Annotated in this window: 51 protein-coding genes, 1 pseudogene and 1 riboswitch (1 of these 53 running past the window's edge); of the genes and pseudogenes, 27 read left to right on the plus strand and 25 right to left on the minus strand. The window is 73.5% G+C overall.

Annotated elements, in window-relative coordinates:
• From HFV08_RS31705 to HFV08_RS18380, 4 genes and pseudogenes are all read right to left on the minus strand, one after another.
• Nucleotides 1-152 (minus strand): annotated as a pseudogene (locus HFV08_RS31705) (C4-dicarboxylate transporter DctA); the annotation flags it as partial.
• Nucleotides 153-162: 10 nt separating this feature from the next.
• Nucleotides 163-756 carry an NADPH-dependent FMN reductase gene (locus HFV08_RS18370; protein WP_168540830.1) on the minus strand — a complete coding sequence of 198 codons (594 nt, stop codon included), beginning with the start codon at nt 754-756 and terminating at the stop codon, nt 163-165.
• A gap of 218 nt (nt 757-974) precedes the next feature.
• Nucleotides 975-1688: a helix-turn-helix transcriptional regulator gene (locus HFV08_RS18375; protein WP_168540831.1), complete on the minus strand. Its 714-nt coding sequence runs from the start codon at nt 1686-1688 to the stop codon at nt 975-977.
• Nucleotides 1689-1799: 111 nt separating this feature from the next.
• Nucleotides 1800-3137, minus strand: coding sequence for a cation:dicarboxylate symporter family transporter (locus tag HFV08_RS18380; protein ID WP_281373507.1), 1338 nt, complete (start codon nt 3135-3137; stop codon nt 1800-1802).
• A 263-nt stretch (nt 3138-3400) separates the two neighbouring features.
• Between HFV08_RS18380 and HFV08_RS32110 the strand changes: the two genes are divergently transcribed.
• The 7 genes from HFV08_RS32110 to HFV08_RS18415 all read left to right on the plus strand — a co-directional run bounded on the left by HFV08_RS32110 (nt 3401) and on the right by HFV08_RS18415 (nt 11067).
• Nucleotides 3401-4189 carry a response regulator transcription factor gene (locus tag HFV08_RS32110; protein WP_168540833.1) on the plus strand — a complete coding sequence of 263 codons (789 nt, stop codon included), beginning with the start codon at nt 3401-3403 and terminating at the stop codon, nt 4187-4189.
• A gap of 12 nt (nt 4190-4201) precedes the next feature.
• Complete coding sequence (locus HFV08_RS18390; RefSeq protein WP_168540834.1) at nt 4202-5635, plus strand: sensor histidine kinase; 1434 nt, start codon at nt 4202-4204, stop codon at nt 5633-5635.
• Nucleotides 5636-5775: 140 nt separating this feature from the next.
• Nucleotides 5776-6423, plus strand: coding sequence for a helix-turn-helix transcriptional regulator (locus HFV08_RS31185; RefSeq protein ID WP_246341863.1), 648 nt, complete (start codon nt 5776-5778; stop codon nt 6421-6423).
• Nucleotides 6424-6594: 171 nt separating this feature from the next.
• A complete protein-coding gene (locus tag HFV08_RS18400) occupies nt 6595-7302 on the plus strand; it encodes a succinate dehydrogenase (protein ID WP_078845459.1) in 708 nt (235 codons plus the stop codon).
• A gap of 1 nt (nt 7303) precedes the next feature.
• A complete protein-coding gene (locus HFV08_RS18405; protein ID WP_168540835.1) occupies nt 7304-9262 on the plus strand; it encodes a fumarate reductase/succinate dehydrogenase flavoprotein subunit in 1959 nt (652 codons plus the stop codon).
• Nucleotides 9259-10005 (plus strand): succinate dehydrogenase/fumarate reductase iron-sulfur subunit, encoded by a 747-nt coding sequence (locus HFV08_RS18410; protein WP_168540836.1) that lies wholly within the window; start codon nt 9259-9261, stop codon nt 10003-10005. Before HFV08_RS18405 ends, HFV08_RS18410 begins: the two co-directional genes overlap by 4 nt.
• A gap of 279 nt (nt 10006-10284) precedes the next feature.
• On the plus strand, nt 10285-11067 hold the full coding sequence (locus HFV08_RS18415; RefSeq protein WP_168540837.1) for an ABC transporter permease: 783 nt from the start codon (nt 10285-10287) through the stop codon (nt 11065-11067).
• A gap of 81 nt (nt 11068-11148) precedes the next feature.
• On the opposite strand, the gene HFV08_RS18420 is transcribed toward HFV08_RS18415, so the two are convergent.
• The 5 genes from HFV08_RS18420 to HFV08_RS18440 form a co-directional block, all read right to left on the minus strand.
• Nucleotides 11149-12216, minus strand: a complete 1068-nt coding sequence (locus HFV08_RS18420) for a DUF3533 domain-containing protein (protein WP_168540838.1) — start codon at nt 12214-12216, stop codon at nt 11149-11151.
• 295 nt (nt 12217-12511) lie between these two features.
• Nucleotides 12512-13423 (minus strand): TIGR03620 family F420-dependent LLM class oxidoreductase, encoded by a 912-nt coding sequence (locus HFV08_RS18425; protein WP_168540839.1) that lies wholly within the window; start codon nt 13421-13423, stop codon nt 12512-12514.
• A gap of 70 nt (nt 13424-13493) precedes the next feature.
• A complete protein-coding gene (locus HFV08_RS18430) occupies nt 13494-15041 on the minus strand; it encodes an MFS transporter (RefSeq protein ID WP_168540840.1) in 1548 nt (515 codons plus the stop codon).
• A gap of 55 nt (nt 15042-15096) precedes the next feature.
• Entirely contained in the window at nt 15097-16104 is a 1008-nt protein-coding gene (locus tag HFV08_RS18435; protein ID WP_168540841.1) for a zinc-binding dehydrogenase, read from the minus strand.
• A gap of 380 nt (nt 16105-16484) precedes the next feature.
• Nucleotides 16485-17768 carry an NAD(P)-binding protein gene (locus HFV08_RS18440; protein ID WP_168540842.1) on the minus strand — a complete coding sequence of 428 codons (1284 nt, stop codon included), beginning with the start codon at nt 17766-17768 and terminating at the stop codon, nt 16485-16487.
• Between the two features lie 347 nt (nt 17769-18115).
• On the opposite strand from HFV08_RS18440, the gene HFV08_RS18445 reads away from it, so the two are divergent.
• Nucleotides 18116-18799, plus strand: coding sequence for a pentapeptide repeat-containing protein (locus tag HFV08_RS18445; protein WP_168540843.1), 684 nt, complete (start codon nt 18116-18118; stop codon nt 18797-18799).
• 186 nt (nt 18800-18985) lie between these two features.
• On the opposite strand, the gene HFV08_RS18450 is transcribed toward HFV08_RS18445, so the two are convergent.
• Entirely contained in the window at nt 18986-19483 is a 498-nt protein-coding gene (locus HFV08_RS18450) for a hypothetical protein (protein ID WP_168540844.1), read from the minus strand.
• A 95-nt stretch (nt 19484-19578) separates the two neighbouring features.
• Here HFV08_RS18450 and HFV08_RS18455 point away from each other — a divergent pair, with 95 nt between their 5' ends.
• Nucleotides 19579-21081 carry a M1 family metallopeptidase gene (locus HFV08_RS18455; RefSeq protein WP_312885693.1) on the plus strand — a complete coding sequence of 501 codons (1503 nt, stop codon included), beginning with the start codon at nt 19579-19581 and terminating at the stop codon, nt 21079-21081.
• Between the two features lie 99 nt (nt 21082-21180).
• Here HFV08_RS18455 and HFV08_RS18460 read toward each other — a convergent pair whose 3' ends face one another.
• Nucleotides 21181-21756 (minus strand): TerD family protein, encoded by a 576-nt coding sequence (locus HFV08_RS18460; protein ID WP_040252131.1) that lies wholly within the window; start codon nt 21754-21756, stop codon nt 21181-21183.
• Between the two features lie 232 nt (nt 21757-21988).
• Between HFV08_RS18460 and arfB the strand changes: the two genes are divergently transcribed.
• Complete coding sequence (gene arfB, locus HFV08_RS18465; RefSeq protein ID WP_376770667.1) at nt 21989-22456, plus strand: alternative ribosome rescue aminoacyl-tRNA hydrolase ArfB; 468 nt, start codon at nt 21989-21991, stop codon at nt 22454-22456.
• A 49-nt stretch (nt 22457-22505) separates the two neighbouring features.
• Here the strand turns inward: arfB and HFV08_RS18470 are convergent, their stop codons facing one another.
• Complete coding sequence (locus HFV08_RS18470) at nt 22506-23090, minus strand: flavin reductase family protein (RefSeq protein WP_168540847.1); 585 nt, start codon at nt 23088-23090, stop codon at nt 22506-22508.
• Nucleotides 23091-23427: 337 nt separating this feature from the next.
• On the opposite strand from HFV08_RS18470, the gene cdgB reads away from it, so the two are divergent.
• Nucleotides 23428-25092: a diguanylate cyclase CdgB gene (cdgB, locus tag HFV08_RS18475; RefSeq protein WP_168540848.1), complete on the plus strand. Its 1665-nt coding sequence runs from the start codon at nt 23428-23430 to the stop codon at nt 25090-25092.
• Between the two features lie 115 nt (nt 25093-25207).
• Nucleotides 25208-26245 (plus strand): carbohydrate-binding protein, encoded by a 1038-nt coding sequence (locus HFV08_RS18480; protein WP_168540849.1) that lies wholly within the window; start codon nt 25208-25210, stop codon nt 26243-26245.
• A 242-nt stretch (nt 26246-26487) separates the two neighbouring features.
• Here HFV08_RS18480 and HFV08_RS18485 read toward each other — a convergent pair whose 3' ends face one another.
• The 4 genes from HFV08_RS18485 to HFV08_RS32560 form a co-directional block, all read right to left on the minus strand.
• A complete protein-coding gene (locus HFV08_RS18485) occupies nt 26488-27420 on the minus strand; it encodes a 1-phosphofructokinase family hexose kinase (protein ID WP_168540850.1) in 933 nt (310 codons plus the stop codon).
• 124 nt (nt 27421-27544) lie between these two features.
• Complete coding sequence (gene nagA, locus HFV08_RS18490) at nt 27545-28693, minus strand: N-acetylglucosamine-6-phosphate deacetylase (RefSeq protein WP_168540851.1); 1149 nt, start codon at nt 28691-28693, stop codon at nt 27545-27547.
• Entirely contained in the window at nt 28693-29655 is a 963-nt protein-coding gene (locus HFV08_RS18495) for an ROK family protein (RefSeq protein WP_168540852.1), read from the minus strand. The genes nagA and HFV08_RS18495 overlap by 1 nt, the downstream gene beginning before the upstream one ends.
• A gap of 184 nt (nt 29656-29839) precedes the next feature.
• The gene (locus tag HFV08_RS32560; RefSeq protein WP_168540853.1) at nt 29840-30280 is read right to left on the minus strand and encodes a DUF3263 domain-containing protein; all 441 of its coding nucleotides are present in this window, start codon (nt 30278-30280) and stop codon (nt 29840-29842) included.
• Between the two features lie 262 nt (nt 30281-30542).
• Between HFV08_RS32560 and otsB the strand changes: the two genes are divergently transcribed.
• Together otsB and HFV08_RS18510 are read left to right on the plus strand one after the other, a co-directional pair.
• A complete protein-coding gene (gene otsB, locus HFV08_RS18505) occupies nt 30543-31403 on the plus strand; it encodes a trehalose-phosphatase (RefSeq protein WP_168540854.1) in 861 nt (286 codons plus the stop codon).
• A gap of 326 nt (nt 31404-31729) precedes the next feature.
• Nucleotides 31730-32686 (plus strand): hypothetical protein, encoded by a 957-nt coding sequence (locus HFV08_RS18510; protein ID WP_168540855.1) that lies wholly within the window; start codon nt 31730-31732, stop codon nt 32684-32686.
• Nucleotides 32687-32837: 151 nt separating this feature from the next.
• On the opposite strand, the gene HFV08_RS18515 is transcribed toward HFV08_RS18510, so the two are convergent.
• Nucleotides 32838-34250, minus strand: coding sequence for an alpha,alpha-trehalose-phosphate synthase (UDP-forming) (locus tag HFV08_RS18515; RefSeq protein ID WP_168540856.1), 1413 nt, complete (start codon nt 34248-34250; stop codon nt 32838-32840).
• A 128-nt stretch (nt 34251-34378) separates the two neighbouring features.
• Nucleotides 34379-35359: a glucosyl-3-phosphoglycerate synthase gene (locus HFV08_RS18520; protein WP_168541005.1), complete on the minus strand. Its 981-nt coding sequence runs from the start codon at nt 35357-35359 to the stop codon at nt 34379-34381.
• 240 nt (nt 35360-35599) lie between these two features.
• Nucleotides 35600-35772, plus strand: a riboswitch (SAM riboswitch).
• Nucleotides 35773-35789: 17 nt separating this feature from the next.
• On the opposite strand from HFV08_RS18520, the gene thrC reads away from it, so the two are divergent.
• The 7 genes from thrC (at nt 35790) to HFV08_RS18555 (ending at nt 42404) form a co-directional block, all read left to right on the plus strand.
• Nucleotides 35790-37073 carry a threonine synthase gene (thrC, locus tag HFV08_RS18525; RefSeq protein ID WP_168540857.1) on the plus strand — a complete coding sequence of 428 codons (1284 nt, stop codon included), beginning with the start codon at nt 35790-35792 and terminating at the stop codon, nt 37071-37073.
• A 35-nt stretch (nt 37074-37108) separates the two neighbouring features.
• On the plus strand, nt 37109-37387 hold the full coding sequence (locus HFV08_RS18530) for a MoaD/ThiS family protein (protein WP_040252161.1): 279 nt from the start codon (nt 37109-37111) through the stop codon (nt 37385-37387).
• Between the two features lie 433 nt (nt 37388-37820).
• The gene (locus HFV08_RS18535) at nt 37821-38027 is read left to right on the plus strand and encodes a cold-shock protein (RefSeq protein WP_005486335.1); all 207 of its coding nucleotides are present in this window, start codon (nt 37821-37823) and stop codon (nt 38025-38027) included.
• A gap of 363 nt (nt 38028-38390) precedes the next feature.
• Nucleotides 38391-40016, plus strand: a complete 1626-nt coding sequence (gene groL, locus HFV08_RS18540) for a chaperonin GroEL (protein ID WP_168540858.1) — start codon at nt 38391-38393, stop codon at nt 40014-40016.
• Between the two features lie 249 nt (nt 40017-40265).
• On the plus strand, nt 40266-40871 hold the full coding sequence (locus HFV08_RS18545; RefSeq protein ID WP_168540859.1) for a Uma2 family endonuclease: 606 nt from the start codon (nt 40266-40268) through the stop codon (nt 40869-40871).
• Nucleotides 40872-41212: 341 nt separating this feature from the next.
• A complete protein-coding gene (locus HFV08_RS32705; RefSeq protein WP_312885696.1) occupies nt 41213-41467 on the plus strand; it encodes a DUF6153 family protein in 255 nt (84 codons plus the stop codon).
• Nucleotides 41468-41585: 118 nt separating this feature from the next.
• The gene (locus HFV08_RS18555; RefSeq protein ID WP_168540860.1) at nt 41586-42404 is read left to right on the plus strand and encodes a DUF305 domain-containing protein; all 819 of its coding nucleotides are present in this window, start codon (nt 41586-41588) and stop codon (nt 42402-42404) included.
• A 208-nt stretch (nt 42405-42612) separates the two neighbouring features.
• On the opposite strand, the gene murQ is transcribed toward HFV08_RS18555, so the two are convergent.
• Nucleotides 42613-43563, minus strand: coding sequence for an N-acetylmuramic acid 6-phosphate etherase (gene murQ, locus HFV08_RS18560; protein WP_168540861.1), 951 nt, complete (start codon nt 43561-43563; stop codon nt 42613-42615).
• A gap of 107 nt (nt 43564-43670) precedes the next feature.
• Nucleotides 43671-44594: a MurR/RpiR family transcriptional regulator gene (locus HFV08_RS18565; RefSeq protein ID WP_168540862.1), complete on the minus strand. Its 924-nt coding sequence runs from the start codon at nt 44592-44594 to the stop codon at nt 43671-43673.
• Nucleotides 44595-44728: 134 nt separating this feature from the next.
• Between HFV08_RS18565 and HFV08_RS18570 the strand changes: the two genes are divergently transcribed.
• The gene (locus tag HFV08_RS18570; RefSeq protein WP_246341864.1) at nt 44729-45172 is read left to right on the plus strand and encodes a DUF8819 family protein; all 444 of its coding nucleotides are present in this window, start codon (nt 44729-44731) and stop codon (nt 45170-45172) included.
• A gap of 4 nt (nt 45173-45176) precedes the next feature.
• Nucleotides 45177-45482: a DUF4031 domain-containing protein gene (locus HFV08_RS18575; protein WP_168540863.1), complete on the plus strand. Its 306-nt coding sequence runs from the start codon at nt 45177-45179 to the stop codon at nt 45480-45482.
• A gap of 334 nt (nt 45483-45816) precedes the next feature.
• On the opposite strand, the gene HFV08_RS18580 is transcribed toward HFV08_RS18575, so the two are convergent.
• From HFV08_RS18580 to HFV08_RS18590, 3 genes are all read right to left on the minus strand, one after another.
• On the minus strand, nt 45817-46554 hold the full coding sequence (locus HFV08_RS18580; RefSeq protein WP_040252183.1) for a chitinase: 738 nt from the start codon (nt 46552-46554) through the stop codon (nt 45817-45819).
• A gap of 170 nt (nt 46555-46724) precedes the next feature.
• Nucleotides 46725-47243, minus strand: a complete 519-nt coding sequence (locus tag HFV08_RS18585) for a lytic polysaccharide monooxygenase auxiliary activity family 9 protein (protein WP_040257649.1) — start codon at nt 47241-47243, stop codon at nt 46725-46727.
• Nucleotides 47244-47679: 436 nt separating this feature from the next.
• Nucleotides 47680-48351: an HD domain-containing protein gene (locus HFV08_RS18590; protein WP_168540864.1), complete on the minus strand. Its 672-nt coding sequence runs from the start codon at nt 48349-48351 to the stop codon at nt 47680-47682.
• A 114-nt stretch (nt 48352-48465) separates the two neighbouring features.
• Between HFV08_RS18590 and HFV08_RS18595 the strand changes: the two genes are divergently transcribed.
• Nucleotides 48466-49137 (plus strand): maleylpyruvate isomerase family mycothiol-dependent enzyme, encoded by a 672-nt coding sequence (locus HFV08_RS18595; protein WP_168540865.1) that lies wholly within the window; start codon nt 48466-48468, stop codon nt 49135-49137.
• Between the two features lie 335 nt (nt 49138-49472).
• A complete protein-coding gene (locus HFV08_RS18600; protein WP_168540866.1) occupies nt 49473-50171 on the plus strand; it encodes a copper homeostasis protein CutC in 699 nt (232 codons plus the stop codon).
• Nucleotides 50172-50265: 94 nt separating this feature from the next.
• On the opposite strand, the gene HFV08_RS18605 is transcribed toward HFV08_RS18600, so the two are convergent.
• Entirely contained in the window at nt 50266-52431 is a 2166-nt protein-coding gene (locus HFV08_RS18605) for a HelD family protein (RefSeq protein WP_312885725.1), read from the minus strand.
• A gap of 395 nt (nt 52432-52826) precedes the next feature.
• Between HFV08_RS18605 and HFV08_RS18610 the strand changes: the two genes are divergently transcribed.
• Both HFV08_RS18610 and HFV08_RS18615 read left to right on the plus strand, forming a co-directional pair.
• Complete coding sequence (locus HFV08_RS18610; protein ID WP_168540867.1) at nt 52827-53243, plus strand: VOC family protein; 417 nt, start codon at nt 52827-52829, stop codon at nt 53241-53243.
• A gap of 386 nt (nt 53244-53629) precedes the next feature.
• Nucleotides 53630-53827, plus strand: a complete 198-nt coding sequence (locus HFV08_RS18615) for a hypothetical protein (protein WP_168540868.1) — start codon at nt 53630-53632, stop codon at nt 53825-53827.
• A gap of 343 nt (nt 53828-54170) precedes the next feature.
• Here the strand turns inward: HFV08_RS18615 and HFV08_RS18620 are convergent, their stop codons facing one another.
• Nucleotides 54171-55742, minus strand: the 3' portion of a protein-coding gene (locus HFV08_RS18620; protein ID WP_168540869.1) for a DNA repair helicase XPB. It continues 69 nt past the right edge of the window; the window shows 1572 of its 1641 coding nt (coding positions 70-1641); the start codon falls outside the window, past its right edge — the gene reads right to left on this strand; its stop codon occupies nt 54171-54173.

Genomic DNA, 55742 nt, shown 5'->3' on the forward strand with positions numbered 1-55742 from the left:
GTACCGATCGGCTTCAACTCCACCGCCGCATCAGGCCAGATGAAACCCACCGCGATACCCGCCGCCACCGCGACGATCACCGCCAGATACAACAGATGAGTACGGGCGCGTCCCGCACCGGGCGCGGACTGCTGGGCCGTCGTGGGATTCAACCGGGGGCTCCTAAGCGGTTCTCAGACCGGCGGCGGCCGGAGTGGCCGCGTGCCGGGTGTACGTGAGCAGGGAGTGGCACAGGCTGGTGAGCCGGTCCAGGGCGGTGGGGTCGGTGAGCAGCGGGCCGCCGTCGTCCAGGCGGCCGAAGTCCTCGGGGACGGTGACCAGTTGCTCCGGCAGCGCGACGGCGCCGAGGGCCCGCGTCACGGTCCTGAGGCCTTCGCAGACCTGCGCCGCGTCCAGGTCCTCGCCGTGCGCGAGCAGCCCGGCGGGCTTGCCCCGCAGCTCGCGGCCGTCCAGGTGGTCCAGGGCGTTCTTCAGGGCGCCGGAGAAGGAGCCGTGGTACGCGGGGGAGGCGAGCAGGAAGGCGTCCGCGCGGGCGGCGGTGGCGGGCAGCATCCGGGCCAGCGGGTCGGCGTAGAGGTCGGGGCGGCCGTAGCAGCAGGGGTCGACGATCGGCAGCGGGCGGGTGGCCAGGTCCCAGACCAGGGCCTCGGCGCCGAGGCAGGTCAGGGTCTTGGCGGCGGCCTCCAGGGCGGCGGCGGTGTGCGAGTGCGGGCTCGGGCTGCCGCCGAGCAGCAGCACCAGGGGAGGCCGGCTCATCGTCTCGACACCCCCTGTCCTTCACCGGTGCCGCGGGTACCCGGAGCACCGGAACACGATCCCGGTCCCGCGGAGCGCGCTGAAGGAGCCTGTCCGCTGGACGCCGCGGGCTGTCCCGATCCGGCGCCGGGCAGGGGGAGTCCGGCCGCCGCACCGAGGGGGTGGCGCGGGGCCGGACGAAGGAGGGGCGGCCGCGCCGCCGTCGGGGTCCGCATCGCTCACTCCGGGGAGTCCGCCGCGCCGAACCAGCCGAGCCGACTGGCCTGTGCGCCCGCCTCGAATCTGCTGCGGGCGTTCAGCTCCCGCATCAGCTTCGCGACGGTGCGGCTGACGGTGCGTTTGGAGACGTCCAGCCGGTGCGCGATCTGCTCGTCGGTGAGCCCGCGGGCGAGCATCCGCAGCACCTCCTGGGACTGGTCGTCCTCCGGGGGCGCCCAGTTCTCCACCACCAGCGGCGCGGCCTCCTCCCACAGCCCGAGGAAGAGGTAGTGCAGGACGTCCACGGTGTCCGGGCAGCGCGAGAAGCTGACCGTCTGCGTGCCGTGCGCCGCGTCCTCGCCCTGGTCGACGAAGACCGCCGAGGTGGAGTCGTCGACCAGGGCCATGGTGACCGGCACCTGCGGCGCGGTCCGCACCTGGATGCCCGCCCGCGCCTGCCACAGCACGTACTCCACCAGAGCCGGGTGGGCCAGCAGCCGTTCGTCCCACAGGACGCTGATGCGCACCCAGCGGCGCATCAGGCTCTTCAGTACGGCCGCCTCCTGGCGCAGCTCCCGGGGCCCCGGCACCGCGTTCCCGCGTACCAGGACGAATTCGCGGCGTGCCGAGGACAGCGTCGCGTGCAGGGAGGAATGCGGCACCGGCGGCGAATGCCGCGTCCGCGGCCTTTCCCGGTCGCTGTCGGACGGTATTTCCAGCGTGGTCACGGTCATGCCTTGATTCCCTTTCCACTGATTCACGCGGTGACGTGCGGGTGGGGGTAAGGAGCGAGACGCGCATTGTCAAATCGGTTGCCGGGCGGCTGCCCCGCGGATTGTCGAAACCTATTTCCCGTCGGATATGTGGATTTCGACGACCGAGGGATCGTCCTCGGGCCGGTCGAGTTCCAGTGGGCGCCTCGCCCCGAGCGTGCGGCACAGGCGCTCGCGGTCGAGATGGCCCGCCCAGTTGGTGAGCACCAGCGTGGCCACGCTGTTGCCGATGACATTGGTGACCGCCCGTGCCTCGGACATGATCCGGTCGATGCCGACGAGCAGGGCGACGCTCGCCATCGGCACCGACTCGGTCACCGCCAGGGTCGCGATGAGGGTCAGCAGCCCCGAACCGGTCACCCCCACCGCGCTCTTGGACACCACCATCGAGATGGCGAGCAGGAGCAGCTGGTCCCCGAGGGAGAGTCCGTTGCCGGTGGCCGCGGCGACGAACATCGAGGCCATCGTGAGGTAGACGCAGGTGCCGACCAGGTGCAGCGAGTAGCCGGAGGCGAGGACCGGGGCGCTCACCCCCCGCGGCGCCCCGGCCAGTTCCAGCTTGCGCAGCACCCGGGGGAAGACCGGGCTGGAGGAGGAGGTGCCGATGACCACGAGGATCTCGTGCCGCAGATAGCGCACCAGCCGCAGCAGCGAGAAGCCGTTGGCCCTGGCGAGCAGTCCGAAGCCGAGCAGGACCACCGCCGCGCAGGTCAGATAGAAGGCGACGATCAGGCAGGCGAGGCCGCCGAGCGGGGCGATGCCGATCCGGCTCGCGGTGTACGCGGCGCCGCCGAAGGCCGCGAGCGGCGCCCCGGTGACCACGATCCGCACCATGTAGAAGAGGATGTGGCTGCCGCGGTCGATCAGGTCGAGCAGCGGCGCGGCCCGCCGCCCGGCCATCATCAGGGCCGCCCCGGTCAGCGCGGCCACCACCAGCGTGTGCAGCTGGTTGCCGCCGACCACCGCGGAGGAGAAGCTGCTCGGCACCACCGCGTCCAGGCTCAGCGAGCCGTTGCCGAAGCTCTCCGCCTGCCGCTGGAGCGGGGCCACCTCCTCGGCGTCGGGGCCCTGCGCGCTGCCGGGCAGCGGCAGTCCGCCGAGGACATTGCCCACCAGCAGGCCGATGACCAGGGCGAGCGTGGTCACCGCCTCGAAGTAGAAGACGGCCTTCAGGGAGAGCCCGCCGAGCAGGCGCCGGCCGCCGAGCGAGGCGAGCCCCCCGGCCACCGTGGTGAAGATGACCGGGCCGATGAGCATGGTCATCAGCGAGATGAAGGCGTCCGCCAGGAAACGGAAGTGCTCCGCCGCTTCCGGCGCGACGACCCCGAATACGATGCCGGCCCCGAGACCGGTCATCGTCCAGAAGGTCAACGTCCGGTGCAGGGGACGATCCGCCGGTCCCTCCGCCATGATTTCGCACACCCCCGTGTCGCGACGAAGCCGAGGTGGGCCACTGTGCGGCTCGGCCGCCCCGGTTCTGGACAGACAGTAGGGAGGCTCTGCAAAATCGCGGCTCTCTCATCTTTAGCGGAACGTTAAGCGTATGTAAGATCGGCCGTCACTACCGGGCATCGCGGGCACCGAAATCGGGTGTCCGCGCCTGCTAACGGACCGTCACGGGGGACGTCCGCGACGACACACGCATGCGCTGATCGTTGGGGGATGACAGCCATATGAGGGTCCTGCTCGTGGAGGACGACGCCGAGGTCGCCGACGCGCTGACCGAGGGACTCCAGCAGTACGGCTGGATCGTGGACCATGTGGCCACCGGGGGCGAGGCGTTGAGCCGGGTCGAGACCGCCGGATACGGCGACATCGTGCTCCTCGACCTCAACCTGCCCGACATGGACGGGCTGGAGGTCTGCCGGGGGCTGCGCGCCGCCTGCGCGGTGCCGATCATCGCGGTGACCGCCCGCTCGGACGAGATGGACAAGGTCCTCGGGCTGCGCCTCGGCGCCGACGACTACATCGTCAAGCCCTACCGGCTCCAGGAGTTGCTGGCCCGGATGGCCGCGGTGATGCGCCGCACCGCGACCCGGCCCGCCGCGGCGCCGGTCGCGGCCGCCCCGTACGCCGCCGCCCCGTACGCCGCGGCCCCCTACGCCGCCGCTCCCCACGCCGCTGCTGCCCCGGGCTCCGCAGTCCCCGCCGAGCCCGGTGAACACGTCCTGAGCCACGGCCGGTTGACCATCGACCCGGCCCGGCGCGCGGTCCTCCTGGACGGCAGCCCCGTGACCCTGACCCGCAAGGAGTACGAACTCCTCGTCCTGCTCGCCGGTGCGCCCGGCCGCGTCTTCCTGCGTGAGCAGCTCCTGGACACCGTCTGGGACCAGCAGTGGGCGGGCAGTTCGCGCACCCTGGACACCCATGTGGCCACCCTGCGCCGCAAGCTCGGCTCGACCCAGTGGATCAGGACCACGCGCGGGGTCGGCTTCAGCTTCCAGCCGCAGTCCGGCACCTGAGCCCGCCCGGCCATGCGGCAGATCTACTCCCTCGTCCAGTGCGCCCTGATCGGCCTCGTCCTCACCGCGCTGCTCGTCCCCCTCGGCTGGCTCTACGCCAAGCAGACCCGGCAGGAGGCGGCCGCCGGTCTGCGCGACCGCACCACGTCCCTGGCCGAGCCGCTCTCGCGCACCCTCGCCGCGGGCGACCCCCGGGCCCTGGACCGGCGGCTGCTCGACACCGCCGGGCGGGAGCACCCCCGGGTCTCGGTGCGGCGGCCGGACGGCTCGGTGCGTACCGCGGTGGTCGGCGCCGGGGGGCAGGCCCGGCTGGCGACCTCCTCGGTGTGGCGGTGCGAGGCCACCCGCAGCCAGTGGGGGGACCGGCTGCTGCCCGCGGTGGACACCCGGCTGTGCGCCACGGCCGTCCTCACGGTGGGCGGTGAACCCGTCGGCGAGCTGATGCTCCAGCAGTCCGCGGACGGGCTGCGCAGCGAGATCCTCACCGCCTGGGGGCTGTTCGGCCTGCTGCTGCCGGCCGGCATCACCCTGTGCTTCCTGCCCGCCGCCCTCCAGCGCCGCCGTACCCTGCGCGATCTGGACCGGATCGGCACCACCCTGCACGTACTGGCCGAGGGCGGCTTCCACGCCCGCAGCGCCGAGCATCTGGAGGGGGACACCCTCAAGAAGCTGTCCGCGGAGGTCAACCGGCTCGCCGCGGTCGTCCAGACCAGCATGGAGGACCGGCGCAGCTTCCTCGCCGACGTCGCCCACCAGCTGCGCAACCCGATGGTGGCGCTGCGGCTGCGCCTGGAGAACCTGGCCCCGCACCTGCCCGAGGAGGCGGCCCCCCGGCACGAGCGGCTGCTCGCCGACGTGGACCGCCTGGACCGCACCCTGACCCAGATGCTGGAGCACGCCCGCGCCACCCCCGCCGACCGCTCCACCCAGGTCGTCGAGGTCTGCGGCCTCGTCGAGGAGTGCGTACGCGGCTGGGCCTCGGTGGCCGAGCGGCGCGGCATCCGGCTCAAGCTGAAGATGCCGCGGCGGGCCTGGGGGATGACCCGTTCCGGCGCGGTGGAGCAGGCCCTCAACGTCCTCCTCGACAACGCCCTCAAATACTCCCCGGAGGGCGGGGTGGTGGAGATCAGCATCGTGAGTTCGGGCCCCCGGCTGCGCATCCAGGTCCGCGACGAGGGCCCCGGCCTCGCGGACTCCGAGCGGGAGGCGGCGCTGGAGCGCGGCTGGCGCCGGGGCCCCTTCCCCAGTACCGGCATCGGCCTGTCCCTCGCGGTGAAGCTCATCGAATCCGCGGGCGGGCGCCTGGAGTTGTGCGCCGCGCAGAGCCGGGGCCTCAGCGCCCAGCTGCACCTGGTGGCCGCCCAGCCCGGCGGGGAGGACCGCGGCCCGGGGAGCGACGCCCCCGGGGCGGCCCCGCTGTCCGCTTCCGGACCGGGGGTGGCATGAACCGGCCATCGGGGAACCCTCCGGGGCGCCCACCGGTTGTCACCGATACCGGCCCTTCCGGCGCGTACGGGGCCCGCTCGCGCGGCGCCCGGCAGCCGTCCCGCCGCGCGGGCCCGGGTCACCACTCACAGGGGGACGACATGATCCCGCTCACCACGGGCTCCCGGCCGCTGCCCGGTGCGGCCGAACTGACGGAGGCCACCCACCACCTGCTCGCGGCCGGTGCCGGCGAGGTCTTCTGCTACTGGAACTACACCTCGGCGGAGGACCGCCTCCTGGAGGTGCTGCACTGCGCCGGGTCCCGGCTCCAGGGCCACCGGGGCGGTGTCCGGACGGTGGTCCCGCACGGGGCGCGCGCGGTGCCGGAGATCTCCCGGCAGCTGGAGTGGCAGCAGGAGAACGGCGTCCGGGTCCGCTACAGCTCGCGGCTGCCGCCGGGGGCGATGGTGCTGACCTCCCGGGGCGCCGTCCTCACCACCGGGCTGCACCCGGGATCCCCGTACGTGCTGGTCGAGGACGCCCCGCTGCGGCCCGCCTTCGGGGCGCTGGCACAGTTGCTCTGGCAGCGCGCGGAGGTGCCGCCGGACCAGCGGGACGACGCGCCCAGCGAGGCCGAGCGGCAGATGCTGCGGATGCTGATGCAGGGGCTCACGGACAGCGCGGTGGCCCGGCAGTTGGGCATGTCGGACCGCACCGTGCGCCGGGTGGTGGCGCAGCTGATGGAGCGCCTCGGCGCGCAGAGCCGCTTCGAGGCGGGGGTCCGGGCCGTGGAGCGCGGCTGGATCTGAGCGGGCCCCGGCCCCGGCCCCGGACCTCGTCCGGCCGGATCCGGGCGGTTTACCCGGCCGCCCGGCGGGCAGTGCCACGGCCCGGGAAGCGGGCTTCATAGGCATGGGCTATGGAGTTGATCGCTCCCATATCTTGGTGCTGTCGACCCCGCAGGCTCTACCGTCGTGTCCATGGCACTGGCAACGCGGACGGACCGACGGCCGTCCATGGCGCGCTCCTTCTGGGACTCGACCGTCGGCAAGAAGATCGTGATGGGCGTCACCGGTCTGATCATGATCGGGTATCTCGTCGTCCACATGATGGGCAACGCGAAGATCTTCTTCGGGGCCGACGACTTCAACGAGTACGGGCACTGGCTGCGCGTCGTGGGAGAACCCTTCCTGCACCGGATGTGGGGACTGTGGATCGCCCGCGTGGTCCTGCTGACCTCGGTGATCCTGCACGCCGTCTGCGCGTACCAGCTGAGCCGCCGGGACATCAAGGCGCGCCCGCAGAAGTACGTCCACAAGAAGGCGCGGATGAGCTACGCGACCCGCACCATGCGCTGGGGCGGTGTGATCCTCGGGCTCTTCATCGTCTGGCACATCCTGGACCTCACCACCGGCACCGTGCACCCCGACGGCTTCGAGGACGGCAAGCCCTACCAGAACGTCGTGGACACCTTCTCCACCTGGTACGGCAACGTCATCTACATCGTCGCGATGCTGGCCATGGGCATGCACGTACGGCACGGGTTCTGGAGCGCGGCGCAGACCATCGGCGTCGGCAGCCGCACCCGCGAGCGCGTCCTGAAGGCCACCGCGAACGGCCTCGCCCTCATCCTCACCGTCGGGTTCATCTCCGTGCCCGTGGCCGTCATGACCGGAGTCGTGAGCTGACATGACCTCGCACAGCACCTACGCGCAGTACACCGTCGGCGAACCGGTCAAGGACACCCAGGCCCCCGAGGGCCCGGTCAGCGAGCGCTGGGACACCCGGCGCTTCCAAGCCAAACTCGTGAACCCGGCCAACCGCCGCAAACACAAGGTGATCGTGGTCGGCACCGGCCTCGCGGGCGGCGCCGCCGGCGCCACCCTGGCCGAACAGGGCTACCACGTCATCCAGTTCTGCTTCCAGGACTCCCCGCGCCGCGCCCACTCCATCGCCGCGCAGGGCGGCATCAACGCCGCGAAGAACTACCGCAACGACGGCGACTCGATCCACCGCCTCTTCTACGACACCGTCAAGGGCGGCGACTTCCGCGCCCGCGAGTCCAATGTGCACCGCCTGGCGCAGATCTCGGTGGAGATCATCGACCAGTGCGTGGCCCAGGGCGTGCCCTTCGCCCGCGAGTACGGCGGCCTCCTCGACACCCGCTCCTTCGGCGGCGTGCAGGTCTCCCGTACCTTCTACGCGCGCGGCCAGACGGGCCAGCAGCTGCTGCTCGGCGCCTACCAGGCGCTCTCCCGGCAGATCGCCTCCGGCGGCGTCGAGATGCACGCGCGCACCGAGATGCTCGACCTGATCATGGTCGACGGCCGGGCCCGCGGCATCGTCGCCCGCGACCTCGTCACCGGGAAGATCGACACCTACTTCGCCGACGCGGTGGTCCTCGCCAGCGGCGGCTACGGCAACGTCTTCTACCTGTCGACGAACGCCATGAACTCCAACGCCACCGCGATCTGGCGCGCCCACCGCCGCGGCGCCTACTTCGCCAACCCCTGCTTCACGCAGATCCACCCGACCTGCATCCCGCGCTCCGGCGACCACCAGTCCAAGCTGACGCTGATGAGCGAGTCGCTGCGCAACGACGGCCGCATCTGGGTGCCCAAGGCCAAGGGCGACAACCGCCCGGCCGCCGAGATCCCCGAGGAGGAGCGCGACTACTACCTGGAGCGCATCTACCCCTCCTTCGGCAACCTGGTGCCCCGTGACATCGCCTCCCGCGCCGCGAAGAACGTCTGCGACGAGGGCCGCGGCGTCGGCCCCGGCGGCCAGGGCGTCTACCTCGACTTCGCCGACGCCATCAAGCGCATGGGCCGCAAGGCCGTCGAGGCCAAGTACGGCAACCTCTTCGACATGTACGCGCGGATCACCGCGGAGAACCCGTACGAGACCCCGATGCGGATCTACCCCGCCATCCACTACACGATGGGCGGACTCTGGGTCGACTACGACCTGCAGACCTCGATCCCCGGCCTCTTCGCGGTCGGCGAGGCCAACTTCTCCGACCACGGCGCCAACCGCCTCGGCGCCTCCGCGCTGATGCAGGGCCTGGCCGACGGCTACTTCGTCCTGCCGTCCACCATCAACGACTACCTGGCGCGCAACCCGCACAAGGACGAGGTCGACGACACCCACCCGGCGTCGGTGGCCGTGGTCAACGAGACCAAGGACCGCCTCGCCAAGCTGCTCGCCGTCGACGGGGACCGCACCCCGGACTCCTTCCACCGCGAGATCGGCGAACTCGTCTGGGAGTTCTGCGGAATGGCCCGCACCGACGAGGGGCTGCGCAAGGCCCTCGACCGGATCCCGCAGATCCGCGAGGAGTTCTGGGCCCGGATCAAGGTGCCCGGCAGCGGTGAGGAGTTCAACCAGTCGCTGGAGAAGGCGAACCGGGTCGTCGACTACCTGGAGCTGGCCGAGCTGATGTGCCTCGACGCGCTGCACCGCAGCGAGTCCTGCGGCGGCCACTTCCGCGAGGAGTCGCAGACCCCCGACGGCGAGGCCGCCCGCAAGGACGAGGAGTTCTCCTACGCCGCCGCCTGGGAGTTCACCGAGACCGGCGCCTCCCCCGTGCTCCACAAGGAGCAGCTCACCTTCGAGTACGTCCACCCCACTCAGCGGAGCTACGCATGAAGCTCAACCTGCGCGTCTGGCGCCAGAAGAACGCCGAGACCGACGGCGCCATGGCCAGCTACGAGCTCGACGGCATCTCCCCGGACATGTCGTTCCTGGAAATGCTCGACACCCTCAACGAGGAACTCATCGTCAGCGGTGAGGAGCCGGTCGCCTTCGACCACGACTGCCGCGAGGGCATCTGCGGTGCCTGCAGCCTGGTCATCAACGGTGACGCCCACGGCCCCGAGCGCACCACGACCTGCCAGCTCCACATGCGGTCCTTCCAGGACGGCGACACCATCGACATCGAGCCCTGGCGCGCCTCCGCCTTCCCGGTCATCAAGGACCTGGTGGTGGACCGCACCGCCTTCGACCGGGTGATCCAGGCGGGCGGCTTCATCACCGCCCCGACCGGCGCCGCCCCCGAGGCGCACGCCACCCCGGTGCCCAAGCCGGACGCCGACCTCGCATTCGAGCACGCCGAGTGCATCGGCTGCGGCGCCTGCGTCGCGGCCTGCCCGAACGGCGCGGCGATGCTCTTCACCTCGGCCAAGGTCAACCACCTCAACGTCCTGCCGCAGGGCGCCCCCGAGCGCGAGACCCGCGTCCTGGACATGGTGGCCCAGATGGACGAGGAGGGCTTCGGCGGCTGCACCCTCGCCGGGGAGTGCGCCACCGCCTGCCCCAAGGGCATCCCGCTGATGTCGATCACCTCCATGAACAAGGAGTGGCTGCGCGCGACCCGCAAGTCCAAGCGCTGACCCTCCTGCCCGACGACACCCCCAAGCAATGCTCCGTGGACGGGGTGTTGGGTACGAGGTCCAACGGACGCAGACCTCGCACCCGCTTCGGCCGGCGGAACCTCCGTGGTTCCGCCGGCCGAGGTGTGTCCGGGGCCCGGGCCGCGTCCCCCGGTGCCCCTCGGGGTCCGGGCCGCGCCCCACGAGTCCCGGCCGCGTCCCCCGGTGCCCGATCGGGCCTTCGGGAGTCGGCCGACGCCCTGCTCCCGCTGCGGGCCGCCACCTCCCTACCCTGGGCGGGTGACCCTCAGCGCGGCATCCCTGGTCCCGGTCGACCTCACCCTGGGCGTCCTGCTCGCGGTCCTGCTCCTGGCCGCCGCCGCGATCGCCCACTGGTACGGACTCTCCCCCGACTCCCGTACCCGGCGCGGGCGGGAGATGCTCTTCGCCGGAGTACGGGCCGCGATCCAACTGGCCGCCGTCTCCCTGGTGATCGAGTGGGCGGTCCGCTCGCCCTGGGGCCTCGCCGCCTTCCTGCTCGTCATGCTCACCGTCGCGGTCCGCACCGCCGGCCACCGCATCACCGGCAACACCACCGGCCGGCTGACCCTCGCCCCGATCACCGCGGGTGTCGTCCCGGTGGTCGCCGCCCTGCTGCTCTGCGGCCTGGTCCCGCTGAAGGGCCTCGCGCTGATCCCGGTCACCGGCATCCTGATCGGCGGCGCCATGACCGTCACCGTCCTCGCGGGCCGCCGCGCCCTGGACGAACTCACCGCCCGCCACGGCGAGGTGGAGGCCGCCCTGGCCCTCGGCCTCCCCGACCGCGAGGCCCGCATGGAGATCGCCCGCCCCGCCGCCTCCGACGCCCTCCTCCCCGGCCTCGACCAGACCCGCACGGTCGGCCTGGTCACCCTCCCCGGCGCCTTCGTCGGCATGCTCCTCGCCGGAGCAAGCCCCCTGCGCGCGGGCGCCGTCCAGCTCTTCGTCCTGATCGCCCTGATGGCCGTGCAGTCGGTGGCGGTTGCGGTGACGGTGGAACTCGTGGCCCGGGGGAGGGTCCACCGGGCGGGGAAGGAAGGGTGAGGCGTGGGGGACGTAGGGCCAACTTCCTTCACGTACGCCCGAGTTCACGTCACACCGTCTTGCGGCGGGCTCCTCTCCCCCTCAGCCCGCCGTCGTCTCCCGCCGCCCCCGCCGCAGGTGGAACGCCGAGGCCGTGACCGCGAGAGCGGTGCCCCCGGCCGCGTAGGCCGCGAGTACCCACAGGGGGCGGGTGAGGGCGTGGCCGGAGAAGTAGACGGTGTTGCGGACGGCGGTGGTGCCCGCGCCCGGGGGGAGCCAGTCGCCGATGGCGCGCCAGAAGGCGGGGAGCAGGGCGGAGGGGTAGGCGCCGCCCGCGCTCGGGTTGCCGAGGACGACGAAGAGGACGATGGCCACGCCGATGCCGAGGACGCCCCACAGCACCTGGAAGGCGACGGTGGTCGCGGCGGCGGCGAAGACGACGAGCGCGCCGAGGGCCCACAGCGCGCCGAAGTGCCCGGGCAGGGCGCCGAGTACGGGGTCGGCGATGATCGCCCCGCCGAGGCCGGAGACCAGGGCGTACAGGGCCAGGGCGGCCAGGCGGACCACGGTGCGGGGGAGGGTGGCCGGCCGGGCGCCGCCCGCCATGCCGCAGATCGCCGCGGCCAGATAGCCGCCGACGATCCAGCCGAGGACCAGGTAGAAGGAGGACATCCCGCGGCCGTCCTTCGCGCCGGGGGCGCGGATGTCGCGGACCTCGACCTGCCGGTTCTCCGCGCGTTCGAGACCCTGGGCGATCTGGGTCGCGGTGGCGGTGAGCGCCGGTCCGCCCGCGGAGGCGACGAGCAGGGTGTCCTTCCTGCCGCGCGCGTCGATCAGGATCGCGGCGTCCACCGTACGGTCGAGCAGCAGTCCGCGCGCCTCCCGCTCGCTGTCGGCGGGGCGGGCCTCGACCGGGTCGTCCTTCATCGCGTCGAGCCGGTCGACGACCTGGCCGGAGACCTGTTCCGGGGCCACCACCGCCACCGGGATGCGGTGCGGTGCCGGGGCGTGGAAGGCGCCGATGTAGGAGAGGACGAAGCCGAGTTGCAGGGCGAGGACTCCGACGATCAGGAGCAGCCCGCGCAGGCTGAGGGCGTCGCGCAGATCGGCGGCCAGGGTGCCGGAGGGCGGGGTCTCGGGGGTCTCCTGCGAGGAGGCGGGGGGCGTCACGGGGGACCTCGACTTCCGTTGTTCTTCGGCCCGTTCGTCTGCGGGTGCCCGCCGGGGGAGCGGGCGCGACGGCTGCCGGGTGTTCCGCTGCCGTCCCAGGATTCCGCCGGCCACCGCCGGAGCAAAGGCTGACACTCCAGGTTCGCGTAACGGGTGATAAGGGGGGAAGTGGGGCCCCTGCGTGGGAGGGCACCTCCGTGGTCCCGGGGTCACTGGGCAGCTCTCCGCCTCCGGGTCACCGCCCCCGGAGGCGGAGGCAACCGCCTCGCGGGCAACCGCCTCGCGAACGACCGCCCTAGAGCACCGCCTCCGCCAGCCGCGCCCAGTCCTCGACCGGGGGCTTCGCCGCGTCGGCGCCGAGTACCTGGACGACCACCGAGGTGGCGCCCGCCTCCAGGTGCTCCCGTACGCGGGCGCGGGTGGCGTCGAGGCCGCGGGTGACCAGGGCCTCGGCGAGGCGGGGGCTGCCGCCGCGGACGAAGTCCTCCTCGGTGAAGCCCTGGCGCCGCCAGGAGGCGCGGTAGTTGGGCAGGCCCGTGTAGATCTCCAGATGGGCGCGGGCGCGGCTGCGCCAGGTCTCGGGGTCGCGGTCGGCGGCCGGGTCGACCACCGCCGCCTGCTCGACCACCAGCAGCGGCGCCGGGGTCTCCCCGGCCGCGCCGCCGAGGATCTCGCGGGCCCGGGCCGTGTGCTCCGGGGTGACCAGGTACGGGTGGGCGCCCTGGGCGCGGTCGCGGGCCAGCTCCAGCATGCGCGGGCCGAGGGCGGCGAGCAGCCGGGGCGGGGCCTCGGACTCGCCCGCGACCAGGGCCGGGGCCGCGTCCAGGGCGTCCAGATAGGCGCGCATCGCGGCGAGCGGGCGGCCGTAGTCGTGGCCGCGCAGCCGCTCCACGAGCGGGGCGTGCGAGACGCCGAGGCCGAGCAGGAAGCGTCCGCCGTACGCGGCGTGCAGGGTGCGCCCGGCGGCCGCGGCGGCGAGGGCGTCCCGGCCGTAGATGCTGGCGATACCGGTGCCGACGGCCATCCGGCGGCTCGCCCCGAGGTACCACTGCGCGGCGGTGAAGGCCTCCCGGCCGTAGGCCTCCCCGCACCACAGGGAGTCCCAGCCCTGCTCGTCGAGCGCGGCGACGGTCTCCGCGGCCTCGCCGGGTGACAGTCCGTCAAGTGTGCTGGTCCACAGGCCCACGGGGCCGTTGAGTGACGACATGGTTCCGATTATGCGCGGGGCCCTCGGCGTACCGGCGGACCCGCGGGCCCGCTCCGGATCGGCCCGGGCCTCAGAACACGCCCGCGGCCTGGTCGGCGCCCTCGCTGTCGCGGCCGTCGTGCTTCGGCGCGCGCATGGTCACCATGGTCCCGGCGATCAGCCCGGCGAGCAGCATCACCCCGACCGCCCACCAGATGGCGACCGTGTAGCCGTGCACGATGCCCTCCCGGGCGATACCGGAGCGCTGCGCTGGATCGCGGGTCGGATGCGAGGTGATCCAGTGGGTGGCCGAGGTGGTGGCGATGGTGTTCAGGAGCGCGGTGCCGATCGAACCGCCCACCTGCTGCGCGGTGTTGACGGTCGCCGAGGTCACACCGGAGTCCCGCGGGGCCACGCCCTGGGTCGCGGTCGACATCACCGGCATGAAGGTGAGGCCCATGCCGAGGCCGAGGATGAGCAGCGCGGGCAGGATGTGCGAGGGGTAGCCGGAGTCCACGGTGAGCTGGGTCAGCAGGCCGAGGCCGGTGGCGGCGAGCAGCATGCCGGGGACCATCAGCATCCGCGGCGGTACGCGGTGCAGCAGCCGGGCGCTGATCTGGGTGGAGCCGATGATGATGGTGGCGGTCATCGGCAGGAAGGCGAGCCCGGTCTTCAGCGGCGAGTACTCCAGGATCGTCTGGAGGTAGAAGGTCATGAAGAGGAAGAGGCCGAACAGGCCGATGGTCGCGAGCCCCATGGTCAGGAAGCTGCCCGCCCGGTTGCGGTCCCGGATGATGTGCAGCGGCAGCAGCGGGTGCGGGGCCCGGGTCTGCCAGCGCACGAAGCAGAGCAGCAGCAGGACGCCGCCGCACAGCAGGGCGAGGACCAGTCCGTCGCTCCAGCCCCGGGGTTCGGCCTCGCTGAAGCCGTAGACGATGGCGACGAGTCCGCCGCAGCCGAGCAGCACACCGGGGACGTCGAGGCGGGCCTCGCGGTGGCCGGGGCGGTCGTGGAGCAGGGCGAGGGCGCCGAGCGCGGCGAGGGCGGCGATCGGGATGTTGACGTACAGGCACCAGCGCCAGTCCAGGTACTCGGTGAGGACGCCGCCCATGATCAGGCCGATCGCCGCGCCGCCGCCCGCGATCGCGCCGTAGATGCCGAAGGCCTTGCTGCGCTCCCTCGGGTCGGTGAAGGTCGTCGTCAGGAGCGAGAGCGCGGACGGGGCGAGGACCGCGGCGAAGACGCCCTGGAGGGCGCGGGCACCGAAGAGCATGCCCGCATTGGCCGCCGCGCCGCCGAGTCCGGAGGCGGCGGCGAAACCGATCAGGCCGATGATGAAGGTGCGCTTGCGGCCCACGTAGTCCGCGATCCGCCCGCCGAGCAGCAGCAGTCCGCCGAAGGCGAGGGTGTAGGCGGTGATGACCCACTGCCGGTTGCCGTCGGAGATGCCCAGTTCGCGCTGTGCGGAGGGGAGCGCGATGTTCACGATGGTCGCGTCGAGCACCACCATGAGCTGGGCCAGCGCGATGACGACCAGGGCCCACCAGCGGTGCTTGTCCTGGGGCGGCTGGGGTGCGGTCGCGGCTGTCCCATTGGCTGACACAAGGGACAGAACACCATGGAACGGGAGCCCTCGCATCCGGGCGCCGGCCGGCTCCGCCCGGGCCGCCCCGCAGGGTTCGAGGACCGCCTTCTCAGGGTTCGAGGACCACCTTGCCGACGGTGCGGCGCCCGGCGAGGTCCTCGTGCGCGCGGGCGGCCTCGGCCAGCGGATAGCGCTGCACCACGGGCCGCAGCCGCCCGGCGGCGGCGTGGCCGAGGGCGCGCAGCTCCAGGGTGCGGACCGGGTTCTCGCCGCCGGCGCGGCGCATCATCGCGGGGCCGAGGACGTCGACCGAGGTGATGCCCCGGGCGGCCGACTCCTGCGCGCCGAGCCGGCACCCGCCGCTCCCGCCGCCGATGCCCTCCGCGGACCAGCCGAAGACGAGGTGGGTGCCGCCCGGGCCGAGCAGGTCCACGGCGGCCCGGGCGGCCTCGCCGCCGACACCGTCGTAGACGAGGGTGGCGGCCCGGCCGTCGAGCCAGGCGGCGGCCTTCTCCGGCCAGCCGGGGTCGGTGTAGTCGAGGGCGAGATCGGCGCCGCCCGCCGCGACCAGGGCCGTCTTGCGGCTGCCGCCCGCGAGGCCGAGGACGGTGGCGCCCGCCTGCCCGGCGTACTGCGTGAGGAGGCCGCCGAGGCCCCCGGCCGCCGCCGGGATGACGACGAGGTCCCCGGGCCCCGGCTCCGCGAACTGCACGATGCCCATCGCGGTGCGCCCGGTGCCGATGAGCGCGACGGCCCCGGCCGGGTCGAGGCCGCCGGGGACCTCGTGCAGGCGGTCGGCGTCCACGGCGGCGAGTCCGGCGTAGCCGCCGGGTGCGAGGCCGAGGTGGGCGACGACCTCCTTGCCGAGCCAGCCGGGGTCGGTGCCCGGGCCGAGCGCGCGCACCGTCCCGGCGATCTCGCGGCCGGGGATCGTCGGCAGCTCGGGCAGGGCGGGCAGCGGTCCCTTGACCCCGCTGCGGATCGCGGCGTCGAGGAGGTGCACCCCGGCCGCGGCGACGGCGACCAGGACCTGCCCGGGCCCGGGTTCCGGGTCGGCGACCTCCTCAAGGCGGAGGTTGGCGGCCGGGCCGAAGGTGTGGAGCCGGATCGCGCGCATGCGGAACTGCCTTTCGGACGTGACCGACCTGGCCGGTGGGGCGTACGGGAGCGGGGCGGAGCGGCGGTCGCCGTGCGGGGCGGCCGTGCTGACCACTCTTCAACCTCAAGTGGGATTCAGGTCAAGGGGGTTCGGGGGCGTGCGTCCGCGTTCCGGTTCCCGGTCCGAGCGTGCCTCTGCGCCTCCGTGTCTCCGCGGTCCGGTTCCTGGTTCCCGGTCTGGGCGTCTCCGTGTCTCCGCGGTCCGGCCGTCGGGCCGCCCTCGGGCTAGCTCATCTCCGACCGGCCCCGGGACTCCGCTCTCGGACCGGCCCCGGACCCCGCCCCCGGCCGCCCTCCGCCTGGCCGCCTGGCTGGCTCGGCCGCGTACCCCCGGCCGGTTCAGCGACGTACCCCCCGGCGGTCGCGGGGCCCGGTCGCCGGGTCCTTGCCGTCCCTGGTTCCGCCGCCGGTTCCGCCGCCGGGGCCGTTGCCGGTCGCGGAGCCGCGGCCGGCCGAGCGGAGTGCGAGGGTGGCGGCCTCGACGGCGCTGTGGAAGGAGACCTCGCTGAGGACCCCGGGGGCGGCGACCTGGTCGCCCGCGAGGTAGACGCCGTCGCCGCGGTCGATCGCGGGGCGGTCCCGCCAGGTGGTGCCCGGGTGGTCGACGGCGCCGGTGCGGCCCTCGGCCAGCGAGGTACGCCGCCAGGTGAGCCGGTCGCGCCAGCCCGGCATGCCCAGGTCGAGGAGGTGCTCGGCGCGGGCGGTCCCCGCCTCCTTGCCCTGACCGGGGCCGATCGGGATCTGGCCCTGGATCAGCTGCTCCCCGGCGGGCGCGAGGGTGGGGTCGAGGGCGCTGAACCGCTCGATCCAGCCGGGTGCGTCGAGGTCGGAGAGGGCGAAGGCGTCGCCCCGGCGGGCGCGTACCGCGAGGTCGAGGAGGACGGTGCGCCCGCTCGGCCAGCTCAGGCTCTCGTCGTCCAGGAGGCTCCGGGCGGCGGCCAGCGAGGTCGCCACCACGACCGGCCCGTCCTCGGGGAGCCGGTCCAGGCGCGCGCCGGTCTCGGTGCGTACCCCGAGGTCCCGGGCGTGCGCCGCCATCCGCTCGATGACCGAGGACCAGCCGCCGCGCGGGTAGTGCGCCTCCGGGGGCAGCTTGGTGGCCCGCCGCAGCCGTTCCTGGACGAAGGCCGCGGAGAGGGCGCCGGGGTCGTGGTGGAAGAGGGCGACCGCGGCGTAGTGGGCGGCGGCGCGGGCACCGGTGGGGCCGACCTCCCCGGTGGCCCAGCCGAGGAAGTCCGCGTCGATCGGGGCCTTCGCCGGGGAGCGGCCGAGCAGCCGCAGCATGCCGAGGGGCGGCAGGCGGTGCAGCCGGCCCCGGTGGTGCAGGCGCAGCCGCAGCGCCTCGACGGGGGAGAGCGGCGCGAGCCGGCCGATCAGGTTCCGGGTGCGCAGCCAGGCCCAGTGCGCGCCGCCGTTGTAGAGGGCGTGCGGCCCGTCGTTGGTCCGGTAGCGCCCCTCGGCCTCGGCGGTGCGCGCCCGCCCGCCGAGGGTGCGGTGCGCCTCGTGGAGGGTGACCTCGGCGCCCCCTTCGGCGGCGGTGATGGCGGCGGTGAGACCGGCGAAACCGCCGCCGACGACGGTGAGACGGGGCTTCGAGCGGGCCCCTCGCGAGGACTCGGACATGGGGGATCCTTCGTGTGGTCGGGAGCGGAGCGGCGGGCGGATCGCGCGGTTCCGGTCGGCTGTCTGCGGGTGCGGCGGATGGGGGGACGGAGCTGCTGACATTCCGGTCTATCTGGGTCTCATCCGTGACAGATAACGACACGCCTCCCGAGAGTGCACGGGGCGGGCGCACGGAGTGGGGGTCCGGGTGTGCGCGTGCGGATGCGCGTACGTCGCGAGCAGGTGCGTACGTACGGGCCGGGGTGTACGGGCGCGGGACGTACGCGGCAGTGGGGGACGGACGTGGGTACGCGGGAGGGACGGGGGCGCGCGGTGGGCCGGTCGCGTTGTCAGTGGCGGGGTGCAGGATGGCGGGCATGGCAGGGAGAGCAGTGGTGCGGCAGGCGCGGCGGCCGGAGATCCGGCTGCCCGAGCTGGTGGCCTTCGAGGGCGGCACGCTCCGCCCCGACGGGGACTACGACGGGCTGGAGTTCCGGGACCTGGAGCTGGCGGAGCAGGACGGCGGGGGCGCCCGCTTCCTCGACTGCGCCCTCACGGGGTGCGCGGTGGACGGCACCCGGCTGCGCGGGGCCCGCTTCCTCGACTCCCGCCTGACGGAGATACGCGGCGTCGGCACCGATCTCGCCGAGGCCTCGCTACGGGACGTGGAGCTGGTGGAGCCGCGCCTCGGCGGGGTGCAGCTGCACGCCTCCTCGCTGGAGCGGGTGTGGGTGCGCGGCGGCAAGATCGACTATCTGAACCTGCGCGCGGCGAAGCTGCGGGACGTGGTCTTCGAGGGCTGTGTGCTGGTGGAGCCGGACTTCCAGGGGGCCGCTCTGGAGCGGGTCCAGTTCCTCGACTGCGTGCTGCGCGAGGCGGACTTCTCCGGTGCCCGGCTGCGCGAGGTGGACCTGCGCGCGGCCACCGAGCTGGGTATCGCCCGCGGCGTGGACTCCCTCTCCGGCGCGGTGATCAGCTCCGGTCAACTGCTCGATCTGGCACCGGTGTTCGCGGCGCAGCTGGGGGTGCGGGTGGCGGAGGCGGAGGCGTAGGCACGGAGGCGGGCGGCAGCGGCTGCCGCCCGGCGGTGGGCGCGGCCGTCGCGGGTGGCCGGGGGCGCCGTCGCGGGACCCGGCGCCGCGCGGACCCGCTTCCGGGCACGGGCGGGCCGAGGGCTTGTCTTCACCCTCCCGACGCAGCGGGGAGTGTGAAGACAAGGCCTCGGCGCCTGCCGGTCCTCACACCCGGGGGAAGCGGGCCTGGAGGCTCCAGATCGCGGGGTTGTCGGCCAGCGCCTCGTGCAGGTCGCACAGGTCGGCCACCAGGTCCTGGAGGAAGTCCCGGCTCTCCCGGCGGAGTTCGGCGTGCGCGAAGCTCAGCGGGGGCTCGTCGGCGCGCGAGAAGTCCGCCTCGATCTCGACCCAGCCGAAGCGGCGCGCGAAGTACAGCCGGTCGCTGGACTCGGTGAAGTCCAGCTCGGCGTGCTGGGGGCGGGAGGCGCGGCTGCCGAGCGGGTCCCGGTCGAGCTGCTCGGTGATGTCGCAGAGCGCCCAGGCGAAGTCGAGCACCGGCACCCATCCCCAGGCTGTGGACAGCTCCCGGTCCTCCTCGGTGTCCGCGAGGTAGACGTCCCCGCAGAAGAGGTCGTGCCGCAGCGCGCGGACGTCCGCCACCCGGTAGTCGGTCTGCGGGGGGTCGGGAAAGCGGGTGGAGAGGGCGTAGCCGATGTCGAGCACGGGCCGATGGTGTCATGGCGCGCGGCGGCGCCCGCCCGTCCCCCGCTTGCCCGTCCCGCGGGGCCGCCCGCCCGCACCCTGCCTACGATCACCAGGTGCACATATCCCACCCGGCCCCGCCCGGTCCCCGGCCTCCCCGGGCCCGCCGGCCGCACCGGCGGACCGCGGCGAGCGCGGCGCTGCTCCTCCTCGCGGGTGTGCTCGGCGGCTGCGGCGGCCGGAGCCACGGCGAGGAGGCGCCCGCCCGGCCCGGCGCCGCCGGAGTGGGGGACCCGTACTTCCCGCAGGCCGGGAACGGCGGCTTCGACGTGCGCCACTACGCGCTCCGGCTCGGCTACACGCCCCGTACCGAACGCCTCACCGGCACCGCGGTGCTCACCGCCCGGGCGGAGCAGGCGCTCAGCTCCTTCCACCTCGACCTGCGCGGGCTGCGGGTGAGCGAGGTGGAGGTGAACGGGGCCCGGGCCCGCAGCAGCCGCCGCGGCCAGGAACTCCTCGTCCGCCCGGCCCGGCCGCTGCCCGCGGGGCGGGAGTTCACCACCCGGGTGCGGTACGCGGGCCGCCCGCTGACCCTCACCCAGCGGGACGGCTCGCAGGAGGGCTGGGTGCGCACCGAGGACGGGGCGGTGGCGCTCGGCGAGCCGGTCGGCGGGATGACCTGGTTCCCCGGCAGCCACCACCCCTCGGACAAGGCCTCCTACGACATCCGGGTCACCGTGCCGAAGGGGCTGACCGCGGTGGCCGGCGGCGAACTGCGCGAGCGGCGCACCGCGGGGGGCCGGACCACCTTCCGCTGGCGGAGCACGGAGCCGGTGGCGAGCTATGTGGCCACCGTCGCCGTGGGGCGCTTCAGGCTCTCCTCCTCCGTACTGCCGGGGCGCGGCGGGAAGGGCGGCGGGGGACTGCCGGTGTGGAACGCGGTCGACCCGGTCACCGGGGAGGCGGGGCGCGCCTCGGTGGAGGCGCTGCCGAAGGTCATGAAGTGGGCCGAGCGGAACTTCGGCGGCTACCCCTTCTCCTCGGCCGGGGGCATCGTCGAGCGCGAAGGGGACGCGGACTACGCGCTGGAGACCCAGACCCGGCCGTTCTATCCCGGGCCGCCCGACGAGGTGCTGCTCGTGCACGAGGTGGCGCACCAGTGGTACGGCAACAGCGTCAGCCCGAAGACCTGGCGGGACATGTGGCTCAACGAGTCCTTCGCCACGTACGCGGAGTGGCTCTGGCAGGAGGACCACGGCGGCCCGAGCGCCCAGGAGTCCTTCGAGGCGGTCCACGACGGCAGCTACTTCGAGACCCCGGACGAGGCGCTGAACCTCTGGAAGTTCCCGCCCGCCCGGCCGCCCGGCCCCGACCGGCTCTCCGACGCGCCCTCCTACGAGGGCGGCGCGATGGTCCTGCACCGGATCAGGACCGTCCTCGGCGACCGCCTCTTCCGGCGGCTCCTCACCGGCTGGCCCGCCGCCCACCGCCACGGCAACGCCGACACCCGCGACTTCACCTCCTACGTGGAGAAGCTCGGCGGCCCGGAGCACCGGTCCGCGCTGCGCCGGGTGTGGAAGGACTGGCTCTACGGGACGGGGAAGCCCGAACTGCCGTGAGGCGGCGGGGGGTTCGCGGCGGGCGGAGACGACGGACGGGCCGCCCGGTCGCGTGGTGCACGCGTCCCGGGCGGCCCGTCGGTCCGGGCTCCGCGCGACTCAGACGTTGACGCCGAAGTCCTGGGCGATGCCCGCGAGGCCGGAGGCGTAGCCCTGGCCGACGGCGCGGAACTTCCATTCGGCGCCGTTGCGGTACAGCTCGCCGAAGACCATGGCGGTCTCGGTGGCGGCGTCCTCGCTGAGGTCGTAGCGGGCGATCTCGGTGCCGCCGGCCTGGTTGACGATGCGGATGTAGGCGTTGCGCACCTGGCCGAAGTTCTGGCTGCGGGACTCGGCGTCGTAGATCGAGACCGGGAAGACGATCTTGTCGACGTCGGCGGGCAGGCCCGCGAGGTTGACGTTGATGGCCTCGTCGTCGCCCGCGCCCTCGCCGGTGCGGTTGTCACCGGTGTGCACGATCGTCTGGTCCGGCGTCTGCTTGTTGTTGAAGAAGACGAAGTGCGCGTCCGAGTAGACCTTGCCCTCGGGGTTCACGGCGATCGCCGAGGCATCGAGGTCGAAGTCGGTGCCGGTGGTGGTGCGGACGTCCCAGCCGAGGCCCACCGTGACGGCGGTCAGACCGGGCGCCTCCTTGGTGAGCGAGACGTTGCCGCCCTTGGACAGGCTTACAGCCATGGGGTACTGCCTTCCTCTGGGTGATGCGGGCTCCGTACTGGGGACGAAGCTACCGGTACCCCTATGAACGCCGGGAGGAGACCAGGAGGTTCCAGCCGCTTTACTTTCTTTACCCGCGACTTTCGGCACCCGGACGGCGCACGCCCCGCCGCACGGCGCACGCGCCCGGGACGCGCGCCCCGAGAGGCCGCCGAGCGAAAAGAGGATGACGCCGCCGCGGGAGCGCGGGACCATGGTCGGCATGTCCAGACCAGCAGGGGGCACCGGGGGTTCGGCCCCCGGCCGGCACCTCATCCGCGGTTCGGTCTCCCTGCCGGAGGCCGAGCTGATGTGGCGTTTCTCGCGGTCCTCGGGGCCCGGCGGGCAGCACGTCAACACCAGCGACTCCCAGGTGGAGCTGCGCTTCGACCTCGCGGCGACCAAGGCGCTGCCCGAGGTGTGGAAGGAGCGTGCGCTCGCCCGGCTCGAAGGGCGGCTCGTCGACGGGGTGGTGAGCGTGCGCTCCTCGGAGCACCGCTCGCAGTGGCGCAACCGCGAGAGCGCCGCCGTACGCCTCGCCGCCCTGCTCGCCGAGGCGACCGCGCCGCCGCCCAAGCCCCGTAAGCCGCGCCGCATCCCGCGCGGTCTCAACGAACGGCGGCTGCGCGAGAAGAAGCAGCGCTCCCAGACCAAGCGCGGGCGCAGCGGCCGCGATTGGTGAGGCGGGGGCGGCCGGACCGCCTCGCGCGCTGTCCCGCGTGTCGCCTGCGCTACCCCAACCGCCGGTAGCGCCCCTTGAAGTAGGTGAGCGGCCCGCCCTCGGTGGTGGGCAGCCCGGCGGTGAGCACCCGGCCCACCACCAGGACGTGGTCGCCCGCGGTGACCCGCTGCTCGGTGCGGCACTCCAGGGTGGCCAGGGCGCCGCCGACCAGCGGGGCGCCGGAGACCTCGCCCCGGGTGAAGGCGATGTCCTCGAAGAGGAGGCGGTCGCTGACCCGTCCCTTCATGGCGAACCGGCCCGCGATGTGGCGCTGGCTCTCGGAGAGCAGGGAGACCGCCCACACCGGCTGCTCTTCGAGGAGTTCGTCCATCCGGGAGCCCTCGCGCAGGCTGACGAGGACGAGCGGGGGGTCGAGCGAGACGGAGAGGAAGGACGTCGCCGTCATCCCGATGTCCTCGCCGCGGGGCCCCTCGGGGTCGGGCTGCGGCTCGTGCGCGGTCACCAGGACCACACCGGCGGCCAGTCGGGTCATGGCGGCGCGGAACTCGTCGTGGGTCACCCCCTCAGCATGCCCGCCGGCCGGGCCCGCGGCCTCGATCCGGGGGTCGCTCGGGGTCTTCGGCGATCGCAGCATGCGGCCGACGCTACGGCGGCCCCCGGCCGCGCGCATCGGCCCGGCGGACCAGGACCCGGACGGCCGGATGGGCGGCGAGACCTAGGTCCGGGGCCGCAAAAGGGGCAGAGTGGTCGGGATCGCCCGGAGGGGATTTGCGGAGTGGAAACACTCGCGATGCCTGGTCGGGAGCCAGTCAACCCCCCTTCCCCTCCTGTGACTTGAGTCACAGGAGCCAATTATTGTTGACCCTGTGTACCGACGGAACAGCTCGCTGTGATTCAGTGGCGGGGACGCTGCTGTACGAACGCCGATGACAACCCTGGAGTTTGCTGTCGAGGTCTCGGGGAGAGTGAGCATGGACGCCGAGTCGGAGCCGTACGTCCGTCTTGCGTCCCTGCGTCAGTTGCACCAGGTGATGGCGGACATGAACACGGCACGCAGCCTGGCCGACACCCTGCAGTCCGTCGCGGACGGGGTGGTCTCCGGCCTGGGCTACGAGCTGGCGTGCGTGAACCTCGTACGCCCCGACGGCGACCTCGTGGTCGCCGCGCTCGCCGGCAGCTCCGCCGCCGAGGCCCTCATCACCGGCCGGGTGGGCCCCCGTGCCGCCTGGGAGCGCCGCCTGAACATGGGCGAGGTCTGGGGCGCCCTGCGCTTCATCCCGCACACCGAGGGCTGGATACTCGACGGCGACGAGGTCCCCCAGTGGCACACCGAGGGCCCCGAGCCGCGCTTCGAGGACGAGTGGCACCCCTCCGACCGACTCTTCGCCCCGCTGTACTCACCCAGTAGCAGCGGCGGTGAGCTGATCGGCGTCATATCCGTCGACAGACCGCGTAACGGACGTCGTCCCGGCGCCTGGGGCCGCGAGGCGCTGCAGATGTACGCCTTCCAGGCCGCGATTGCGATCAGCAACGCACGGCTGCGAGCAAACATGCAGCGCGCCCTGGTCCGCCTGGAGCGCGAGCAGCAGGCCCTGCGCGCCAGCGAGGAGTCCTTCCGGCAGGCCTTCGAGTACGCGCCCTCCGGAATGGCCATCGCCGAGATGGGCGGCGACCAGCACGGCCGGATCCTGCGGACCAACGACGCGCTCTCCCGGCTGCTCGGCCGCTCCGCCTCCGCCATGCGCCGCTACTCCTTCTCCGATCTGGTCCACCCCGAGGACATCGGCATCCTGCTGCGCACCTCCGCCGAGGGCGGCCGGGCCGAGCTGCGGCTCAAGCGGCGCGACGACTCCTTCCTCTGGGTCTCGATGCGCAACTCCGTGGTCGCGGACGCCGCCGACGGGCCGCGCTTCCTGCTCACCCACGTCGAGGACATAGAAGAGCGCAAGCGCCGGGAGCTCCAGCTCGCGCACCGCGCCTCCCACGACTCCCTCACCGGACTGCCCAACTCCGCCGAGCTGCGCTCCCGGCTCGGCGCCCGGCTCTGCGGCCGCCCGGGGCCCGGCGCGGGCGCGGACTCCTCGATGGACGCCGCCTTCGGCGGGCCCGCCCTCGGCACCGGCTTCCCCGGGCCCGAACTCCACGGCCTCGACCTGCCCGAGGAGCACCTGCCGGGCACCGTCCTGCACGACCACCATGTGCACACCGTCGCCCCCGACGATGAGGCGGACGACGGCGCCAAGGGGCTCGCGGTGCTCTTCTGCGACCTCGACGGCTTCAAGTCGATCAACGACCGCTACGGCCACCACACCGGCGACGCCGTGCTCATCGAGGTCGCCCGCAGGCTGACCAGCGGGGTGCGGGACGGGGACACCGTGGCCCGGCTCGGCGGCGACGAGTTCGTGGTCCTGGCCGACGGCCTCGGCCGCGCGGACGCCCAGGACCTCGCGGTGCGGCTGCGGAGCGCGATCATCCCGCCGATCCGGGTGGACGGCCGCCCCGTGCGGGTCGGCGCGAGCATCGGCATCGGCTGGGCGCACTGCGGAATGACCGCGGACGAAGTGCTCAAATCGGCGGACCAGCGCATGTACGTCGAAAAGCGGTCACGTGCGAAACAGCACAGGCGGGCGGGCTGATCCCCAGGTCGGGGGCCCGATGTCGTCCGGCTCACCCGTTCGGGTCATCTTGAGCGGGTAGGCTCGCCCGCATCGCACGGCAACCGACACCTGCCCCAAGGGAGTGAGACGGGGAATGACGCCCGGCAACGACGGCGCGAGCACGCCCGAGGACGACGACCCGTTCGGCTACCTGTACGCCGACGGGCAGGCCTCCGGTGCCACGCCGCCCAGCGGCGGTTACGGCTACCCCGGCCCCCGCTCCTACCACAATGTCCGCGCGGTCGGTGAGCGCCAGTACGGCCAGGGCGCCTCCCAGGGGACCTACGGCCAGGGACAGCAGTACGCGGGGAACCGGCAGTACGGCCAGCAGCAGTACGGCCAGGGCCAGCAGCAGGGCCCCGGTGCCCGGCAGGCGTACGGCCAGCAGGCGCCGCAGCAGCAGTACCAGGGCCCCAACCCGCACTACAGCGCCCCCGAGACGCTGCCCGGCGGCGGAGGCACCCCGCCCGCCCGGCACGAGCACCACGACGGCGGCGGCGGCCGGGGCCGCGGCCCCAACACCCGCGGGCTGCTGATCGGCGCCGTCGCGGTGGTCGCCGCGGTCGTCATCGGCATCGGCATCGCGGTCCTCGGCGGCTCCGGCGACGACAAGGCCTCCGACGAGCCCGGCGACGACTCCACCGCGGGCCAGACCCAGGACCCCACCGAGGAGCCCACCGGAAAGCCGGACAAGCCCGTGGACCTGCCGAAGGCGGACGCCAAGTCGCTGACGCTGACGGGCGGTACGAAGACGGACTCCACGATCGAGGGGGCCCGGGCCGAGGGCGGGGTGTACGTCGCGGGGCTGAACACCCCGGGCGCACGGGCCGCCTGGAAGGTCGACGGCATCCCGAAGGAGGGGGACTACACCCTTTTCGTCGGCTACGGCGTCCCGGGCAAGGCCGCCGAGACCACGCTCACCGTGAACGGCAAGCCGTCCGACCGCAAGCTCAACATGGACAACTTCGCGGGGGCCAAGGAAGGCGCCTGGGACAAGGGCTGGACCGAGACCTACGCCTGGATACACCTCAGCAAGGGCACCAACACCTTCGTGATCTCCTGCGAGACGGGCGACACCTGCGACGCCAATCTGGACCAGGTGTGGCTGAAGGCGGGCCACGTCAAGAGGTGAGGCGGGGCACGTCGTGAAGTGAGGCGGGGCACGTCGAGAGGTGAGGCGGGGCACGTCGAGAGGTGAGGCGGGCCACGTCGAGAGGTGAGGCGGGCCACGTCGAGAAGCAGGGACCGGGTGCCCGGGTGCGCCCGCCGCCCCGGACACGAGCGAGCGCCCTCCCCCGCGCGGGGGAGGGCGCTCGTCGTCCGTTGCCGTCCGGCCGTGCCCGCGCCGGCGTTCCGCCGCGCGGGGGAACCGGCTCACTCCGGGTCCGGCGCCACCGGCCCCGCCACCACCTTCGCCCGCAGCTCCTCGTACGCCTCCGGGTCGAACTCGCCCGCCACCGGCGCCAGTACGGTCGCCGCCGAGAGGGCGACCGCGCGGACCAGGCGCTCCGGCCAGTCGAGGCCCTCCACCAGGCCCGAGAGGAGACCGGCCACCGCCGAGTCGCCCGCGCCGGTCGGATTGCCCCTGACCCGCTCCGGCGGGGCCGCGCGCCAGTGGCCCTCGGGGGTGACCGCGTGCATGCCGTCGGCGCCGAGGGAGGCGATGACCGCGTGGGCGCCGCGGCGGCGGGCGTCCCGGATGGCCTCGGCCGGTTCGTGGGAGCCGGTGAGTTCGGCCAGTTCCTCGGCGTTGGGCTTGATGAGGTCGGGCCGGGCGGCGATCGCGCGCCGCAGCGGCTCACCGCTGGTGTCGAGCAGCACCGGCACCCCGGCCCCGCGGGCGGCCCGTACGAGCTGCGCGTAGGCGCCCACCGGCACGCCCGGCGGGAGGCTGCCGCACAGGGCGACGGCCGAGCAGGACGGGAGCAGCCGCTCGTAGGAGGCGACGAAGTCCGACCACTCGGCGGGGGCGACCAGCGGGCCCGGCTCGTTGAGCTGGGTGGTGTCGCCGGTGGCCGCGTCCACCACGGCGATGGTGCGGCGGGTGGCGCCGGAGACCGGGAAGAGGGCGTCGGTGAGGTTCTCGGTACCGGCGAGCTGTTCGCGCAGCGACCGGCCGGTGCTGCCGCCGACGAGTCCGGTGACGGTCACCCGGTGGCCGAGGGCCGCGAGCACCCGGGCGACGTTCAGGCCCTTGCCGCCGGGGCGTTCGACGACCTCGCGGACGCGGTGCGAGGCGTGCGGCCGCAGCGACGGCACGTGGTAGGTGATGTCGAGCGCGGTGTTCGGTGTGACCGTGAGGATCACCGGGTCTCCCCCAAAGCGTGACGGCGGCCCTGTCGGAGCCGGCGTGCGGCGCCCGCTCCGGCGGGCCGGGCCCGCCCGGGCGGGCCCCTTGATCATGCCAAAGTCCGGGCGCCCGGGCGGGTGGTCAGGCCGGCTGCGGCTCGCGCAGCCAGACGCCCTTGCGCATCACCCCGCGCAGCGCGAAGCCGGCGTCCAGGACGAGCAGGTCGGCGTCCTTGCCGGGTTCCAGCGAGCCCACCCGGTCGGCGAGGCCGAGCAGCCGCGCCGGGTTGGCCGACAGCGCCCGTACCGCGTCCTCGACCGGGATCTTGTCCACGGTCACCGCGCGCTGGAGGGCGCGGTCCAGGGTGAGCGTGGAACCGGCGATGGAGTCGCCCTCGACCAGCCGGGCCACCCCGTCCCGGACCGCGACCTCCAGCGGCCCGAGCCGGTAGACGCCGTCGCCGAAACCGGCCGCGTCCATCGCGTCGGTGATGAAGGCGACCCGGTCCGCTCCCGCGTGGCCGAAGGCAAGGCGCAGGGCGGCGGGGTGCAGATGGACGCCGTCGTTGATCAGCTCGACGGTGACCCGCTCGTCCTCCAGGAGGGCGGTGACCGGTCCGGGCGCGCGGTGCCCGAGCGGAGGCATCGCGTTGAACAGATGGGTGGCCACGGTCGCGCCCGCGTCGATGGCCTGCTTGGTCTGCTCGTACGTGGCGTCGGTGTGCCCGACCGCGGCGATCACGCCCGCCTCGACGAGCAGCCGCACCGACTCCAGACCGCCCGGCAGTTCGCCGGCGAGGGTGAGCATCTTCGCCTGCCCGCGCGCCGCGTCGACCAGCTTGCGCACCAGGGCCGGGTCCGGCTCGCGGAGCAGCGACTCGGAGTGGGCGCCCTTGCGGCAGGGCGAGATGAACGGGCCCTCGAAGTGGATGCCCGCGATCTCGCCCTGTTCGGCCAGTTCGGAGAGCAGACCGGCGCGCTGGAGCAGGGCGTCCAGGTCGCCGGTGACGGTGGAGGCGACGGTGGTCGTGGTGCCGTGCAGCCGGTGGGTGTGCACGCCCTTGAGGACGTCCTCGACGGTGCCGTTGGTGAAGGAGGCGCCGCCGCCGCCGTGGTTGTGCATGTCGACGAAGCCGGGGAGCAGCCAGTGGCCGCTCAGGTCGGTCTCCGGGGCGCCCTCGGGCGCGCTGTCCGCGATCCGGCCGCCCTCGACGACGACCCGGCCGCCCGCGAGGGTGCCGGTGGGCAGGACGACGTGGGCACCGGCGAGAACCAGGTGTGCGGCGGCCATCAGGCGGTTACCTCCGGGGAGTGGGTGGGCGCGCCCGGGCCGGACGCGGTGAGCAGGTCCCAGGCGAGCAGCCCGGCGCCGAGGCAGCCGGCCCGGTCACCGAGGGCGGCGGGCACGATCTCGGGCAGCTGCTCGAAGGTCAGGCGCTGCCGCACGGCGGCGCGCAGCGGCACGAACAGGGTCTCGCCCGCCTGCGCCAGTCCGCCGCCGATGATCAGCGTGTGCGGGTCGAGCAGGGTGTGCGCGGTGACGAGGCCGTCGGCGAGCGCGTCCACGGCCTCCTGCCAGACGGCCCGTGCCCGCGGGTCGCCCGCGTCCACGGCCCGCGCGCAGTCCGCCGCGTCCGCGTCCGGGGTGCCCGAGGCCGCGGCCCAGGCCTCGCTGACCGCGGCGGCCGAGGCGAGCCGCTCCAGGCAGCCGCGGCGGCCGCAGCCGCAGGGCGGGCCGCCGGGCCGGACGACGATATGGCCGATCTCGCCCGCGTGCCCGTGCGCGCCGGGCTCGATCCGGCCGTCGATGCCGATGGCGCCCGCGATGCCGGTGCCCAGCGGTACGAAGAGGAACCGGTCCGCGCCGCGGCCCGCGCCGAGCCGCCCCTCGGCGAGCCCGCCGGTGCGCACGTCGTGGCCGAGGGCGACCGGCACCTCGCCGAGCCGGGCGCTGAGCAGGGCGCGCAGCGGGAGGTCGCGCCAGCCCAGGTTGGAGGCGTAGACGGCGATGCCGCGCTCGGCGTCGACGATCCCGGGCACGGCGACGCCCGCCGCGGCGGCCGGTTCGCCGAACTTCTCCTCGCCGTGCGCCCGCAGTTCGGCCGCGAAGGCGAGTATCGACTCGACCACCGCCTCCGCACCGCGCTCGCGTCCGGTGTCCCGGCGTGCCGAGTGCAGCAGCGTGCCGTCCGCCGTGACCAGGGCGGCCTTCATCCCGGTGCCGCCCACATCCAGGGCGATGACATGTCTCACGGGGACAGTCTCGCGCCTGGACCGCCGAGAGGTCTAGTCCAGTTACGCGGATCGGCGCGGCGAAGCAAGGTCCGGGGTGTGGAGATCCTGTGGATACGGAGGCGCGTTCGGGGCGGGTCGGGTCGGGACGGGGGGTCGAGACGGGGCGGGTACGGGTGCGGCTCGCCGCCGCCCGTCCGACGGCTCAGCGTTCGGTGCGGCGGGCCGCGCGTATGCGGCGGAGCCGGTTGACGGTCACCGGGTCGTGCTCCAGGGCCAGCCGGTCGTCGAGCAGCGCGTTGAGCAGCTGGTAGTACCGCACCGGCGCGAGGCCCAGCTCCTCCCGTACGGCACGCTCCTTGGCGCCGGGCGTGGGCCAGCTCCGGCGCTCCATGGCGAGCACGTCCCGCTCCCGCGCGGACAGCTCGGTACGGGGGGCGGGGCGGGGCGCGGGGGCGGCGCCTTCGGGGGGCGTCGCTTCGTCGGGGGCGGCGGGGCCTCCGGTCCCGTCCTGCGCCGCTGTGCTTCCGGTCTCCCTGGTCTCCCCGGCCTTCTTCTCCACGGCCTTCCCGGTCTCCCCGGTCTCCCCGGTCTCCCCGGGCGTTCCGGCCTTCCCGGTCTCCTCGGTCTCTCGGTCCCTCGGCATGCTCCGCACGCTAGCGGCTGGTACTGACAGCAGGTCCGGAGCCGGAGCCGGAGCCGGAGCCGAGTCCGGGGCCGGGACCGCGACGGCCCGGCGGGCAGGGGCGGGGCAGCGGGAGAACCCGAGGCGGCGAAGCCGAAAAGCACAGAGCCGAAGAGCGGAGCCGAAAAGCAGAGCCGAAAAGCAGAGCCGAAGAGCGGAGCCGAAGGGCAGAAGCGCGCGCCCGATGCGGATGCGGGCCCGTGCCGGTGGATAGGGTCCCCGCATGGGCAGCCACCAGGACACCTTGCCGACGCCCGTGACCGCCGCCGGGCGCGACGGTCTGGCGGCGCTTCTCGACCGTCCGGAGCGGGCGGTGATCGCCCTCGACTTCGACGGCACCCTCGCCCCGATCGTCCCCGACCCCGAGCAGGCCCGCGCCCACCCCGGCGCCGTGCCCGCGCTCGCCGCGCTGGCCCCCCTGGTGGGCCGGGTCGCCGTGATCACCGGGCGCCCCGCGGAGGTGGCGGTGCGGCTCGGCGGTTTCGGCGGGGTGCCGGGTCTCGAACACCTGGTGGTGCTCGGCCACTACGGCGCCGAGCGCTGGGACGCGGTCTCCGGTGCCGTCCAGTCGCCGCCCGAGGACCCGGGTGTGGCCGCGGCCCGGGCCGAACTCCCCGCTCTGCTCGCCGACTTGGACGCCGGGGAGGACCGGGGCAGCTGGATCGAGGAGAAGGGCAGGGCGGTCGCGGTGCACACCCGCAGGGCCGCCGACCCGGAGGCCCTCTTCGCCGCCCTGCGGACACCGCTGGCCGCGCTCGCCACCCGGCACGGCCTCGTCCTCGAACCCGGCCGCCTCGTACTGGAGTTGAGGCCCGCCGGGATGGACAAGGGCGTCGCCCTCACCGACTGCCTGCGGGAGAGCGGCGCGGAGTCGGTCCTCTACGCGGGCGACGACCTCGGCGACCTCGCCGCCTTCGCGGCGGTGGAACGGCTGCGCGGCGAGGGGCTGCCCGGCCTCCTGGTGTGCAGCGCCAGCGCGGAGGTACGCGAACTGACCGACCGCGCCGATCTGGCGGTGGACGGCCCCGGAGGGGTGGTCGCCCTCCTCGGCGCCCTGGCGGAGAGGGTCCGCGGCGCCCGGTGAGCGACGGCCGGGCCGCGCGGTGAGGGACCGCCGGGCCGCGCGGTGAGCAACAGCCCTGACACACAGGCGAGTTGGGGGAGCAACGCGGCCGCCGCTCGGCCGGGTTCGCCGACCCGAGCCAGGGTCAACCGCCGCCGTCACGCGCCGAGTTCGAGGCACCTGCGGACAACGGCCGCACCGCTTCTGCGAGTTCGCGCCCCCGGCAGGTGTTCTCGGCCAGACCCGCGTTCACAGGCCTGTGAAATTCCCGTACGTCTTGACCGCGCTCGCTGTCATGAGCATGGTGCCGCATACTCCTCGATCCCCCACTCCGAGAGGAACGCACCGTGAAGCGTGTCAGAACCACGGCCGGTGTCCTGGGCGCGGGCGCGGCCCTGCTGCTCGCCTGCGGGCTCGGCGCCCCCGCCGCCACCGCCCTCCCCGCCCCCGAACGCACCGCCCCGCAGTCGGCCGCCGCCAACCCCTGCACCTCCGCCGCCGCGGACTCCGGGCGCCGGGTCGCGGGCGCGCTGCCCCGCGCCGAGGTGCACCGGCAGCTCGACGCCCAGGCCGAACGGCACCGCGCGGCACGCGGGTTGCCGGGCAAGGGCCCGGTCGGCGCGCCCGGCGACGGCTCGCGCCTGAAGGTGGACATCCACCCCGCCCAGGGCACCGCCTTCAAGGAGGCCGCGGGCCGGGACGGGGCCTGCGCCACGCACACCGTCTCCCGCGAGGTCGACGTCACCGAGGGCAGCACCACGATCTACACGCCGACCCTCTACCCGGCGGGCGGCTCCTGCATCGAGCTGGTCACCGTCTACACCCAGGGCCGGGCCACCGTCTCCGCCTGGGACTGGTGCAAGTCGGTCAACTTCGAGGCCTCGGTGCCGATCGACGACGCCTTCCTCGCCGCCTACACGGACGGCTCCTCCGCGTACACCGGCCGGGTGGTGCGCACCGACGCGGGCTCCAACACCTGGACCGCCTCCCTCTACAACCACACCACCGGCGCCTGGGACGAGGTCTTCACCCAGTCCGGGCAGACCCAGGGCCGCAACGACGGCTGGGACATCTACGAGCTGTACTCGACCACGGACGCCTCGAACGTCGCCTACTCCTGCCACGCGATGTCGGGCCTGACCTTCGAGTCCAGCAACATCTCGGTACGCACCGACGGCCAGTGGGCCGCGGCGGGCCCGGACAACTCCGACACCCACTACGACCAGCCGGACAGCGCCTTCTACTGCCCGGGCCGCAGCTACAGCATGGTCAACCAGTACGACCACTGGAAGGCGGTCGGCTGACCGGCCGCCCCCGCCGCTCCCCGACGGCCGCCGGGCTCACCCGGCGGCCGTCGCCGTGCCGGGCGCCGGACGGACCCGGCTCCCGTACGCGCGCGGCCACCTGCCGAACCCGGCCCCCTCGGGCCGACTCCGCGGCCCCGCCGCGTCCGCCTCAGCCCCGCAACTCCCCGAGCTGCGCCAGGAACCACTCCTTGGGCGGCAGCGCCGTCGCCGCGGCGGCCAGGCGCCCGGCGCGCGCCACGCGGTCCGCCTCGGGCAGGCTCAGCGCCTCGTGCAGGGCCTCGGCGGTGGCGATGACGTCGTAGGGGTTCACCACGAGCGCGTCCTCGCCCAGCTCCTCGTAGGCGCCGGCCTCCCGGGAGAGGACCAGGGCGCAGCCCTGCTCGGCGAGGACCGGGACCTCCTTGGCGACCAGGTTCATGCCGTCCCGCACCGGGTTGACCAGGGCGACGTCGGCGAGCCGGTAGGCGGCGAGCGAGCGGGAGAAGTCGTCCTTGACGTGCAGGACGACCGGGGTCCAGGTCGGGGTGCCGAACTCGGCGTTGATGTCGGCGGCGACCCTGGCCACCTCGTCGGTGTAGTCGCGGTAGACGGCGAGGTCCTGGCGGGAGGGGTAGGCGAAGGCGAGGTGGACCACGCGCTCGCGCCACTCGGGGCGGGCGGCGAGCAGGTGCCGGTAGGCGAGGAGCCCGCGCACGATGTTCTTGGACAGCTCGGTGCGGTCGACCCGTACGACGGTCCTGCGGTCGGTGCCGCCGATCTGCTCGCGCAGCGCGGCGAGGCGCTCGTCCACGTCCGGGCGGTGCGCCCGCTCGCGCAGGAACTCCGCGTCGGCGCCGAGCCCGTGCACCCCGATCCGGGTGTTGCCGGTGCCGCCGAGCACGCGCCGGGCGCACTCCTCGAAGGCGTCCGCCCAGCGCCGGGTCAGGAAGGCGGCGCGGTCGGCGCCGAGGATTCCGCGCAGCACCTTCTCCGCGATGTCGTCGGGCAGTATCCGGAAGTAGTCCACCGGCGCCCAGGGAGTGTGCGAGAAGTGCCCGATGCGCAGGTCGGGGCGGAGCGCGCGGAGCATCCCGGGGGCCAGGGTCAGGTGGTAGTCCTGGATCAGCACCGCCGCGCCCTCGGCCGCCTCGGCGGCGAGCGCCTCGGCGAAGGCCTGGTTGTACGCCTCGTAGGAGGCCCACTGGGTGCGGAAGTCCTCGTCGAAGACCGGCTCCAGCGGGGTCTGGTAGAGCATGTGGTGCACGAACCAGAGCACCGAGTTGGCGATGCCGTTGTACGCCTCGGTGTGCACCTGCGGCGCGATGTCCAGCATCCGGACACTCTGTCCACCGGTGTCGGCCGGATCCAGGCGCCCGCCGCTGCGCCGCACCGCCTCCCGGTCGTCCTCGGAGAGCGCCGCGCAGACCCACACCGCGTCGGTGTCCGGTCCGATCGCCGAGAGGCCGGAGACGAGACCGCCGCCGCCGCGCCGGGCGGTCAGCGAGCCGTCCGCCCCCGTCACATACGAGACCGGACCGCGGTTGGAGGCGACGAGGACCTGGGCACCCTGGGTGGAAGACATGTGCCGAACCTAGCCGCGCCATGTGACAGGCAAACGTCGGGCGGGGGCAGGCGGAGTACCGCCGTGCGCCCCGCCGGACCACCGGGCGCCCCCGCGCACCCCGTCCGCCGCGCCCCGGCCCGGCGGGTTCAGGCCACCCGGCGCGAGGCGTACTCCGCCACCGTGCACATCGGCGGGCGCTCCTCGGTGTCCACCGGGTACGTACGCGGCTCGAAGCCCTCCTCGCCGCGGACGAACTGGGTCAGCTCCGGACGCAGCAACTGACCGCGGGCCAGGCGCAGTTGGGCGGTGCGGTAGATCGCGGCGGCCATCCGGCCGAGGGCCTGCCCGTCCTGGTGGCGGTGGCGCCGCACCCCGACGTCGACCTGCGCCAGCGCGTCCAGGCCCACCGTGTGCAGGGCGTCCACCAGGAGGCCCAGCTCCACCCCGTACCCGACCGGGAAGGGCAGCTGTTCGAGCAGCGGCCTGCGGACCGCGTACTCGCCGCCGAGCGGCTGCACGAAACCGGCGAGGCGCGGCCAGTGCATGTTCAGCAGCGGGCGCGCCATCAGCTCGGTGACCCGGCCGCCCTGTGCCGCAGAGCCCCCGCTGCCCGTGCCGACCGCGCCGTCCGCGCCGGTGAGGGGGCGGTCGTACATCGCCTTCACGAACTGCACGTCCGGGTCGGTCAGCAGCGGGCCGACGATGCCGGTCACGAAGTCCGCGGAGAAGTCCCGCAGGTCGGCGTCGACGAAGCAGACGATGTCGCCCTCGGTCACCAGGAGGGAGCGCCACAGCACCTCGCCCTTGCCGGGCAGCGCGGGCAGCCGGGGCAGGATCTCGTCGCGGTGCACCACCCGGGCGCCCGCCTCGGCGGCGACCTTGCCGGTGGCGTCGGTGGAGCCGGAGTCGATCACCACGAGTTCGTCGACGAGCGGGGCCGCGGGGCGCATCAGCTCCCGCCGGATCACCGAGACGATCTCGCCGACCGTCTCCTCCTCGTTGAGCGCGGGCAGCACCACGCTGACCCGGGCACCCGGGGCGCGCTTGGCCGCGGTCAGCCGGGACAGCGGACGCTCGGACACCGACCAGGAGCGCCTGGCCAGCCACGTCTCGACCTCATCGAGCACCGTTGCGTGCCCCCTCATTGCCGTGCCGCACACACCTGGGGCGGCGTTCTGGCCCGTCCGGCCGCGGCCCTGGGCCGCCGACGGGTGGGCATGGTGACTTTCATCTCGGGGTTCGGACGACTGTCTCAACTGTCCTGGCCTTCGGTTACAGTCTTGAACAACGCGGATGACCATCGCATGTCGGGGGTCACCGTCCACAAACGCCCAGGGCCGGGTTCCGATCGGCCCCTGGAGCCATACCGCTCATCCAGAGGGGCAGAGGGATACGGCCCGTTGAAGCCCCGGCAACCCTCCAGCCGGTCCTGCCGCGCAAGCGGCGGCTCGCCCCCGTGCACCGCACGGGACCGAGGCCACCGGCTCGGGAAGGTGCCAATTCCGTCTCGTGGCGAAACGCGTCGCGAGGAAGATGAGGAGAGAGGGCCTCGCCACCATGGCTGCGCAGACTGTCGCCACCACCCCCACCGTCGATCTCGGACCGGCCGCCGCGCTGTCCTGCCGCGAGTGCAAGGAGCGCTTCCCGCTCGGGCCGATCTTCGCCTGCGAGAGCTGTTTCGGCCCGCTGGAGATCGCCTACGACCTGCCTGCCGGCGACCCCGAGGCCCTGCGCGCCCGTATCGAGGCCGGCCCGAACAGCATCTGGCGCTACGCCCCCCTGCTGCCCGTCCCCGCGGACGTCGCCCGGAAGCCCAGCCTGAACCCGGGCTTCACCAAGCTCGTCAAGGCCGACAACCTCGCCCGCGAGCTCGGTGTCACCGGCGGCCTCTACGTCAAGGACGACTCCGGCAACCCGACGCACTCCTTCAAGGACCGCGTCGTCGCCATCGCCGTCGAGGCCGCCCGCGCCTTCGGCTTCACCACCCTGTCCTGCTCCTCCACCGGCAACCTGGCGGGGGCCGTCGGCGCCGCCGCCGCCCGGGCCGGCTTCCGCTCCTGCGTGTTCATCCCGCACGACCTGGAGCAGGGCAAGGTCGTCATGGCCGCGGTCTACGGCGGCGAGCTGGTCGGCATCGAGGGCAACTACGACGACGTCAACCGCTTCTGCTCCGAACTCATCGGCGACCCGCTCGGCGAGGGCTGGGGCTTCGTCAACGTCAATCTGCGCCCGTACTACGGCGAGGGCTCCAAGACCCTGGCGTACGAGATCTGCGAGCAGCTCGGCTGGCGGCTGCCCGACCAGATCGTGGTGCCGATCGCCTCCGGCTCCCAGCTCACCAAGATCGACAAGGGCTTGCAGGAGCTGATCGCGCTCGGGCTCGTCGAGGACAGGCCGTACAAGATCTTCGGTGCCCAGGCCGAGGGCTGCTCGCCGGTCTCGGTGGCCTTCAAGGGCGGCCACGACGTGGTCCGCCCGCAGAAGCCGGACACCATCGCCAAGTCGCTGGCCATCGGCAACCCGGCCGACGGCCCGTACGTGCTCGACATCGCCCGGCGCACCGGCGGCGCCGTGGAGGACGTGGACGACGCGCAGATCGTCGAGGCCATCAAGCTGCTCGCGCGCACCGAGGGGATCTTCGCCGAGACCGCGGGCGGGGTCACCGTCGGCGTCACCCGCAAGCTCATCGAGGCGGGGCTGCTCGACCCCGCCCTCAGCACCGTCGTCCTCAACACCGGCGACGGCCTGAAGACCCTCGACGCGGTCGCGCCGACCACCGGGCCCACGGCCACCATCCGCCCGAGCCTGGACGCGTTCCGCGACGCGGGCCTGGCCCACTGACGACCCGACGGCACACCGCAGAAAGGCCCGATCCCATGAGCGTGAACGTCCGCATCCCCACCATCCTGCGCACCTACACCGGCGGGCAGGCCGAGGTCGCCGCCGAGGGCGCCACCCTCTCCGAGGTCATCGCCGACCTGGAGCGCAACCACGCCGGCATCGCCGCCCGTGTCCTGGACGACGAGGGCAAGCTGCGCCGCTTCGTCAACGTCTACGTGAACGACGACGACGTCCGCTTCGAGCAGGGCCTGGAGACCGCGACCCCCGACGGCGCCGGCGTCTCGATCATCCCCGCGGTGGCGGGCGGCTGCTGAGCCGGGCGCCGCGGACCCCCGTAGCGCCCCCGCGTGATCCTTTACTGCCGATTGCCCCCTCCGCGAGGAAAAGCGGAGGGGGCAATTCTGCAGGGTTGAAAGGAGTAGAGTTGGGGAACCGCGCCTCTCGCTTGTGCCACGTGCATATGTGTTCTCGCCGGTGAGCCAGCAAGAAGTGGTCAACATGGCCTCGCTCTTTGCCGCGTTGGCCCCCTTTTGTCAGGCCCGGCTTGCCCTGGAGTCGGGCATTTCTCCTTCCTTTTCCGTTCGGCGGTCCCGATATTTCTCATCCGATTGCCCTGTTGCACAGGGCAGTTGGGCGGATACATTCAGCCGCGGTCGGCGCGTTACGCACCCGGGATCCGGGGGCGAGGTCTGACCCGGGTCCGCGAAGTGCGGGCTTGCGCAAGGGCCAGTAACAGGGGAGTTAGGCATGGCTCAGGGCACCGTCAAGTGGTTCAACGCGGAGAAGGGCTACGGCTTCATCGCGGTCGACGGTGGTGCGGATGTTTTCGTCCACTACAGCGCGATTCAGATGGACGGCTACCGCACCCTGGAAGAGGGTCAGCGAGTCGAGTTCGAGATCTCGCAGGGCCAGAAGGGCCCGCAGGCGGACATGGTCCGTCTCGCGGCCGGCTGAGGCGCCGACACAGCGACATCGAGCGACATCACGTAGGACCTGCGGAGGGTCCGCACCCGTCAGGGTGCGGGCCCTCCGTCCGTGCTGCCCGCCCGCCGTCCGCGCCGGGTGTCCCGGGGGTCGAGTCGGCCGCGGCGGGGGCCCTGCGCCTTGCACTCGGAGGGGGAGAGTGCTAATCATTGGCGTTAGCACTCTGATGGTGAGAGTGACAAAAGCAGGACCGGGTCGGTGAGGCCCGCAGCCGGGTGGGGCAAGGAACCGCCAGGATGTGGGCCGTCCGTCGCGGGCGCCAGCGCGGTCCGAAGTATCCACCCTTCCCCGGGGGTCGACCGGGGGAGACCCCGTCTCGGAGGACCACTTCACATGGCCAAGATCATCGCGTTCGACGAGGAGGCACGGCGCGGCCTCGAGCGCGGCATGAACCAGCTCGCCGACGCCGTCAAGGTGACCCTCGGCCCCAAGGGTCGCAACGTCGTCCTCGAGAAGAAGTGGGGCGCCCCCACGATCACCAACGATGGTGTCTCCATCGCCAAGGAGATCGAGCTCGAGGACCCGTACGAGAAGATCGGCGCCGAGCTGGTCAAGGAGGTCGCGAAGAAGACGGACGACGTCGCCGGTGACGGCACGACGACCGCGACCGTCCTCGCCCAGGCGCTGGTCCGCGAGGGCCTGCGCAACGTCGCCGCGGGTGCCAACCCGATGGCGCTCAAGCGCGGCATCGAGAAGGCCGTGGAGTCCGTCTCCGCCGCCCTGCTCGAGCAGGCCAAGGACGTGGAGACCAAGGAGCAGATCGCCTCCACCGCCTCCATCTCCGCCGCCGACACCCAGATCGGCGAGCTCATCGCCGAGGCCATGGACAAGGTCGGCAAGGAAGGCGTCATCACCGTCGAGGAGTCCCAGACCTTCGGTCTGGAGCTGGAGCTCACCGAGGGTATGCGCTTCGACAAGGGCTACATCTCGGCGTACTTCGCCACCGACATGGAGCGTATGGAGGCGTCGCTCGACGACCCGTACATCCTGATCGCCAACTCCAAGATCGGCAACGTCAAGGACCTGCTGCCGCTCCTGGAGAAGGTCATGCAGTCCGGCAAGCCGCTGCTGATCATCGCCGAGGACGTCGAGGGCGAGGCCCTGTCGACCCTGGTCGTCAACAAGATCCGCGGCACCTTCAAGTCCGTCGCCGTCAAGGCCCCGGGCTTCGGCGACCGCCGCAAGGCCATGCTCGGCGACATCGCCATCCTCACCGGTGGCGAGGTCATCTCCGAGGAGGTCGGCCTCAAGCTGGAGAACGCCGGTCTGGAGCTCCTCGGCCGCGCCCGCAAGGTCGTCATCACCAAGGACGAGACCACCATCGTCGACGGCTCGGGCTCCGCGGACCAGGTCCAGGGCCGCGTGAACCAGATCCGTGCCGAGATCGAGAACAGCGACTCGGACTACGACCGCGAGAAGCTCCAGGAGCGCCTCGCGAAGCTGGCCGGCGGCGTGGCCGTCATCAAGGCCGGCGCCGCCACCGAGGTGGAGCTCAAGGAGCGCAAGCACCGCATCGAGGACGCCGTGCGCAACGCCAAGGCGGCCGTCGAGGAGGGCATCGTCGCCGGTGGTGGCGTGGCCCTGCTCCAGGCCTCCCAGGTCTTCGAGAAGCTGGAGCTGGACGGCGACGAGGCCACCGGTGCCGCCGCCGTCAAGCTGGCCCTGGAGGCCCCGCTCAAGCAGATCGCGGTCAACGCCGGTCTCGAGGGCGGCGTCGTGGTCGAGAAGGTGCGCAACCTGACCCCGGGTCACGGCCTCAACGCCGCCACGGGCGAGTACGTCGACCTGGTCGCCGAGGGCATCATCGACCCGGCCAAGGTGACGCGCTCCGCGCTGCAGAACGCCGCGTCGATCGCCGCGCTCTTCCTCACCACCGAGGCCGTCATCGCCGACAAGCCGGAGAAGGCCGCCCCGGCGGGCGCTCCGGGCGGCATGCCGGGCGGTGACATGGACTTCTGATCGGCCACCGGCTCCGGCCGGTCGACGATCGAGCGGTCTTCGAGGCCTCCGGGCCTCGACCAGGGCGGCATCCCTTCGGGGGTGCCGCCTTTCGGTGTGTGTGGGAGGCCCGGGGCGGAGTTCCCGGGCGCGGGAATGATCACTCGATCGTGCGGTTCCGGGAGAAGGCGGCGGATCTCTCCGCAAGGCGGTCTAGCCTCGCTTGCGTACGGCCGCGGAGGGGACCCGTGGCCGCGGAGAGGACCTGTGATGACCGCCGTACGGGCCGCCGAGCGGGGCCGGGCTCCGCGGGACGGGGAGTGGGAGTACCTGCTCCGGACGTGGCGCGGGCTGAACGTGCCGGAAGGCTGGCGCGCCGAGATCGACGAAGGGCAGATCGCCTTGGTACCGCCGCCGCACCGGCACCACCACGCCACCGCAGAGGCCCTTCAGTACAGCCTCTATGCCGAACTCCCCGCGGAGCTGGGCATCTACCAGGCTCTCGGCGTGCACATCGCCCCGCTGGGGAAGCTGCTCCTCCCCGACCTGGTGGTGCTGCCCCGGGTGCTGGTGGCGGCGGAGGACTCGCAGGACAACGCCCCCTTCGAGGCCGCCGACGCCCGGCTGCTGGTGGAGATCACCTCGGGGACCACCGCCCGTACGGACCGCACCCGCAAGCTCTGGGCGTATGCGCGGGCGCAGGTGCCGCTCTATCTGCTCGTGGACCGCTTCGACGAGCGCGGCCCCATGGTCACCCTGTACAGCGATCCGCAGGACGGCATGTACAAACGCGGCGAGGGGGTGCCGTTCGGTCAGCCCCTCACCCTGCCCGACCCCTTCCACACCACGCTGCCCACGGAGAAGTTCCCGCGCTGAGGTGGCAGTTGACCGGTCCGCCCCCGGGGTGCCCGCCCTATACCCCCTCCCCGTATGATGATCCGGTGACCAGTACCCCGCGCCACCCGACCGCGACCTCGCGAGGTCGCGGTCCCGTGCTGCTGGTGCTCCTGGTCCTCGCCGGTCTCCTGGCGATGCACGGGCTGGCGCCGCACGGGGCGGGGGGCTCCGCGCATTCCGGGTCCGCCGGACATGCGGCTCGTGCGACTCACCCGGCTCATGCGGTGCATGAGGCTCGGACGGTTCACCCGGGTCACCCGGCTCGTGCTGCTCACCCGGCTCGTGCTGCTCACCCGGCTCGTGCTGCTCACGCGGCGCAGGTGGTTCCCGTCGCCCCCGCGGTGAGTTCCCGTCCGCAGGCGGAGGGTGGGGATCCCGCGGGCGGTCAGGCGCGGCACGCGGACGCGGCCTGTGCGGCGAGCGGTACGAGCAAGGCGCCGGTGGTCCCGGTGCTCGTAGCCGCGGGTGTGCAGCCGGTGGTGGCGGCCCCGTTCGCCGTGCGCGCCGAGCGGGCGGTCGCGGCACCGGGGCGGGCCCCGCCTTCACTTGCCGAACTCCAACTGCTGCGGATCTAGAGGCACTTGCGCCGCGCCCGCGTCCGGTACGCAGGCGCGCGCTCCGGCATGCCCCCATCCGTACTCCCGCGGAGCCGTTCGCTCGAAGCTCCGCGGTACAGCCAGGAGTTGCCCGTATATGAGCACGTCTCGCAGCACTACCGGCGCCCTCAGCGCCGCCAAGTCCAGCAAGCGCAACGCCAGTTCTCGTCCTCGTACGCGTATCCGTACGCGCGCCCGCGGCCCTGTGGTCCGCCGTACCGCCGGAGTCGCCGTCGCCGTCACAGCCGCCCTGCTGCTCGCCGCCTGCGGTGGGGGCGAAAACGGGGCCGGAGGCCACTCCGGGCACGGTGGTTCCCGTACCGCTCGGCCCTCGGCCGGTAGCAGCGAGGGCGCGCCCAGTGCGGCCGATGTCGCCTTCGCGCAGCAGATGATCCCGCACCACCGGCAGGCCCTGGAGATGTCCCGGCTGGCCACCACCCGGGCCGCCTCGCCGCAGGTCAAGCGCCTCGCGGAGCGGATCGAGAAGGGGCAGGAACCGGAGATCAGGACCATGTCCGGATGGCTGCGGTCCTGGGACGAGCCGGTGCCGCCCGCCGAGGGAGACGACGCGGGCGGCATGGACCACGACGGTGGGGACCACAGTGGTTCGGACCACGACGGTATGGACCACGACGGCATGGACCACAACGGCTCGGACACCTCCGGCCACGGCGATCACGGCGGCATGCCCGGCATGATGACCGGCGCCGAGCTGAAGAAGCTGGCGGCGGTCTCCGGAAAGGCCTTCGACACGGCGTTCCTGGAGCTGATGGTCGAGCACCACCAGGGTGCGGTGCGGATGGCCAGGACCGAGCGGGCCAAGGGTGCGTACGGCCCCGCGAAGGAGATGGCGGCGGAGGTGATCACCGCCCAGAGCGCCGAGATCGAGGAGATGAAGGGGCTCCTCGGCGACTGAGCCCCTCGGCGGAGCCCGTCGGCAGAGCCGCCCGTGAGCCGAGCCGATGAGCCGAGACCCTCAGCGGAGTTCATGAGCCGAGCCCGTCGGCGCAGTTCATGAGCCGAGACCGTCAGCGGGGCTGGCGAGCCGAGCCCGAAGCCGACGGGCCCGGGACCGCTTCGGCGGTCCGGGCCCGTCGGTGCCGGATCAGGTCCGGTCGGATGGATCAGACCTTGTGCGCCCCGGCGAGTGCCTCGCGCAGATGGCCCTTGCTCTCGGTCAGGAGCCGGGCGGCGGTGGGGCCGTCGACCTCGCCGAGGATCATCAGGATGGCGTTCTTGACCTCGCCGCCGGTGGCCGAGAGGGCGTGCTCGATCTCCACGTCGGGCGCGCCGGTGGCCAGCGAGACGATGCGGCGGGAGCGGGCGCGCAGCTTCTCGTTGGAGGCGCGGACGTCCACCATCAGGTTCCCGTAGGTCTTGCCGAGCCGGATCATGGTGATCGTCGAGATCATGTTGAGGACGAGCTTCTGGGCGGTGCCGCCCTTGAGCCGGGTGGAGCCGGTGAGGAGTTCGGGGCCGACCACGACCTCGATGCCGTGCTCGGCCGCGGCGGCGAGCGGGCTGCCCGCGTTGCAGGACAGGCCGAGGGTCAGGGCGCCCTGCTCGCGGGCGTACTCCACCGCTCCGATCGCGTACGGGGTGCGGCCCGAGGCGGAGATGCCGACGACCACGTCCTCGGCGCGCAGCGAGAGCGCGGCGAGGTCCGAGGCGGCGAGCGGCTTGGAGTCCTCGGCGCCCTCGACCGACTCGACCATGGCGCCCGGGCCGCCCGCGATCAGGCCGACCACCTGGGAGGGCGCGGTGTTGAAGGTCGGCGGGCACTCGCTGGCGTCCAGGATGCCCATCCGGCCGGCGGTGCCCGCGCCCGCGTAGATGAGCCGCCCGCCGCGCGCCAGGCGCTCCGCGGCGGCGTCGATCGCGGCGGCGATCTGCGGGAGCTGCCGGGCGACCGCGCCCGCGACGCTCGCGTCCTCGCCGTTCATGATGCGGGTGATCTCAAGGGTCGGGAGCTGGTCGATCTCGGCGAGTTCGGGCCGGAACTCCTCCGTCGTGAGATGGGCGAGCTCGGCCTTGAGCTCGTGGTAGGGGGAGGAGGCGTCGGCGGGGGAAGTCATGGCGAGGCTGCTTCCGTGCTTTCCGTGAGGGGGCGGGGGTGCGGAGTCGGTCGCCGACGTCCGTGTCGGCGACCCGCGGCGGTACGTGGCTGGGGGCCTCGGGGACCTCAGCGCTGGACGTTGCGGGGGCGGTGCCGGTGCGCGAGGGCCTCGTAGGAGGCGGACAGGGCCGGGGCCGCCGTCTGGTAGGTGCGCTGGGCGACACCGACGAACAGGCAGTCCACGACGAGGAGTTGACTGGTACGGGAGGACATCGCCGCCGGGCGCAGCTCGCTCTCGCGGGCGGTCGAGGTGGTCAGTATGTGGTCCGCGTACTGGGAGACGGGGCCGCCGGGGTGCCCGGTGACCGCGACGGTGGTGGCGCCGTGCTCGAAGGCGACCCGCAGCGGCTCTATCACGTCGCCGGTGGAGCCGGAGTGGGTGATCGCGAGGGCGACGTCCTTGGCGCGCAGCTGGACGGCGTTGGTGATGGCGAGGTGGGCGTCGCTGTGGGCGTGCGCGATCAGACCGATGCGCAGCAGCTTCTGGGCGAGGTCCTGGGCCACCAGGTTGGAGGCGCCGATGCCGTAGATGTCGATGCGCCGGGCGCCCGCGAGCGCGCTGACCGCGGCGCCGAGCTGGACGGTGTCCAGGGCGGCGGCGGTGTCGGCGAGGGTCTGCTGCTCGTCGTAGGCGAGCTTGGCGACGACGTCCGCTATGGGGTCGTCCACCGCGATGTCGGCGGTCACCGCCGGGGCGCGGCCGGACTGCTGCTGGGCGGCGAGCCCGGCGAGCGCGAGCCGCAGGTCGCGGTAGCCCGGGTAGCCGAGGAGCCGGGCGGTGCGGACGACGGTGGCCTCGCTGGTGCCGGTCAGCTCGGCGAGACCGGTGACCGTGAGGGCGGCACAGCCTGCCGGATCGCCGGCCACCGCCTCGGCGACGCGCTGCATGGAGCGCGTCATCGAGGGCGCGAGGGTGCGCACCTTCGCCGCGAGCGCGGCCGGGGCGGGCGGCGCGTCCCCGGCGAAAATTTCCTTCAGGTCTTGGGTCACCTATGAAAGATATTTTCGTCCGGGGTCGAGGGTCAAGGGGCGGACGGGACCCCTGCGATGTCCGGCACCGGCGCGCGGATGCGCGGACCCCGCGCGTTTTCCGGAACCCGCGCCCACGGGCGCACAATGGCCCCATGGACTCCAGCGGCCCCGATACGCCCGGCGAGGGAAGCGGCGGCGCCTCCGGCCCCTCCGGCACCGCCACCCCGCTCGAACAGGCCCTGCACGCGGCGCGCGCCCTCATCCTCGCGGACCTCGCGGCGGGCGGCGTCGCGGAGGCGGACGTGGTCTCCCTGGTCGAGGAGTCGGTCACCCAGCGCCGCTGGTGGGTGGAGCAGTGGCCGGAGGGCGCCGCCTATGTCGCGGGCCTGGTCGCCCAGGACGTCCAGGACGGACTGCTCGAACGGTACGGGCGCTGGCCGGTCTGCCCCGTCTGCCGCACCGGTGATCCGCACGCCCTCGACGTGGACCCGCCGCTCGGCGCCGATCCGCACTGGGTGTGCGCGGAGGCGGGCGTCCAGGTGGCCGCGGTCGGCTCGCTCGGCGCGCTGCCGGGCTTCGGGACCGGGCGGCCGTGAGCGCGTGACCGTCTATATCGACCCGCCCACCTGGCCCGGACACGGGCGCCTGTGGTCGCACCTGGTCAGCGACGTCTCGTACGAGGAACTGCACGCCTTCGCCGCCCGCATCGGCGCCCCGCCCCGCGCCTTCGAGCGCGACCACTACGACATCCCCGCGCTCCACTACCGGGAGGCGGTGGCCGCGGGCGCGGTGGAGGTCTCCAGCCGCGAGGTGGTCCGGCTGCTGACCCGCGCGGGCCTGCGCCGGCGCAAGCGGAGCGGGGGCCGGCCGGTGGAGGTGGAGGAGCGGCCGGCCGGAGACCCGTAGGCGGGTCACCGGGGGCGCGGCCGGTCCGTTCGTCCGCCGCGCCGTTCGTCCGGTGCGCAGTCGGGCCGGTGCGTCTTCAGGAGTTGACGCCGGGTAGGGGCAACGACGGTGTTCCGTTCAGGAGTTGATCGCCGGGCGGGGCCTCGCGGGTGCCGGGTGCCAGTGGTCGAGACCGGTGGGTGTGGTCCGGCCGGGTGCAGGAGCGGCCGGGGGCGCAACGGCAGCGGACCTCCCGCCGTCCGTCACAGGGTCGGACGGCGGGAAGTCCTGGTGGGGGGTGCCGTGGGGGGCGGAGTGCGGGTGCGGTGCGTCTGACGGGGTGTCAACTGCCGTGTCAGCAGCTCAGGTTGTCACCGGTCGGTACGCCGAGCACCTGGGTGAAGCGGGTGTAGAGGTCGATCCGGCTCTGCACCTGGCCGGGGTTGCCGCCGTTGCACTCCAGGCTGCCGTTGATGCTGCGGATCGTCTCGCCGAAGCCCGCGCCGTTGACCATGGCGTTGTGCGGGGTCATGGTGCCGGGGCCGGTCTGGGTGTTCCAGTACCAGAGGCCGGTCTTCCAGGCGACGGCCGCGTCGTTCTGGACCAGGTCGGGGTTGTTGAGCAGGTCGATGCCGAGCGCGTCGCCCGCGGCCTTGTAGTTGAAGTTCCAGCTCAGCTGGATGGGGCCGCGGCCGTAGTACTTGTCCCGTCCCGCGGGGCAGCCGTAGGGCTGTGAATCGTCGCAGTAGTGCGGGTAGTTGTCGGTGTTCTGCTCGACGACGTGGACCAGGCCGCCGGTCTCGTGGCTGACGTTGGCGAGGAAGGCCGCGGCCTCCTGCTTGGCCACGGTCTCGCCGCCCGCGCTGGCGAAGTCCGGGTAGGCGCTGAGCGCGTCGGTCAGACCGCTGTAGGTGTAGAAGGAGTTCCGGTTCGGGAACATCTCGTTGAACTGGCCTTCGCTGACCACGAAATCGGCCGCGAGGCGCTGGTCCGCGGAGGTCCGCTCGGCGGAGGCCGGACCGGCGAGGCTCAGCAGCAGAAGGGCGGACGCCGCGGTGAACGCCGCGAGCAGGCCGAGGAAACGAGCGCGCATGGACACACTCCTAGGGACGGCCGCCGCCCGCGGCGGCCGGTGGTGGGGGGAGGCCGGGGTTCGGCCGGTGGGGGGTCCGGCGGGCCGGGGCGGTCGACTTCTGCCCGCCCCGGACCGGGCCCGGGATCCAGCGGGGTCCTCGATGCGGCCCCGCGAGATCAACAACGTTGTCAGCCGCCGACGTTGACGTCGATGCAGGCGTAGAAGGCGTTCACGGTGTCGGCGATGTTCCACACGGCGAGGACCTTCTGCTGGCCGGTGTGGCTGCCGAAGTCCACGTTGTGGGTGACGGTCTCACCGGGCTGCGCGCCGCCGTCGTCGAACTCGGCGATCTTGTCCCCGCCGATGAAGTACTGCCAGGTGCTGGTGGAGTGACGGGCCGTCAGCTTCCACTGGAACTCCTGGTTCTTGCCGACGGGGGTGACCGCCCAGCCCTTGCCGTCGTCGTCCAGTTCGCTGAACCGGGAGTTGCCGCCGCTGCAGCTGGTGAGCCCCTTCGGGCCCTCCACGCTCTGCGGCTCGTACTTGATGTCGCCGCAGGGCACCGTGCCGGCGGCACACTGGGCCTGCCTGCTGGGCGGGTTGGAGATATAGCCGTGCGCGCTCGCCGATCCGGCCGGGAGGCTGACGGCGATGACCGGGGCCAGCGCGACACCGGCGAGCAGGGCGAGCTTCCTCTTGGAACGCATGCGGTACTCCTTCACTTCAGGTCTTCCCGGGCCTGTCGCCGAGGCGGTCCAGGCGCTTCGGCGGGGTCCCGGGGTGGGGCGAAGAGGCGCGAAGGTTCACGGCAGAAATCCCCTCACCGGCAGCACGCGGGAAGCTGTCTCCCGCAACCGGAAGGGGGTTTACTACCCGTGGACTAGACCAGCAGAAGGACGTGTACCCGTCAAGACTGTGTGCCGACGCGAACGGCGGGCCGCGCACGGCCGCCCGCCTGACGTGCGAAGCTCCGCGGGAGAGGCCGCCGCGCCCACCTCGGGACGTAGCGGACGGAAGGGAGTCGACCCGGACCGGTCGGTCCTTACCGCGTCGAGACGGCCGATGTCACCTTTGGTCCGGCGGTTCGACAGGCCGGCAGCCCGACAGGCCGACAGGCCTGAGGACCGGCAGCCCGGCGCCCGCTCAGGCGCGCAGCGAGTCCAGCTCCGTACGGAGGTTGGCGCGGGCCGGGCCCTCCCAGTGCGCGATCCCGTACGGGGTCCTGAACAGGCCCGGCAGGGCGAGGAGTTGCTCCAGGATGGCGGCGCGGCCCGCGCGGAAGGCGTCCGCCGGGACGAAGGCGTACTCCTCGCGCACCGCGGCGGTGTAGGCGGCGTACGCGTCCGGGGCGGAGGCGAGGATCGCGAGGTCTGCGTCGCAGAGGACCTCTCCGTTGCGGTCGCCCGCGGCCGGGTCGTGCCCGACGGTCAGGCGCACCAGGCGGGCCACCTCGGCGGTGTCCCCGGCGCTCAACCCGGCCTCGGGCAGGGCGCGTTCGGCGAGCCGGGCGCTGCGGTCCTCGTTGTGCTCGCGGTCCGGGAGGTAGACGGCGTCGTGGAACCAGGCGGCCAGCCGGACGAGTTCGGGATCCGCCGCGTGCCCGGCGAGGGTGTCGATGTGCCCGAGTACCGCGAGCAGATGGTCCGTGGTGTGGTAGCGCCGCTGCGGCTCCGCCCACCGCGCCAGCAGGTCCGCCGCGTACGCCTCGGGCCCTGGCGCGTCCGCCGCCGGGTGCGCGACCGCGCGCAGGGTGGCGGCGAGACGTTCTCGCAGCTCCTCGTGGGCGGGGTGCGCGGGCGGCCGGGATGCGGACATGGGGCCATTGTGGCGCACGGGGCGGTGGTGCGGGAGGTACGGACGGGGCGGTCCGCGAACCGGTCTTCCGGCGGTCCGCGGCGCGTGGGACGGGAGGAGCCCTAGCGTGGCCGTATGACTACTGCCGTCGTACAAGAAGAACGTGATCCCGAGCTTCCCGGACGACTTCTGCTGACCGAGCGCGACGTCCTGCTGCCCCTGCTGCGGGCCCGGCCCGAGGAGGACTTCGCGCTGCGGACCTGCTGTCCGGGCTGGACGGTCCGCGAGGTGCTCGCGCACTGCTCGGCCGCGCTGCTCAGGGTGGTCGAGAACCGTTACGAGGAAGGGGTGTTCACGCCCGAGGGCAACGACCGCGACATCGCCGAACGCGCCGACTGGCCGCTCGCCCGGATCCTGGACGAGCTGGAGCAGGGCATGACCGGCGCGGGGCCCGTGGTCGCGGAGTCCGGGGGCCGCCTGGACGGCATCGCGCTCGGCGAGTGGATCCACGCCGGTGACGTACGCGAGGCCTTCGGCGAACCCGGTGCCTACGGCGGCCCCGGGCTGCCCGCCGCCCTCGCCCTGCTCGGCCGCCTCAGCCGCGAGCGCGGCCACCTGGCCCTCCACGCCGACCTGGACGAGTACGAGGAACCCCTCCTCCTCGGCGAACCCACCGGCGAGCGCCCGCCCGCCCGCTACCTCGGCCAGGCCCCCGCCCTGATCCGCCTCTACGCGGGGCGGCCGCTGACCGGCACCCGCTACGAACTGGCCGGGGCCCGGGAGGAGGAGCTGAACCTCTTCGGCTGAGGTGCTGGTCAGGGCCGGGCCCGGGGGCGGACGGGACGGTGGACGCGGCGGGGCGGCGGCCCGTGCCCGGGTGTGCCGGGTGCGGGAAGCGCGCCCCGCCGCTCCCTTTCGTACCTATGTCCGGCGGGCGCCTTGACCGAATGGTGCTTGTTTCGGATCGCCCAAATGGACTAGACCTGTATCCGCCGTGATCACACGCACCACGGGTCACGGCGGACGCGGCCAGGCCTCCGGTGCGTACGGGCGCCCCGGCCGCGGTGCGCGCCCGGTGGCCGTGCACAGCTTGCCGCCGAAGGCCGTCGGCAGCCGCGGGAAAACGGGAAAAGTGGAGTGCCATGAGCAGGAGCGCCGTCCTTGAGGTGATCGCCCTCGACGCGGACGATGCCGTCGCCGCCGAGCAGGGCGGCGCGGACCGCCTCGAACTCGTCACCGACATGGACGCCGACGGCCTGACCCCCTCCCGCGAGACCTTCGGCCGGGTACGGGAGGCCGTCGGCATCCCGGTCCGGGTGATGCTCCGCCTCGCGGACGGCTTCCACGCCGGGGACGCCCGCGCCCAGGACCGCCTGCTCGAACGCACCCGGGAGCTGCGGGCGGAGGGCGCCGCCGAGTTCGTCCTCGGCTTCCTCGACGAGCTGGGCGCCCCGGACATGCAGGTCCTCGACCTGCTGCTCGCCGAACTCGGCGGCTGCCGCTGGACCTTCCACCGCGCCATCGACCGCGCCCGCGACCGCCATCTGCTGCGCACCACGCTCGCCCCGCTGCCCGGTCTCGACACCTATCTGACCGCGGGCTCGCCCACCGGCGTCGACGACGGCATCTCGGCCCTGGTCACCGAGGCCATGCAGCAGGGCGAACCGGGTTACGAACAGCAGATCCTGGTCGGCGGGGGCCTCCGCCTGGACCATATGCCGCGACTGCTCGCCGCCGGGATCAACGGTTTCCACATCGGCGGCGCGGCCCGCCCGCAGGGCTGGAGCGGACCGGTCGGCGCCGAGGAGGTCACCAAGTGGCGCCGCACGCTGGACAATTGAGCCGGGGGCGGGAGGCGGGGCGGGGAGCTCGCGACCGGGTGACGGAGCCGCCGGGTGACGGAGCCGCCCGCGCCCGCGCGCTCTTCGGGCGAGTTCAGCGCGGGGTGTCCGCCCCGGCCGGTGGGTCCGGCTCCTCCCGCGGATCCGCGAGGGCGGGCGGGAGTTCGGCGCGGTGCAGCACGGCGAGCCCGGACACGGCACGGGTGAGCGCCACATACAGGCGGCGCAGCCCGGTCCGCTCGTCGGGCTCGCCCGCGACCACCGCGGCGGGTTCGTCCAGGACCACGTAGTCGTACTCAAGTCCCTTGGCCAGCGAGGCCGGTACGAGGGTGAGCCGCGCCTCGGCGGTGGTCTCCTCGCCCGGGGACAGGTACCCGATGCCGGCCGCCGTGAGGGCCGCGGCGAGCTGGGGCACCCGGCTGTCGGCGGCGATGAGCCCGGTGGAGCCCTCGTGCCCGAGCGCCTCGGCACAGGCGCCGAGCACCGCCGCGTCCAGGGCGCCGGAGTCCTCCCCGCCGTCCGGCACCCTGCGCACCGAGAGCGAACCGGGCGACCGGCGCACCGAGTCGACCTCCGCGAGCCCCGGCGCGATCGACGGCAGCAGCCGCGAGGCATAGGTGATGACCTCGCGCGGCACCCGGAAGCCCGCGGTCAACTCCTCGACGTGGGCGTCCTGATGGCCGAGGTGGCCCAGCGCGTCCCGCCAACTCCGGGTCGCCCAGGGGGTGGTGCCCTGCGCGAGGTCCCCGAGGACGGTGGCGGAACCGGTGGAGCAGCGGCGCCCGACCGCCCGGTACTGCATCGGGGAGAGGTCCTGCGCCTCGTCGAGCACCACGTGCCCGAGCGAGTGGGTGCGCTCCACCAGGTCGGCGGCCTCGTCCACGAGCACCGCGTCGGCGGCGGACCACTTCGCCGACCGCACGCTCCGGTACGGCTTGGCCCAGCGCACCGCGGCCTGCTCCTCGGCGGAGAGCAGCCCCTGCGCGTGCGCGGCCAGGAACTCCGCCTCGCCGAGCAGCCGCAGCACCAGCTTCGCCGGGTCGACGGGCGGCCAGATCTGCTTGACCGCCGCCTTCACCGCGGGGTTGCGGGCCACCGCGTCCTGCACCCGGTCGTCCGGGGCCTCGCCGCCCTGCTCCATCCGCACCAGGACCGCGTGCGCGAGCCGCTGCGGCAGGGCGGCGCGGGCGGCCCCGTACCGCATGTCGCGGGCCAGCAACTCGCCCACGATCTCCTCGACTTCGTACGCCGGGATGCGCCAGCGGCGCGAGCCGCGGACCACGACCAGCGGTTCGGTGGGCGGGGTGACGTGCGCGCGCAGGGCCCGCCGCAGCACCTCGGCCATCCGGGCGTCGCCCTTGAGGAGCGCGGCGGGCGCCTCGTCGGTGCCGCGCACCTCGACCCGGGCCACCAGCTCGTCCACGGTGGCCTGCTTGACCTCCAACTCGCCCAGAGCGGGCAGGACTTGCTCGATGTAGTGCAGGAAGGAGCGGTTCGGCCCGATGACCAGGGTGCCGGTGCGGGCGAGCCGCTCGCGGTGCGCGTAGAGGAGGTAGGCGACGCGGTGCAGGCCGACCGCGGTCTTGCCGGTGCCGGGGCCGCCCTGGACGCAGACCGTGCCGCCGAGGCCGCTGCGGACGATCTCGTCCTGCTCCGGCTGGATGGTGGCGACGATGTCCCGCATCGGGCCCACGCGCGGCCGTTCGATCTCCTGCTGGAGCAGCCTGCTGGCCCGCTCCTCCTCGGCCGGGTCGAGCAGGTGCTCGTCCTCGTAGGCGGTCAACTCCCCGCCCGTGTAACCGAATCGCCGGCGCAGGGCCACGCCCATCGGGTCCTTCTTCGAGGCCCGGTAGAAGGGCTGGGAGACCGGCGCCCGCCAGTCGATCACCATCGGGTCGCCCACCGCGTCGTGCACATGGCGCCGCCCGATGTACAGGCTCGGCTCGGCCTCGCCCACCGGGTCCGGGGGCTGTGCGGCGCGGGGCCGGGACGGGTCGGCGCCGGGTGCCTGCCGGTGGTCGAGACGGCCGAAGAAGAGCGGGGTGTGCGCCAGGTCGGCGAGCGCCTTGACGCGCTCCGCCATCTGGCGCCGGAGCACCTCGGCGTTGACCCAGTTCGCGGTGACATCGCTGAGGTCGAGCCCCTCGACGTCCTCCCGCATGGCGCGCAGCGCGGCCCGGGAGGAGGCGAGATGCGCGCGTTCCCGGCCGAGGGGGTCCGCGGGCGGTGGCGGGTCCTCGCCGTCGGCCGGTCGCGGGATGTCGTCGTGCGGGTGCGTGGTGTTGCCGGGCACGGCAGGGGCCTCCGGGTTCGCGCGGCACGGCGGACCGCGGCCCGGGGGCGCCGGGCGCGGTCCGCTCGTGGATACGTGGGGTGGACGCGTACGGTCCCCGGGCCGGCGGGCCGCTCGGGCGGCCGGCCGCCAGGGGACTGTCGACCGGTTTCCGTCCGGTCGGCGGCGCTCCGCGGGGGAGGCGGGAAGTCGGTGATTGTAGGACGTCGGGGGCGCGGTGCCAATGGGTTTTCCGGCGCGACCTGGCCGGGGGCCGGAGTGCCGCCGGTCCCCCCGGCCAGGTCGCGCGCGAGTGCCGCTGTCAGTGGCCGCCGTTAGCCTGCGGAGAAGTCGAGTGATCCGCGCCACTTCCGGAGGTCCGCATGGCCACGCTGCTCAACCCGTATCTCAGCTTCGGCGGCGACGCCCGCCAGGCGCTGGAGTTCTACCAGGACGTCTTCGGCGGCTCGCTCTCGCTGAACACCTTCGGCGAGAGCGGCCACGCCGACGCACCGGTGGCCGAGCAGATCATGCACGGCATGCTGCAGACCCCGGGCGGCCTGACCCTGATGGGCGCCGACACCCCGCCCGGCACCACGCACACCCCGGGCAGCAGCTTCTCCGTCTGCCTGAGCGGCGAGGACGCCGCCGAACTGCGCGGCTACTGGCAGAAGCTCTCCACCGGCGGCACGGTCGCGGTGCCCCTGGAGAAGCAGATGTGGGGCGACGAGTTCGGCATGTGCACCGACGCCTTCGGGGTCTCCTGGATGGTCAACATCAACGGCTCGCAAGAGGGCTGAGGAGGGGGATGAGGAGCGGGGCGAGGAGGGGGTGAGGGCCGGGGTACGGCGTGGGGTGCGGTCGCGGTACGGGGAAGGGCGGCGGTACGAGCACGGCTGCCGTACGTGGCGGGCTGCCCGTAGGGGGTGAGGCTGCCGTACGAGGCGGGGCTGAGGTGCAGCGGGCGGTCGCCGGGCGGGGGCGAGGCCGGGGACCCCGCGGGTGTGCCGGGGCGGGCCCGGGGCTGCCTGCGCGGCGCCCGCGTACGGGGGGTGTCCCCGGGGACACCTAGGGGTCGCCCTCACCCCGAAGGCTGAGTCGGGCGGGCCCGGAGGCTGAGCGGGTCGGGGTGCGGTTCCCACCGCGGGCCGATGTCCGGGCGGGGGCCGGAGCCGACCATGGAGACATGAGCAGCGCAAGCCTCAACCCCACCGTCCTGGCCCCGCGCCCCGTCGCCCCCTCCGGCGCGACCGCCGCCGCGGGCACCCGCCCGCACCGCCTCGGCGGCGCCCTGCGTGCCGTCCGCGCCTTCACCGGCGCCGCCTTCGGCGTGCTCGTCCTCGGCGAGTACGAGGAGGAGGCGGCCGGGGTCCGGCGCCGCTGAACCGGCGGCTCAGCGGACCGCCGGATCCGGGCGGCCCGGGCCCAGCTGGGCGCGTGGCCCCGCTGACCGCCGGATCAAGTCAGCCACCGGTCCCAGCCGACCGCCGGTCCCAGCCGACCGCCGGTCCCAGCCGACCGCCGGTCCCAGCCGACCGCCGGTCCCAGCCGACCGCCGGTCCCAGCCGACCGCCGGTCCCAGCCGACCGCCGGTCCCAGCCGACCACCGGACCCAGCCGACCGCCGGACCGGGCGATCGAGGCCCGGCCCGACTCCAGCCCCGCCTCAGCCCTGCCCGACCCCACCTCTGCCCGACCCCACCTCTGCCTGGCGTCAGCCCCCCGGCCTCAGCCCCCCAGCACCTCATCCGCGTCCATGATCCGGTACGCGTAGCCCTGCTCGGCCAGGAAGCGCTGGCGGTGGGCCGCGAAGTCCTGGTCGAGGGTGTCGCGGGCGACGACCGAGTAGAACCGGGCCTCGTGGCCGTCCGCCTTCGGGCGCAGCACCCGGCCCAGGCGCTGGGCCTCCTCCTGGCGGGAACCGAAGGTGCCGGAGACCTGGATGGCGACCGTGGCCTCGGGCAGGTCGATGGAGAAATTGGCCACCTTGGAGACCACGAGCACCGAGATCTCGCCCTGCCGGAAGGACTCGAAGAGCTTCTCGCGCTGGGCGTTGGTGGTCTCGCCCTTGATGACGGGGGCGTCCAGATGGGCGCCGAGTTCGTCGAGCTGGTCGATGTACTGGCCGATCACCAGGGTCTGCTCCCCCCGGTGCTTGCGCACCAGCGCCTCGGTGACCTTGCGCTTGGTCGCGGTGGTCGCGCAGAAGCGGTACTTCTCCTCGGCCTCCGCGGTGGCGTAGGCGAGCCGCTCGCTGTCGGTGAGGTTGACCCGGACCTCGACGCAGTCCGCGGGCGCGATGTAGCCCTGTGCCTCGATCTCCTTCCAGGGCGCGTCGAAGCGCTTCGGCCCGATCAGCGAGAACACGTCCGACTCGCGGCCGTCCTCCCGCACCAGGGTCGCGGTCAGCCCGAGCCGCCGCCGCGCCTGGAGGTCCGCGGTGAACTTGAAGACCGGCGCGGGCAGCAGGTGCACCTCGTCGTAGATCACCAGGCCCCAGTCCCGGGAGTCGAAGAGCTCCAGATGCGGGTAGACGCCCTTCCGCCGGGTGGTGAGCACCTGGTACGTGGCGATGGTGACCGGGCGGATCTCCTTGCGCGTACCGGAGTACTCGCCGACCTCCTCCTCGGTCAGCGAGGTCCGCTTCACCAGCTCGTGCTTCCACTGGCGGGCCGAGACGGTGTTGGTGACCAGGATCAGCGTGGTCGACTTCGACTGGGCCATCGAACCGGCCCCGACCAGCGTCTTCCCCGCGCCGCAGGGCAGCACCACGACACCGGAGCCGCCGTGCCAGAAGTTCTCCACGGCCTGCTTCTGGTACGGCCGCAGCGCCCAGCCGTCCTCGGCCAGCTCGATGGGGTGCGCCTCGCCGTCCACGTACCCGGCGAGGTCCTCGGCGGGCCAGCCCAGCTTGAGCAGGGTCTGCTTGATCTGCCCGCGCTCGGAGGGGTGCACGGCCACGGTGTCCGCGTCGATCCGGGTGCCGACCAGCGGGGCGATCCGTTTGGAGCGCAGCACCTCCTCCAGGACCGGACGGTCGGTGGTGGTCAGGACAAGCCCGTGCGCCGGGTGCTTGGACAGCGTCAGGCGGCCGTAGCGGTCCATGGTCTCGGCGATGTCGACGAGCAGGGCGTGCGGCACCGGGTAGCGCGAGAACTCCACCAGGGCGTCCACCACCTGCTCGGCGTCGTGCCCCGCGGCCCGGGCGTTCCACAGCCCGAGCGGCGTGATCCGGTACGTGTGGATGTGCTCGGGCGCCCGCTCCAGCTCCGCGAAGGGCGCGATGACGCGACGGCAGGC

The sequence above is a fragment of the Streptomyces physcomitrii genome, assembly GCF_012273655.1.
GTDB lineage: Bacteria > Actinomycetota > Actinomycetes > Streptomycetales > Streptomycetaceae > Streptomyces > Streptomyces physcomitrii.

Excerpts from the sequence above, each read along its gene's own strand:
- HFV08_RS18615 (WP_168540868.1), top strand. The coding sequence starts at position 53,630 with ATGAGCAGCGCAAGCCTCAACCCCACCGTCCTGGCCCCGCGCCCCGTC.
- murQ (WP_168540861.1), bottom strand. The coding sequence starts at position 43,563 with ATGACTTCCCCCGCCGACGCCTCCTCCCCCTACCACGAGCTCAAGGCC.
- HFV08_RS31185 (WP_246341863.1), top strand. The coding sequence starts at position 5,776 with ATGATCCCGCTCACCACGGGCTCCCGGCCGCTGCCCGGTGCGGCCGAA.
- HFV08_RS18445 (WP_168540843.1), top strand. The coding sequence starts at position 18,116 with ATGGCGGGCATGGCAGGGAGAGCAGTGGTGCGGCAGGCGCGGCGGCCG.
- HFV08_RS18470 (WP_168540847.1), bottom strand. The coding sequence starts at position 23,090 with ATGCTGCGATCGCCGAAGACCCCGAGCGACCCCCGGATCGAGGCCGCG.
- HFV08_RS18600 (WP_168540866.1), top strand. The coding sequence starts at position 49,473 with ATGAGCAGGAGCGCCGTCCTTGAGGTGATCGCCCTCGACGCGGACGAT.
- HFV08_RS18375 (WP_168540831.1), bottom strand. The coding sequence starts at position 1,688 with ATGACCGTGACCACGCTGGAAATACCGTCCGACAGCGACCGGGAAAGG.
- HFV08_RS18570 (WP_246341864.1), top strand. The coding sequence starts at position 44,729 with ATGGACTCCAGCGGCCCCGATACGCCCGGCGAGGGAAGCGGCGGCGCC.
- thrC (WP_168540857.1), top strand. The coding sequence starts at position 35,790 with ATGGCTGCGCAGACTGTCGCCACCACCCCCACCGTCGATCTCGGACCG.
- HFV08_RS18595 (WP_168540865.1), top strand. The coding sequence starts at position 48,466 with ATGACTACTGCCGTCGTACAAGAAGAACGTGATCCCGAGCTTCCCGGA.
- groL (WP_168540858.1), top strand. The coding sequence starts at position 38,391 with ATGGCCAAGATCATCGCGTTCGACGAGGAGGCACGGCGCGGCCTCGAG.
- HFV08_RS18435 (WP_168540841.1), bottom strand. The coding sequence starts at position 16,104 with ATGCGCGCGATCCGGCTCCACACCTTCGGCCCGGCCGCCAACCTCCGC.
- HFV08_RS18390 (WP_168540834.1), top strand. The coding sequence starts at position 4,202 with ATGCGGCAGATCTACTCCCTCGTCCAGTGCGCCCTGATCGGCCTCGTC.
- HFV08_RS18530 (WP_040252161.1), top strand. The coding sequence starts at position 37,109 with ATGAGCGTGAACGTCCGCATCCCCACCATCCTGCGCACCTACACCGGC.
- HFV08_RS18425 (WP_168540839.1), bottom strand. The coding sequence starts at position 13,423 with ATGTCGTCACTCAACGGCCCCGTGGGCCTGTGGACCAGCACACTTGAC.
- cdgB (WP_168540848.1), top strand. The coding sequence starts at position 23,428 with ATGGACGCCGAGTCGGAGCCGTACGTCCGTCTTGCGTCCCTGCGTCAG.
- HFV08_RS18515 (WP_168540856.1), bottom strand. The coding sequence starts at position 34,250 with ATGTCTTCCACCCAGGGTGCCCAGGTCCTCGTCGCCTCCAACCGCGGT.
- HFV08_RS18555 (WP_168540860.1), top strand. The coding sequence starts at position 41,586 with ATGAGCACGTCTCGCAGCACTACCGGCGCCCTCAGCGCCGCCAAGTCC.
- HFV08_RS18405 (WP_168540835.1), top strand. The coding sequence starts at position 7,304 with ATGACCTCGCACAGCACCTACGCGCAGTACACCGTCGGCGAACCGGTC.
- HFV08_RS18535 (WP_005486335.1), top strand. The coding sequence starts at position 37,821 with ATGGCTCAGGGCACCGTCAAGTGGTTCAACGCGGAGAAGGGCTACGGC.
- HFV08_RS18585 (WP_040257649.1), bottom strand. The coding sequence starts at position 47,243 with ATGCGTTCCAAGAGGAAGCTCGCCCTGCTCGCCGGTGTCGCGCTGGCC.
- HFV08_RS18370 (WP_168540830.1), bottom strand. The coding sequence starts at position 756 with ATGAGCCGGCCTCCCCTGGTGCTGCTGCTCGGCGGCAGCCCGAGCCCG.
- HFV08_RS18440 (WP_168540842.1), bottom strand. The coding sequence starts at position 17,768 with ATGTCCGAGTCCTCGCGAGGGGCCCGCTCGAAGCCCCGTCTCACCGTC.
- nagA (WP_168540851.1), bottom strand. The coding sequence starts at position 28,693 with ATGGCCGCCGCACACCTGGTTCTCGCCGGTGCCCACGTCGTCCTGCCC.
- HFV08_RS18480 (WP_168540849.1), top strand. The coding sequence starts at position 25,208 with ATGACGCCCGGCAACGACGGCGCGAGCACGCCCGAGGACGACGACCCG.
- HFV08_RS18380 (WP_281373507.1), bottom strand. The coding sequence starts at position 3,137 with ATGGCGGAGGGACCGGCGGATCGTCCCCTGCACCGGACGTTGACCTTC.
- HFV08_RS18545 (WP_168540859.1), top strand. The coding sequence starts at position 40,266 with ATGACCGCCGTACGGGCCGCCGAGCGGGGCCGGGCTCCGCGGGACGGG.
- arfB (WP_376770667.1), top strand. The coding sequence starts at position 21,989 with ATGGTCGGCATGTCCAGACCAGCAGGGGGCACCGGGGGTTCGGCCCCC.
- HFV08_RS18580 (WP_040252183.1), bottom strand. The coding sequence starts at position 46,554 with ATGCGCGCTCGTTTCCTCGGCCTGCTCGCGGCGTTCACCGCGGCGTCC.
- HFV08_RS18400 (WP_078845459.1), top strand. The coding sequence starts at position 6,595 with ATGGCACTGGCAACGCGGACGGACCGACGGCCGTCCATGGCGCGCTCC.
- HFV08_RS32110 (WP_168540833.1), top strand. The coding sequence starts at position 3,401 with ATGAGGGTCCTGCTCGTGGAGGACGACGCCGAGGTCGCCGACGCGCTG.
- HFV08_RS18410 (WP_168540836.1), top strand. The coding sequence starts at position 9,259 with ATGAAGCTCAACCTGCGCGTCTGGCGCCAGAAGAACGCCGAGACCGAC.
- HFV08_RS18430 (WP_168540840.1), bottom strand. The coding sequence starts at position 15,041 with ATGCGAGGGCTCCCGTTCCATGGTGTTCTGTCCCTTGTGTCAGCCAAT.
- HFV08_RS32560 (WP_168540853.1), bottom strand. The coding sequence starts at position 30,280 with ATGCCGAGGGACCGAGAGACCGAGGAGACCGGGAAGGCCGGAACGCCC.
- HFV08_RS18460 (WP_040252131.1), bottom strand. The coding sequence starts at position 21,756 with ATGGCTGTAAGCCTGTCCAAGGGCGGCAACGTCTCGCTCACCAAGGAG.
- otsB (WP_168540854.1), top strand. The coding sequence starts at position 30,543 with ATGGGCAGCCACCAGGACACCTTGCCGACGCCCGTGACCGCCGCCGGG.
- HFV08_RS18590 (WP_168540864.1), bottom strand. The coding sequence starts at position 48,351 with ATGTCCGCATCCCGGCCGCCCGCGCACCCCGCCCACGAGGAGCTGCGA.
- HFV08_RS18610 (WP_168540867.1), top strand. The coding sequence starts at position 52,827 with ATGGCCACGCTGCTCAACCCGTATCTCAGCTTCGGCGGCGACGCCCGC.